The organism is Methylocystis sp. Se48, from assembly GCF_056269425.1.
The window spans coordinates 3570342-3628012 of the sequence record NZ_CM149850.1; the positions used below are offsets into that span (position 1 = coordinate 3570342).

At 64.2% G+C, this 57671-nt stretch carries 44 protein-coding genes, 2 pseudogenes and 1 other annotated feature (2 of these 47 cut by a window edge); of the genes and pseudogenes, 34 read left to right on the plus strand and 12 right to left on the minus strand.

What is annotated here, in order from left to right:
* The 3 genes from ACV959_RS17350 to ACV959_RS17360 all read right to left on the minus strand — a co-directional run.
* A protein-coding gene (locus ACV959_RS17350) for a S24 family peptidase (RefSeq protein ID WP_475737795.1) crosses the window boundary here: on the minus strand, positions 1-488 show its 5' portion. 154 nt of this gene lie to the left of the window's left edge; 488 of the gene's 642 nt are visible here — the first part of the coding sequence; its start codon is at positions 486-488; the stop codon falls past the left edge of the window.
* Between the two features lie 172 nt (positions 489-660).
* Positions 661-2520, minus strand: a complete 1860-nt coding sequence (locus tag ACV959_RS17355; RefSeq protein WP_475737796.1) for a cation:proton antiporter domain-containing protein — start codon at positions 2518-2520, stop codon at positions 661-663.
* Positions 2521-2713: 193 nt separating this feature from the next.
* A complete protein-coding gene (locus ACV959_RS17360; protein WP_475737797.1) occupies positions 2714-3916 on the minus strand; it encodes a glycosyltransferase family 4 protein in 1203 nt (400 codons plus the stop codon).
* Positions 3917-4051: 135 nt separating this feature from the next.
* Between ACV959_RS17360 and ACV959_RS17365 the strand changes: the two genes are divergently transcribed.
* From ACV959_RS17365 to ACV959_RS17415, 11 genes are all read left to right on the plus strand, one after another.
* Positions 4052-4885, plus strand: coding sequence for an alpha/beta hydrolase (locus tag ACV959_RS17365; RefSeq protein WP_475737798.1), 834 nt, complete (start codon positions 4052-4054; stop codon positions 4883-4885).
* A 220-nt stretch (positions 4886-5105) separates the two neighbouring features.
* The gene (gene bcsS / locus ACV959_RS17370; protein WP_475737799.1) at positions 5106-5864 is read left to right on the plus strand and encodes a cellulose biosynthesis protein BcsS; all 759 of its coding nucleotides are present in this window, start codon (positions 5106-5108) and stop codon (positions 5862-5864) included.
* 96 nt (positions 5865-5960) lie between these two features.
* The gene (gene bcsA / locus ACV959_RS17375) at positions 5961-8273 is read left to right on the plus strand and encodes a UDP-forming cellulose synthase catalytic subunit (protein ID WP_475737800.1); all 2313 of its coding nucleotides are present in this window, start codon (positions 5961-5963) and stop codon (positions 8271-8273) included.
* Positions 8270-10987, plus strand: coding sequence for a cellulose biosynthesis cyclic di-GMP-binding regulatory protein BcsB (locus ACV959_RS17380; RefSeq protein WP_475737801.1), 2718 nt, complete (start codon positions 8270-8272; stop codon positions 10985-10987). The genes bcsA and ACV959_RS17380 overlap by 4 nt, the downstream gene beginning before the upstream one ends.
* Positions 10984-12156 (plus strand): family 8 glycosyl hydrolase, encoded by a 1173-nt coding sequence (locus ACV959_RS17385; RefSeq protein WP_475737802.1) that lies wholly within the window; start codon positions 10984-10986, stop codon positions 12154-12156. The genes ACV959_RS17380 and ACV959_RS17385 overlap by 4 nt, the downstream gene beginning before the upstream one ends.
* Complete coding sequence (locus tag ACV959_RS17390; RefSeq protein ID WP_475737803.1) at positions 12144-14453, plus strand: hypothetical protein; 2310 nt, start codon at positions 12144-12146, stop codon at positions 14451-14453. The genes ACV959_RS17385 and ACV959_RS17390 overlap by 13 nt, the downstream gene beginning before the upstream one ends.
* Position 14454: 1 nt before the next feature.
* Complete coding sequence (gene bcsN / locus ACV959_RS17395; RefSeq protein WP_475737804.1) at positions 14455-15639, plus strand: cellulose biosynthesis protein BcsN; 1185 nt, start codon at positions 14455-14457, stop codon at positions 15637-15639.
* A gap of 252 nt (positions 15640-15891) precedes the next feature.
* On the plus strand, positions 15892-17055 hold the full coding sequence (gene metX / locus ACV959_RS17400) for a homoserine O-acetyltransferase MetX (protein ID WP_475739707.1): 1164 nt from the start codon (positions 15892-15894) through the stop codon (positions 17053-17055).
* Positions 17052-17684, plus strand: coding sequence for a methionine biosynthesis protein MetW (metW, locus tag ACV959_RS17405; protein ID WP_475737805.1), 633 nt, complete (start codon positions 17052-17054; stop codon positions 17682-17684). Before metX ends, metW begins: the two co-directional genes overlap by 4 nt.
* A gap of 203 nt (positions 17685-17887) precedes the next feature.
* A complete protein-coding gene (locus tag ACV959_RS17410; protein WP_475737806.1) occupies positions 17888-18703 on the plus strand; it encodes a Crp/Fnr family transcriptional regulator in 816 nt (271 codons plus the stop codon).
* An 81-nt stretch (positions 18704-18784) separates the two neighbouring features.
* Positions 18785-19147, plus strand: a complete 363-nt coding sequence (locus ACV959_RS17415) for a DUF1636 family protein (RefSeq protein WP_475737807.1) — start codon at positions 18785-18787, stop codon at positions 19145-19147.
* A gap of 42 nt (positions 19148-19189) precedes the next feature.
* On the opposite strand, the gene ppa is transcribed toward ACV959_RS17415, so the two are convergent.
* The 3 genes from ppa to ACV959_RS17430 all read right to left on the minus strand — a co-directional run bounded on the left by ppa (position 19190) and on the right by ACV959_RS17430 (position 21257).
* Positions 19190-19726 carry an inorganic diphosphatase gene (gene ppa / locus ACV959_RS17420; protein ID WP_475737808.1) on the minus strand — a complete coding sequence of 179 codons (537 nt, stop codon included), beginning with the start codon at positions 19724-19726 and terminating at the stop codon, positions 19190-19192.
* A gap of 132 nt (positions 19727-19858) precedes the next feature.
* Positions 19859-20749: an anti-sigma factor family protein gene (locus tag ACV959_RS17425; RefSeq protein ID WP_475737809.1), complete on the minus strand. Its 891-nt coding sequence runs from the start codon at positions 20747-20749 to the stop codon at positions 19859-19861.
* Positions 20750-20756: 7 nt separating this feature from the next.
* Positions 20757-21257, minus strand: a complete 501-nt coding sequence (locus tag ACV959_RS17430; protein ID WP_475737810.1) for an RNA polymerase subunit sigma-70 — start codon at positions 21255-21257, stop codon at positions 20757-20759.
* A 228-nt stretch (positions 21258-21485) separates the two neighbouring features.
* On the opposite strand from ACV959_RS17430, the gene fabI reads away from it, so the two are divergent.
* Complete coding sequence (gene fabI, locus ACV959_RS17435) at positions 21486-22346, plus strand: enoyl-ACP reductase FabI (protein ID WP_475737811.1); 861 nt, start codon at positions 21486-21488, stop codon at positions 22344-22346.
* 195 nt (positions 22347-22541) lie between these two features.
* On the opposite strand, the gene ACV959_RS17440 is transcribed toward fabI, so the two are convergent.
* Positions 22542-23763 (minus strand): IS3 family transposase gene (locus ACV959_RS17440; RefSeq protein ID WP_475737812.1). Its coding sequence is split into 2 segments (ribosomal slippage): positions 22542-23415 and positions 23414-23763, totalling 1224 coding nucleotides; the frame shifts between segments, so codons are not numbered across the junction.
* A gap of 289 nt (positions 23764-24052) precedes the next feature.
* On the opposite strand from ACV959_RS17440, the pseudogene ACV959_RS17445 reads away from it, so the two are divergent.
* Positions 24053-25296 (plus strand): annotated as a pseudogene (locus tag ACV959_RS17445) (IS3 family transposase).
* Positions 24349-24465: a sequence feature (AL1L pseudoknot), on the plus strand. It overlaps the preceding pseudogene by 117 nt.
* A 167-nt stretch (positions 25297-25463) precedes the next feature.
* Here ACV959_RS17445 and ACV959_RS17450 read toward each other — a convergent pair.
* On the minus strand, positions 25464-25655 hold the full coding sequence (locus tag ACV959_RS17450; protein WP_475739738.1) for a hypothetical protein: 192 nt from the start codon (positions 25653-25655) through the stop codon (positions 25464-25466).
* Here ACV959_RS17450 and kdpF point away from each other — a divergent pair.
* The 10 genes from kdpF to ACV959_RS17500 all read left to right on the plus strand — a co-directional run bounded on the left by kdpF (position 25654) and on the right by ACV959_RS17500 (position 41266).
* A complete protein-coding gene (kdpF, locus tag ACV959_RS17455) occupies positions 25654-25740 on the plus strand; it encodes a K(+)-transporting ATPase subunit F (RefSeq protein WP_475739708.1) in 87 nt (28 codons plus the stop codon). The genes ACV959_RS17450 and kdpF overlap by 2 nt on opposite strands.
* Before the next feature lie 11 nt (positions 25741-25751).
* A complete protein-coding gene (kdpA, locus tag ACV959_RS17460; RefSeq protein WP_475737813.1) occupies positions 25752-27455 on the plus strand; it encodes a potassium-transporting ATPase subunit KdpA in 1704 nt (567 codons plus the stop codon).
* 14 nt (positions 27456-27469) lie between these two features.
* Positions 27470-29509, plus strand: coding sequence for a potassium-transporting ATPase subunit KdpB (gene kdpB / locus ACV959_RS17465; protein ID WP_475737814.1), 2040 nt, complete (start codon positions 27470-27472; stop codon positions 29507-29509).
* 5 nt (positions 29510-29514) lie between these two features.
* Positions 29515-30078 (plus strand): potassium-transporting ATPase subunit KdpC, encoded by a 564-nt coding sequence (gene kdpC, locus ACV959_RS17470; RefSeq protein ID WP_475739709.1) that lies wholly within the window; start codon positions 29515-29517, stop codon positions 30076-30078.
* Between the two features lie 13 nt (positions 30079-30091).
* Positions 30092-32767, plus strand: a complete 2676-nt coding sequence (locus ACV959_RS17475) for a DUF4118 domain-containing protein (RefSeq protein ID WP_475737815.1) — start codon at positions 30092-30094, stop codon at positions 32765-32767.
* Entirely contained in the window at positions 32764-33462 is a 699-nt protein-coding gene (locus ACV959_RS17480) for a response regulator (protein WP_475737816.1), read from the plus strand. Before ACV959_RS17475 ends, ACV959_RS17480 begins: the two co-directional genes overlap by 4 nt.
* Before the next feature lie 123 nt (positions 33463-33585).
* A protein-coding gene (locus tag ACV959_RS17485) for an IS5 family transposase (RefSeq protein ID WP_475739620.1) occupies positions 33586-34286 on the plus strand; the annotation gives its coding sequence in 2 pieces (ribosomal slippage) (positions 33586-33846 and positions 33849-34286; 699 coding nt in all).
* A 106-nt stretch (positions 34287-34392) separates the two neighbouring features.
* Positions 34393-34695, plus strand: a complete 303-nt coding sequence (locus tag ACV959_RS17490) for a type II toxin-antitoxin system Phd/YefM family antitoxin (protein ID WP_475737817.1) — start codon at positions 34393-34395, stop codon at positions 34693-34695.
* A gap of 17 nt (positions 34696-34712) precedes the next feature.
* Positions 34713-35156 (plus strand): type II toxin-antitoxin system VapC family toxin, encoded by a 444-nt coding sequence (locus ACV959_RS17495; RefSeq protein ID WP_475737818.1) that lies wholly within the window; start codon positions 34713-34715, stop codon positions 35154-35156.
* A 152-nt stretch (positions 35157-35308) separates the two neighbouring features.
* Positions 35309-41266, plus strand: coding sequence for a DUF3320 domain-containing protein (locus ACV959_RS17500; RefSeq protein WP_475737819.1), 5958 nt, complete (start codon positions 35309-35311; stop codon positions 41264-41266).
* Positions 41267-41430: 164 nt separating this feature from the next.
* Here the strand turns inward: ACV959_RS17500 and ACV959_RS17505 are convergent, their stop codons facing one another.
* The gene (locus ACV959_RS17505) at positions 41431-41802 is read right to left on the minus strand and encodes a hypothetical protein (RefSeq protein WP_475737820.1); all 372 of its coding nucleotides are present in this window, start codon (positions 41800-41802) and stop codon (positions 41431-41433) included.
* A gap of 61 nt (positions 41803-41863) precedes the next feature.
* Between ACV959_RS17505 and ACV959_RS17510 the strand changes: the two genes are divergently transcribed.
* The 4 genes and pseudogenes from ACV959_RS17510 to ACV959_RS17525 all read left to right on the plus strand — a co-directional run bounded on the left by ACV959_RS17510 (position 41864) and on the right by ACV959_RS17525 (position 45947).
* A complete protein-coding gene (locus ACV959_RS17510; RefSeq protein WP_475737821.1) occupies positions 41864-43507 on the plus strand; it encodes a recombinase family protein in 1644 nt (547 codons plus the stop codon).
* Positions 43504-44370, plus strand: a complete 867-nt coding sequence (locus ACV959_RS17515; protein WP_475737822.1) for a plasmid partitioning protein RepB C-terminal domain-containing protein — start codon at positions 43504-43506, stop codon at positions 44368-44370. The genes ACV959_RS17510 and ACV959_RS17515 overlap by 4 nt, the downstream gene beginning before the upstream one ends.
* A gap of 81 nt (positions 44371-44451) precedes the next feature.
* Positions 44452-45678 (plus strand): annotated as a pseudogene (locus ACV959_RS17520) (IS256 family transposase); the annotation flags it as partial.
* Positions 45627-45947 carry a restriction endonuclease gene (locus tag ACV959_RS17525; protein WP_475739710.1) on the plus strand — a complete coding sequence of 107 codons (321 nt, stop codon included), beginning with the start codon at positions 45627-45629 and terminating at the stop codon, positions 45945-45947. The pseudogene ACV959_RS17520 and the gene ACV959_RS17525, both read left to right, overlap by 52 nt.
* Before the next feature lie 21 nt (positions 45948-45968).
* Here ACV959_RS17525 and ACV959_RS17530 read toward each other — a convergent pair whose 3' ends face one another.
* On the minus strand, positions 45969-46175 hold the full coding sequence (locus ACV959_RS17530) for a hypothetical protein (RefSeq protein ID WP_475737823.1): 207 nt from the start codon (positions 46173-46175) through the stop codon (positions 45969-45971).
* A gap of 253 nt (positions 46176-46428) precedes the next feature.
* On the opposite strand from ACV959_RS17530, the gene tnpA reads away from it, so the two are divergent.
* From tnpA to tnpC, 3 genes are all read left to right on the plus strand, one after another.
* A complete protein-coding gene (gene tnpA, locus ACV959_RS17535; protein ID WP_475736305.1) occupies positions 46429-46881 on the plus strand; it encodes an IS66-like element accessory protein TnpA in 453 nt (150 codons plus the stop codon).
* Complete coding sequence (gene tnpB / locus ACV959_RS17540) at positions 46878-47234, plus strand: IS66 family insertion sequence element accessory protein TnpB (RefSeq protein WP_475736306.1); 357 nt, start codon at positions 46878-46880, stop codon at positions 47232-47234. Before tnpA ends, tnpB begins: the two co-directional genes overlap by 4 nt.
* A gap of 69 nt (positions 47235-47303) precedes the next feature.
* Complete coding sequence (tnpC, locus tag ACV959_RS17545; RefSeq protein ID WP_475736307.1) at positions 47304-48836, plus strand: IS66 family transposase; 1533 nt, start codon at positions 47304-47306, stop codon at positions 48834-48836.
* Positions 48837-49402: 566 nt separating this feature from the next.
* Here tnpC and ACV959_RS17550 read toward each other — a convergent pair.
* Positions 49403-50776: a sensor histidine kinase gene (locus ACV959_RS17550; protein ID WP_475737824.1), complete on the minus strand. Its 1374-nt coding sequence runs from the start codon at positions 50774-50776 to the stop codon at positions 49403-49405.
* Positions 50773-51462, minus strand: coding sequence for a response regulator transcription factor (locus tag ACV959_RS17555; protein WP_475737825.1), 690 nt, complete (start codon positions 51460-51462; stop codon positions 50773-50775). The genes ACV959_RS17550 and ACV959_RS17555 overlap by 4 nt, the downstream gene beginning before the upstream one ends.
* A 753-nt stretch (positions 51463-52215) precedes the next feature.
* On the opposite strand from ACV959_RS17555, the gene ACV959_RS17560 reads away from it, so the two are divergent.
* The 4 genes from ACV959_RS17560 to ACV959_RS17575 form a co-directional block, all read left to right on the plus strand.
* Positions 52216-54525, plus strand: a complete 2310-nt coding sequence (locus ACV959_RS17560) for a TonB-dependent siderophore receptor (protein WP_475737826.1) — start codon at positions 52216-52218, stop codon at positions 54523-54525.
* Between the two features lie 2 nt (positions 54526-54527).
* Complete coding sequence (locus tag ACV959_RS17565) at positions 54528-55745, plus strand: PepSY-associated TM helix domain-containing protein (protein WP_475737827.1); 1218 nt, start codon at positions 54528-54530, stop codon at positions 55743-55745.
* A gap of 22 nt (positions 55746-55767) precedes the next feature.
* Positions 55768-56085 carry a hypothetical protein gene (locus ACV959_RS17570; protein WP_475737828.1) on the plus strand — a complete coding sequence of 106 codons (318 nt, stop codon included), beginning with the start codon at positions 55768-55770 and terminating at the stop codon, positions 56083-56085.
* A gap of 197 nt (positions 56086-56282) precedes the next feature.
* On the plus strand, positions 56283-57671 hold the 5' portion of the coding sequence (locus ACV959_RS17575; RefSeq protein WP_475737829.1) for a TonB-dependent receptor. The gene runs 525 nt beyond the window's last position; only the first 1389 of its 1914 coding nucleotides appear in the window; the start codon lies at positions 56283-56285; its stop codon lies beyond the right edge, outside the window.

A 57671-nucleotide genomic window follows, 5' to 3' on the forward strand; every position in this document is an offset into this window, starting at 1 on the left:
ACCACGACGCGGTCGCCGCGCCGCACGGGCGCCGCGGGCGAGACGATCACAATGTCGCCGTCGCGATACAGCGGCGCCATGGAATCTCCCGCGATTTCAAGCGCATAGGAATGTTCGTCGGCGTCCGCGAGCACGTCGATCTCGTCCCAGCCCGCGCCGGTCGCGAAGCCTGCATCGTCGAAAAAGCCGCCTTCGCCCGCCTGCGCGAGGCCGATGAGCGGCCGCGTGCGGCGCCGCGCGGCGCCGCTGTTGGCGGACACCAGCGCCATGAATTCGTCCAGGCTGGCCCCGGTGGCCTGAAGCACCTTTGCGATCGATTCAGTCGAGGGCCAGCGCTGGCGCCCCTCCGGCGTCTCGCGCTTGGAACGGTTGAAGGTCGTGGGATCGAGCCCCGCCTTGCGCGCAAGGCCCGACGGCGTGAGGCCGTAGCGCTCGCCGAGCGCGTCGATCGCGGCCCAGATCTGCGAATGGGAGAGTGCGTTCGACATGAGAGTCCAATCAGGATGATGGATATATTTCCTACATGAAGGAATATATCCTTCGGAAAGCGGATGCAATCGCCAAAAATAATTCGAAGTATTGAGGTTTAGCTACAGCTTTGCCGTGAGCCGGACGCAAAACTCCCGGGCGGCGAACACCCTTGTCGCGCGCGCTCCTTTGCTATGCTTCTTCTTGAGCCTCGCTCGCGCCGGGACGCCCCGATATGCGGCGGCGGGTTTGCTCCCGCTTGATTTTGTTGCGGCGTTCGGTCTGGCGCGCCCGCGCCTCTTCGCCCGTCGGCTGAAGGATTTTGCGAAATTCGTCCCGCTTCTCGTGAATCGAGGCGATGACGTAGCCCATGGGCACGCCGACATCGACGAGCACGGTTTCGGCAAGCTGGAGGCTCGCTTCGATCGTCTCAGGAATCGCATCGCTGGCGCCGAGGCGGTAAAGCTCAGTCGCATGGCGGGCGTCGCGGGCGCGCGCCACGATCACGAGGTCGCTCCTGATCTCGTGCGCGAGACGGACGATCTCCTCGACCGCGGGCGCGTTCTCGACCGTGACGACGAGGGCGCGCGCCTGCTCCAGGCCGCAACGCAGCAGAAAATCCCGCCGCGTCGCATTGCCCCAGTAGATCTCCACGCCCCGGGCGCGGCCCGCGTCGACGATGGAAACGACGTTCTCCACCGCGACGAAGGGAACCTCGTGGCGCTCCAGCATTTCGCCCACGAGACTGCCGATGCGTCCGAATCCGACGATGACGACCCGACCCTCGGCGATGGCCCCCTCGGGCGCGAGATGGGCGAACTGCGCCGCCTCATCCCCGCGCTCGGCCGGCCGCGACAGACGCGCGCCGAGACGCCCCAGGAAGGGAATGGCGAAGATGCTGAGCGTCACCACCACCATGGCGTCGGCGCCGAAATGGCCCGGCAGCACGCCGGCGCCCATGGCCGACGTCAGCAGGGCGAAGGCGAATTCGCCGCCCGGCGCGAGCAGCATCGCCGCCTCCCCCGCCGGCCCCCGGTCGATGCGGAACACAAGCGCGAGCGCGAAAATGATCGCCGCCTTTACGGCGATGAGCCCGAAGGCGTTCAGGAAAACCGGCGCGGGGTCGGCCACGACCGCGCCGATGTCGAGCCCCGCGCCGACCGAGACGAAAAACAGGCCGAGCAGCAGGCCCTTGAAGGGCTCGATCGTGACCTCGATCTCGCGGCGGAACTCCGTCTCCGCCAGCAGGAGCCCGGCGATGAAGGCGCCGAGGCCCATGGAAAGGCCGGCCGCCGCCGTGACCAGCGCCTCGCCGATCACCACGAGCAGGCAGGCCGCCATGAAGAGTTCGGTGAGCTGAACCGAGGCGACGAGACGAAACAGCGGGCGCAGCAGCAGCCGGCCGACGACGATGAGGCCGGCGAGCGCGAGGATGGCCGGAAGAAACGCGGAGACCGCCTGCAAGGCGCTGAAGCCGTCCTTCGAGCTCGCGAGGACGGAGACGAAAAACAGCGCCGGCGCCACCATCAGATCCTGCAGCAGCAGGACCGAAAAGGCGACGCGTCCCGGCGTCTTGTTGACCCGCCGGCCCTCGGACAGCACGGGCATGACCACGGCCGTCGACGACATGGCGAGCGCGATCCCCATCAGGATCGCGGGGGCGGGATCGACGCCGAAGCGGAAATGGCCGATCGCCGCGAGGACGGCGGAACAGACGACGACCTGCGCGAGGCCGAGACCGAACACCAGCCGCCGCAGGCGCGCGAGGCGCTCCCAGGACAGTTCGAGGCCGATCATGAACAGTAAAAAGACGAGCCCGAACTCCGCGAGTTCGGAGACGCCCCGCACGTCGGTGATCGTGAAGAACGAAACCCAGTTGTCGGCAGCCGCGAAGCGCCCGAGCCCATGCGGGCCGAGCGCGGCGCCGGCGAGGAGGAATCCGAGAACCGGGCTGACGCGCAGCCGGTGGAAGAGCGGCACGACGAGTCCCGCCGTGGCGAGAAAGACCAGCGCCTCGCGATACGACTCGAGATGTAACGGATTCTCCCCCACGAAACCTCCGGCGCGCGCTGATTCGACACGACGAATGTAAAGGCCGGGACGACCTTTGCTAGCGCGATCGGGCAAGAACCCCCGTCGCGGCGCGCACAAAACAACGCCGCCCGGACGGACCGCGCGCTTTCTTCCGTCCAGGGCGCGGCGCCCGCGCCCCGGACGCGGGCGTTCGCCGCAATGCGGACGCAATTCAAAGGCCGAGCAGGCGCTTGTAGACGTCGAGCGTCGCGCGCTGCATCTGCTCCACGGAAAAACGCATGTGCACGTTGGCGCGGGCGCGCAGCGACATCTCCTCGCGCGCCGAAGCCGTCAGGGAAAGGGCCTCGCCGATCGCTCGTGCGAGCGCGGCGGCGTCGCCGGGCGGCGTCCGCCAGCCGGTGGCCTGAGTGAGCGGACAATCCGGCGGCGTCCGCACGATTTCGGGCGAGGCGCCGATGTCCGAGACGATGACCGGCGCGCCCATCGCCTGCGCCTCGATCGCGGCGCGTCCGAAGGCTTCGGGCTCGGTGGAGGGCGCGACGACGACCGCCGCGGCGAGATAGGCGGCGGGCATATCCTCGCAATGGCCGACATTCCGCACGAGACCCGCGAGGCCCGCCCGCGCGATCTGCGTTTCGACGCTGCGACGGAAACTGTCGCTATGGGCGTCGCCGACGAAAAGAACGCGCAGGTCGCCAGCCCCCCCGGCGGCAAGCCGCTTCGCGGCGTCGATCATCACCGCATGACCCTTGCGCGCGGCCAGTCGCGCGGGCAGCATCACGATCCGCTCATGCGGCGCGACGCCCCATTCCATCCGCAACCGATGCACGCGCGCCGGAGAAACGGCGGCGGGCGAAAAGGCGCGCAAATCCGCGCCGCGGGGAATGACCACAACGCGATCCGCGGCCTCGGGATGCAGTTCGCGGATGCGCCGCGCGGCGAATTCGGAGATGGCGATGACCGCGTCGCCCGACGCCATGATGCCGTTGTAGCGCAGCTTGACCCCGGACGCGCCGTAATAGGCGCTGTGGTAGGTCGTGAGGAATTTTGCGCCAGTCTGGCGGGTGGCGAAATAGGCGACCCAGGCGGGGGCTCGCGAGCGGGCATGGACGATCTCGACGCCCTCGTCGCGAATGATCCGCGCGAGCTGCACCGAATTGAGCGCCATGGCGATGGGATTTTTGGTCGCGGCGGGAAAGGGAATCCAGACGCCGCCCTTCGACTGAAGTTCGCTCACCATGCGCCCGCCGCGCGAGGCGACGAGACTGCGGCCGCCGGCCTGGGCAAGCGCCTCCGCCATGTCGATGGTCGCGCGCTCGGCGCCGCCCGACTGAAGGTCGGGCACGATCTGCAACACCGTCCTGCCGGCCAGTGACTGGTCGGCGGCGGCGAGAGGGGCGAGCGCATGGGACATGGCGAAGACTTACGAGCGGCCTTTCCGTTTTTGCGAACGCTCGCATTCTCTTTCGAGATTATTTACCAACTATGAGCGATCCGAAGAAATTCAATCGCGCGGGCTTGAAGCGCGCATTTTCCGGGAGAGTCCGGCTTGAGCGAAACGGAACTCGATTTCCTCGACGTCGCCGACCCCGCAGGCGGCGCGCCCTGGCGCATCGCGCGGCGGTTGCGGCGCGCGGCGGACGCCGGCGCCGCCCTTCCGGGGATCGTCTGGCTCGGCGGCTTCGCCTCGGACATGGCCTCGACCAAGGCCGGCTATCTCGACGACTGGGCGCGGGCGCGCGGCCGGGCTTTTCTGCGCTTCGACTATTCCGGCCATGGGGCGTCCGGCGGACGCTTCGAGGACGGGTGCGTCGGCGACTGGCTCGTCCAAACCGAGGCGGTTTTCGAACGCTCGACGCAAGGGCCGCAAATTCTCGTCGGCAGTTCCATGGGGGGCTGGATCGCGCTTCTCCTCGCGAGACGCCTCGCCGAAAAAGGCGCGCAGGACCGGCTCGCCGGGCTCGTTCTGCTCGCCCCGGCGGTCGACTTCACCGAGGAACTCATATGGAAAAATCTCGACGAAGCGGCGCGGCGCGAGATCACGGAGACGGGCGCGTGGCGGCGCGCGTCGCAATATTCGCCCGATCCCACGCCGATCACGCGCCGCCTGATCGAGGATGGACGCAAGCGCCTCCTGCTCGGCGGGGTCATCCGAACACACGCCCCCGTTCATATCCTGCAGGGCATGGCCGACCCGGACGTCCCCTGGCGCCACGCCCTGACGCTCGTCGAACATCTCTCCGCCGATCCCGTGACGCTTACCTTCATCGCCGACGGCGACCATCGCCTGTCCCGCGCGCAGGATCTCGCCCAGCTCGGCGCAACGGTCGAACTGATGAGCGCGCAAGGCCGGCCCGCGCCGCAAACCCGCCTGCCGCTGTGAAATCGCCGGCCTCCCGCAGAGGGTTTCAGCGGCGGCGCATTCTCTTAACGCGCGATCCAGAGATTTAATTTCCCTTAGGCATAAGAGGCCCTTCTCGCTAAAGCGCATCATTTTGTTAAGAGCCGTAAAGCAACTCTGGTCCCGTCGGAAGTCGCCATGATCGGCGCCAGATGCGGTCGGGGCGGGCAGGCGCCCCACAGACAAATGAGTTGTCTAGAAGATGCGAGCGTCCCGTACCCTGACGTTCATCGTCGCTTCGGCGATCGCGATGACCTTCGGCGCCGCCGCCCAGGCGGCGGACTGGTATACGGGCGTCCCGACCGACGGCCCGCCCGTGCCCAGGGCCCCGCGCGCCACCCTCGACATCGCGCTCGACGGCACGAGTCAGGCCGCCTATTCGGCCGCGTTCATCGGCACCATCGCGCCCTTCACGCCGATGGACCGAAGCGGCTGGCGCGTGCGCGGCAGCGCGATCGTTGGCACCTACACCTACAACTCGACGGACGTCGGCAAGGTTAACGGCACGCTGGTCGGCGGCGCGATGATGATGGGTTACGAATGGGTGTTCAAGCGCGCGACCGTCGCCCTTTACGCAGGCGGCGAGATCGTCAACACCACGATCAGCCCCAACGATCCGAACAACCAGGCGAAGGGCACGAGCGCCGGCCTCAAGGTCGCGACCGACTTCTACGTGACGCCGACCGACTCGACCATGATCGCGGGCGTCGGCTCCTATTCGACGAACTTCAACTCCTACTACACGCGCCTCAAATTCGGCATGGCCTTCGCGAAAGGCGTCTTCGTCGGTCCGGAGGTCGGCGCGCTCGGCGACAACTTCTTCACCCAGTGGCGCCTCGGCGGCCATGTCACCGGCATGAGGCTCGGCATGGCGCAATTCGGCGTGGCGCTGGGCTTCCTCAACGACCGCGTCCGCGGCGGCGGGCTCTACGGGACCGTCGACACGCGGCTGACGTTCTAGGCCGCCGCGCTTGGGTAAACGCCCGACGAACAACGTTAACGCGGCTTTCAGCACCTCCTGTCTACAAATCCCGTTGACAACATTGCGGGGCCATTGATGTCCGGGTTGCGTGCGTTCGCGTGGATTGCGTCGGGGGTGTTCGCGGTTGCGTTGCTCACGCAGCCGGTGAGCGTCCAGGCGCAGCTGTCGCTGAGCACCACCATCATCGTCGTCCTCCTCCTGCTCTGGCGGTTCGGCAGGGGCCCGCTCGCGCGCCAGGCCTATCTCGCGCTCTCGAGCTTCATCGTCATCCGCTATGTCTACTGGCGCCTGAGCTATACCTTGCCGCCGGCTTCCGATCCGGTCGGCCTCTTCTTCGGCCTGATCCTGCTGTCGGCCGAACTTTACTGTGTCTGCATTCTGGTCATCAGCCTGATCGTCAACGCCGATCCGGTGAAGCGAAAGCCGCTCTCCCGCCGGCCCGACGAGGAGCTGCCGGTCGTCGACGTCTTCATCCCGACCTACAACGAGGACGAATATATCCTCGCCACGACCGCGGCGGCCGCGCTGTCGATGGACTACCCCAAGGAAAAGCTGAACGTCTGGCTGCTCGACGACGGCGGCACGGATCAGAAGTGCAACGACAAGAACCCCGCCAAGGCCGAAGCCGCCAAGCTTCGGCGCGCGTCGTTGCAGGAGCTGTGCAAGCGCCTCGGCGCTCATTATCTCACCCGCGCCAAGAACGAGCACGCCAAGGCCGGCAACATGAACAGCGCGCTCGCCCATGTGAAGGGCGACATCGTGCTCGTCTTCGACGCGGACCACGCGCCCTTCCGCTCCTTCCTTCAGGAGACCGTCGGCTATTTCATCGACGATCCAAAAGTCTTTCTCGTCCAGACCCCGCACGTCTTCCTCAACCCCGATCCAATCGAGAAGAACCTGAGAACCTTCAGCCGCATGCCGTCGGAGAACGAAATGTTCTACTCCATGACGCAGCGCGGCCTGGACAAATGGGACGCCTCTTTTTTCTGCGGCTCCGCGGCGCTCCTGCGCCGTTCGGCGCTGATGGAGGCCGGCGGCTTTTCGGGCGTCACCATCACGGAAGACTGCGAGACCGCCTTCGAGCTTCACGCGCGCGGCTATTCGAGCGTTTTCGTCGACAAGCCGCTGATCGCAGGCCTGCAGCCGGAAACCTTCGCCTCCTTCATCGGCCAGCGCGTGCGCTGGTGCCAGGGCATGCTGCAGATCATGATCCTGAAGAACCCGGTGTTGAAGAAGGGCCTGAAGCCGATCCAGAAGCTCGGCTACCTCTCGAGCATGACGTTCTGGTTCTTTCCGTTCCCGCGCCTGATCTTCATGCTGGCCCCGCTCTGCTACATCCTTTTCGACGTCAAGATCTTCGTGTCGAACGTCGACGAGGCGGTGGCCTTCACGGCGACCTACATGATCTCCAACGTCATGCTGCAGAACTACATGTTCGGCACCGTGCGCTGGCCCTGGGTGTCGGAGCTTTATGAATATTGCCAGGGCGTCTTTCTCAGCAAGGCGATCGTTTCGGTCGTACTGAATCCAAGAAAGCCGACCTTCAACGTTACGGCGAAGGGCCTGACGCTCGACAACGATCATCTGTCCGAACTCGCCTGGCCCTTCTTCGCCATCTATCTCATGCTTCTCACCGGCACGCTCGTGGCGGCCTTCCGCTATGTGGTCGAGCCCGGCGTGAGCAATCTGATGTTCATCGTCGGCCTCTGGAACACCTTCAATCTCATCATGGCGGGCGTCGCGCTCGGAGCCGTCTCCGAACGCAAGCAGCCCGACCGCCACCCGCGCCTCACCATCAAACGCAAGGGGTGGCTCGACTTCAGCGAGCAGCGCGTCGCGGTGGAGATCGTCAACGTCTCCGCCGGCGGTTGCGCCGTGCGTCTGCTCGAAGAAATGCCGCCGATGCTCCTCGAAGCGGAAGACACGCGCGCGCGCCTCACCATCGAGCCCTACGGCGACATGGTGCACAAGCGCAGCCTGCCGCTCATCTTCCGCCGCACGCCGACGAACATTGGCGACGACTCCTTTTACGGCTGCGAGTTCGATACGATGCAGGCGGAGGAATATTTTGTCCTCGCCGATCTGATGTACGGCGACTCCGACGCGCTGCCGCGCTTCCTCGAGAGCCGCCGCAAGCACAAGAGCATCTGGGCCGGCACCGGTCAGTTCATCTGGTGGGGCGTGGTCGAGCCCATCCGCGCCTTCGCCTATCTCTTCAAGGCCAAGCCGCCGGCGGAGGCGGAAGCCCCGGCCGCGGCGCCCGCGCCGCCCCCGCCGGAAACCTCGACGGCGTGGTTGAAGAGACTGGTGGCGCAGGCGGGGGAGGCCGAGGCGGGAAAGCCAGCCGAGGGAGACGCGCTGCAGCCGGCGGCGCGGAAGTCGGCATGACGGAGCGCTTTGCCATCTCGAAGACCTTGCGCGAGGCGGCCGCTGCGGCCGCCATGACGCTGTTTGCGACCGCCGCCGGCGCCCAGGCCATCTTCCTGACGGCGCCGGAGACGGTTTCGCGCATCGACCATCAGCCGGTCAACGCGACGCCGCCCGCGCCTCTGCCAGAGCCGCTTCCGCCGCCCAAGGCCGCGACGCCGGCGCCCGTCATGACCGCGGCCCAGCGAATGGCGCCGGAGGCACTGCCCGCGGGCGCGGCGTCGCCAGGCCCCATGACGGCGCAGCCCGCGGCCCCGACGGCGGCGTCCGGGCCCGCCGGACCCATGCGCCCCGGCACGCCCGTCAAACCGCGCGCGACAATGCTGCGGCATCTGTCCAACAATATTCAGGGCTATCGTCTGGCGGGCGAAATCGGCTCCTCCGAATGGCCGATCTATCTGACCGACAAGCAGGCGCGCCGCCGCCTTCAATTCCAGCTCGGTTATCTCTCGGCCGTGTCGGTCATGCCGGAATTCTCGCGGCTCACCCTTTCGATCAACGATCAGCCGGTCGGCGCGACGCCCATCACCGCCGTGCAGTCGGTGAAAACGGTCGTTTTCGACATTCCGCCGGGGCTGATGCGGCCAGGCTTCAACTCGATTCGCATCACGGCCGAGCAGCGCCATCGCGTCGACTGTTCGCTGGAGGCGACGCAGGAGCTGTGGACGCAGATCGACCCCACGCAGACGGGCCTGATCCTCGACGTGGCGGACGCCGCCATAGACGCCATTTCCGATCTCGGCGCCCTGCCCGCAGACGAACAGGGCTCCCTGCCCATTCGCGCGGTGACGCCCGCGAACCCGGGCGCGCGCGACGTCGAGCGCATGTTGCGCGTCGTGCAGCTCATCTCGATCATCGGCCGCTTCGAGCAGCCGGTCGTCGATTCCGGGCCGCTCGCCGACGGTCTTCACGGCGCGAATCTTCTCGTCGGCACGGCGGCGGAGCTCGCCGCGACCGTGGGCGCGCAAATGGTCGGTCTCGTCAACAAGCCGCGCGCCTTCGTGTTGCCGGCCACGCCCGGACGGCGTACGACGATCGTCGTGACCGGCGCGGACGCGCAGCAGGTCGACGAGGCGATCAAGCAGTTCCTGGTCGCGACGCAGCCCAAGGGCGCCGCCGCCGGCCTGCGCGCCGCCGCCGCCTTCCCGGGCTATCGCGTCGAGGGCGGTCAGCGCATCAAGCTGGCCGACATCGGCGTCAGAAGCTCCGAATTCGACGGACGCCTCTTCCGCGCCGCCTTCAACATCATCATGCCGTCGGATTTCTACCCGGCGGACTATGGCCGCGCGACGGTGCGCGTCGCCGGCGGCTATGCGCCGGGCCTCACCTCCAAGGCGCAGCTTGTGATGTATGTGAACGAGCGCACCGCCGTCAGCCTGCCGCTGCTCAAATCGACCGGCGAGGTTTTCAAGGACAATCCGCTGCCGCTGCCGCTGGGATTTCTGCGGCCGGGACTCAACCGCATCGAGATCGAGGCGCATGTGCCCACGCCGGCGGACGAAAGCTGCGACACGCTTTCCGCCAAGGACGCGCCCAACCGCTTTCTCTTCCTCGACACGACCGAAATCGAGATTCCGCCGATCGCCCGCGTCGGACGCATGCCCGACCTCGCGGTGACGGCGACGGGCGGCTTCCCCTTCGCCGGCGCCGCACGACGCTCGAAGCTCTACATGCCGCGGCTCGATCCCAGGACGATCGGCGCGGCGGCGACTTTCGTCGCCCATCTCGCCGTCGTCGCCGGCCGGCCGATCGATTTCGAAATCACCCAGAATCCGCCGCTGCGCGGCAAGAGTCCGACTCTGGCCGTCGCGCCCTGGGACGCGCTGGATCTTGACCTCCTGCGCAAGTTGCAGATGCCCGTCGACGAACTGTCGCGGGTTTGGCGCGAAAAGATAGGCGCGGAAAGCCGAAGTCTCGACGCGGACGGCGACAGCGCGGTGGACGCCGCGACGCGCAACAGGCTCGTCCTGCAAAACAATTTCCCCATGGCCTGCCACCCGCCGAAGTCGATCGGCGGGTTCCGCGCGATGCTGCGGGACATCGACCCCATTACGACCGGCGCGACGGACGATCCGGAGGAGGCGCTTGGCCTCGGCGGACCCGATCCCGCCGGCGGGGAGGAGGATGAAGAGACCGGGGCGGACTTGTTCCAGGAATGGGACGCTCGCCTGCGCAACGAAACGCGCTTCGGCTGGATCGCGGGCTGGCTCAAACGCGCCGGCGAATGGGGCACGGCGAAATTCACCGACGCCGGCCATTTGTTCCGGCATTTCGATCGCGGCGAACCCGCCGAAATGTCGCCGCAGACCATGCTCGCCCTCGGCCAGAACATTCTCGGCGATTCGAGCGAGAACGTCTGGACCGTGCTGACCGCGCCGAATGCGGAAGCGCTCGCCGATTCGGTCGCCTGCCTGATCGATCCGCGCGTTTCACGCCAGATTGCGGGCCGCGTGTCGCTGCTCGACATTTCGAAGGCGAGGATCGACGTGACGCCCGTCGCCAACACCCATTTCGTCATCACGCAGCCGCTCTCCGTCGGCAATGCGCGGCTGATCGCAGCCGGCTGGCTGTCGCTCAACTCGCGCTATTACGTCGGCGCCGCGCTGTTCCTGGGTTTCCTTCTCGCGACGACGACCCGCATCTTCGTCAGGAACGTGGGGAGGAAAACGTCGTGAGACCGTTCCTGCGCGCCCTTGCCCTGTCGCTTGTCGCGTCGTTCGCGGCGGCGGCCCCGCGCGCGCAGGAGGTCGTTGCGCCGGACGCGCCGCAAGCGGGCGAGGCCGCCGCGCCCGAGCCGCCGCCCGCCCCGAAGAAGCCGCCGCGGCTTGTCATGGACGCACGCCCGCTGCCGCTCGGCGGCGCGCTGAAGACGCCCGGCATGTGGCAGGCCTACAAAGCCCGTTTCGTCACGGAACAGGGCCGCGTCATCGACACGGGCAACAATCTCATCAGCCACAGCGAGGGCCAGGGCTACGGGATGTTGCTTGCGGTCGCGGCGAACGACCGGCCGACCTTCGACCGCATCTGGGGCTGGACGCGCGCCAATTTGATGGTGCGCGACGACGCGCTTCTCGCCTGGCGCTGGGAGCCCGGCAAACGCCCCGCCATCGCCGACATGAACAACGCCTCGGACGGCGACATTCTCGTCGCCTGGGCGCTGGCGGAGGCGGGAGAATTCTGGAATGACATGAGCTATCGCACGGCGGGCCGGCGCATCGCCGTCGAGTTCGCCCGCAAGCTCGTGCTTTTCAAGACCAAACTCGGCGCGATCGTCCTGCCGGCCGTCTCCGGCTTCCACGAGAACGACCGACCGGACGGACCGGTCGTCAACCTTTCCTATTATGTCTATCCCGCCTTTTCGCGCCTCAAGATCGTCGCGCCGGAAGTGGATTGGCCGGGCCTGACGCAGACCGGCCTCACGCTGCTCGACGCCTCGCGCACGGGACCCGAGACCCTGCCGCCCGAGTGGATGTCGCTCAAGGACTGGACCGCAAAGCCGGCGGAAGGATTCCCCGCGCAGTTTTCCTACAATGCGGTGCGCGTGCCGCTGTACATGGCCTGGGCGGGCATCGGCGAGCGCGAGCAATACGAACCTTTCATGGCGCTGGTGAAGCGCACGCGCGGCGCCATGGCGATCGTGGACGTCACAAATGGCGTGGAGGTGGGCAAGTTCGGCGATTCGGGGATCGGCGCGATCGGCGCCCTGACGGCCTGCGTGGTCGAGGGCTCGAAAGCGCCTTCGCAGCTCTTCATGCTCGGCCCCTCGGACAATTACTATCCGGCGACGCTGCACATCCTGTCGCTCATCGCGATGCAGATGAGGTACGGCTCATGTCTGCGATGACGCCGCGCCTCCTTCTCTGCGTCTGTGCGGCGGCTCTGTTCGCAAACGCCGCCGCCCGCGCGGCCGCGCCGCTTTCCGACGCGAAGCCGCAAAGCGCCAAGACGCAGGCCCCGCGGCCGGAGGGCGCGGCGAAGGCTCCCGACGGCAAGACGTCCGCCAATGGAGCGCCGCCCCCGGCCGACGGCAAGCCGGCGACGAAGGCGGCCCGCCCGCGCCAGCAGATCCCCCTCGTCGGCGGGCCGGTGGGGCCGGACGATTTCGCCCTGCGCTATTACGCCTCGATGAAGCAGACGGCGCGCGTCAACGCCGAGCTCGCACGACTGCACGCGCTCTATCCGAATTACGAGCCGCCGCAGGATCTTTACGAGGCGCCCGCCTCCAACGCCATCGACGAGGAGCCCTTCTGGCAGCTCTACTCGGCCGACAAGATCGACGAGCTCAAGGCCGCCATCGCCGCCAAGGAGCGCGAAATCCCGGGCTGGAAGCCCTCGGCCGACCTCGCCACCAAGACGCGCCGCAAGGAGTTGCGCCTCAAGATCACCTCGCTGTGGAAAGCCGACAAGATCCTCGATCTCGTCGATTATCTGAAAAACGAGGACGTGAGCGACCTGGGCGACGAGGTCGACGTGCTCTGGACGATCGCGGAGGCCTACGCGCGCGCAAAACAGAATGAAGACGCCGTTAACATGTTCAAGCGCATTCTGACGTCGTCGAAGGATCCGCACATCCGGGTCGCGACGATACAGAAGGCGCTCGGCGCGCTCCGCATGGCCGACGTCGAGACGCTGCTCGCAGCCGTTCCAGGCGCGTCCGAGGGAGCCAATGAATTTCAGCAGATCGCGATCGACATTACCCGCGCGCGCATCGCGGCTTTCCTGCACGATGAGCGCGCGGAGGAGGTGCCCGCCGCCGACGTGCGGAAGTTCGAGACCTACGCCAAGAACAGCCGCGACGCGAATCAGATCGGCCTCGTGGCTTGGTACGACTACAAGCGCCGCGACTTCAACAGCGCGCTCGAGTGGTTCAAGCTCGCCATCCAGAACGACGGCGACGCCATGATCGCGCACGGACTCGCCCATTCGTTACGCGCCCTCGGCATGCTGCGCGAGGCGGAGGAAGTCGCGTACGCGTGGCACGAGCCGCTCGTCAACAACGTCATCCTGTTCCTCGATCTTCTCGAGACGGATCTCACGCGCGAAGTTCCGCCCTATATCGAGCCGGATCGCCTCGCGCGCTACGCCAGGGTGACGATGGAGGCGGCCTCCGGCGAAGGCGCGCAGGCGCTCGCCTGGTACGCCTACAACAGCTGCCAGTGGGACGTGGCGGCGTTCTGGTTCGAGCGGGCGGTCGCCTGGTTCCCCAAGGACGCGACCGTCTACGGCTACGCGCTCGCGCAAAAGCGCCTCAAGAAGGACAAGGGGCTCTACGAAGTCGCGAACCGCTATGACGGCCTCTTCGCCAAGGTCATCGAAATCCTGTTCCCGGACGGCTACTATCATCCGCCTACGCCTTGCGATCAGAAGGGCGCGGAGAAGAAGCTGCACGGGGCGGGCGTCCGCAACGCCGCCTTCATGGCGCCGGGACCAGCGCTGATCCCGGGCGCCGCCCCTAACTATTCACAGCAGCCGGTCAACTACGCCGAACAGAAAAACGCCTCCTACCCGGTCGACATGCAGGGGCAGGAGCGGGAGCAGGCGCGCATCGACAAAATGCTCAAGGGCCTGAAGGGCAGATTCCCCGCTCAGGTCGCGATGGACAATCCGTTCCGCTTCCGCGCGCTGCCGATCCCGGCGCTGCTCGCGCAGCGGTCGCCGTCGATTTCCTTCCCGCCCGCCGCCGAAGGGCCCTTGCGCAAGGAGCCCGCCACCCAGCCCGCGCCGCTCGTCGCCCGCCGCGTGCCGGGCGTCGGTCCGATGCCTTACGAAAGATATGGCTTCAGCCTGTTGCCGGGCTGGAACGGGATCGAAACCGCGACCTGGCCGCCCTATTCGCAGCAGATCGCGCCGCCCGGGACGCAATGGGCGGAGCAGGACGCCGATCCGGCGAGGGCGGGCCTCGCGCTGTTCGACTCGCGCAATCCGGCGAACGCCCGCGGCCTGCCGCCGGGCGGCCAGCAGCCCGTCGCTGGATACGGCCAGCAACCCGTCGCCGGCTATGGACAGATCCCGGCGGCTGGCTATGGCCAGCAGCCCGCGGGCCGCGGCTATGGCGCGCCCGGCGCCGGCGCGACCTATTTTCCCCCCGCCGCGCAGCGGGGGCCCGCCTACGGGCAATATCCGCAACCGATGAGCCGCTGAGATGGAACCCTCCTTCAGCCTCCGACTCTTCGCCGCTGCGCTCTGCGCCGGCCTCGCCTCGAGCCTCGCCGCCTGCGGACAGAGCCAGCCCGAGCGCTCCTTTGCGACCGACCCCAACGCGGCCGTCACCGGCCAGTTCGTCGCCGGCCAGACGCTTTCCGCCCCCATCACGGCGAAGGATTTGAAGCACGAAACCGCGAGCTTCGCGATTCTCAGCCTGCCGCCGGAGGCCGTGCGCAACGGCCGCGTCGTGGATAAGCAATATCTCAACGGCTGGCGTCAGAGCATCTCGCTGGACGCCGCTAAGGAAGCCGGAGACTGGAACGATCTGTCGATCGAGATCCAGGCCGCGCCGGCCGCCGGCGGCCGCGGCGAGATCATGATGGGCAAACCGACGCAGGAAGGGATTCGCCGCGAGATCCTCGCCCGTTTTCCCACCGTCCCCATGCGTATCGTGAACCGGCCCATGGCCAATGCGCTCGGTCCCTACGGCCTCGCGATCGGCGCCGGCGCGGCCGGAATGCGCTGCGCTTTCGCCTGGCAGTGGGTCGACAACCTCCCCGCCGCCGCGCGGGGTGAGAGACCGTCCCTCTTCGGCGGCGGCGACATGCCGGCCTCGATCCGGATGCGCGTCTGCCGGCGGGGCGTGACGGCCGACGAACTCGCGGCCTGGTACGAGCAACTCGCCGTCTCGCCGGAGAATCTGACCCGCGTCGTCGAGTCGGTCAGAAACAATGTCCAGCCGCGAACGGCCGACGGATCGGCCCTCATTCCGGTCGCCCCGGGACCCTATGGCGGCGGCCGTGTGACCGCCTCGGTCGATTCGCTCGAGTCAAGCCTTTTGGGCGGCGCCGCGGGCGTGGAGGAGCCTCGGCCCCCCGGCGGCGGGCGCCGTTCCGCCCGCCGGGCCGGCCGCAAGGCGGCGGCCGCGCCGGCCGCCGAGCCGCAACCGGACGCGGCCGCGTCCGCTCCCGCGGCGCCGTTGACGACGCCCTCCTCGCCGAGTTCCGACGGCCGGCGCTACCTCGGCCCCGTCGACGGCGCAACGAGTCAGTTTTCCCCGGGCGGCGCGGCGCCGCGCGGCGGCGCAGGTTTCGGCGCGGCGGTCGACGGCGGTCTGCCCGCGCAAGCCTTCCGGGGCCCCTCGAGCGCCCGCGCCATCACGCCCTATCCGGGCGCGCAGTAGCGGAGCGACGCGCCAATTTTTATATCGTGGCGCGGCGGCTCATCGCAGGCGCGAGTCCGGGCGCCCGGAACGCGCGTCAAAACAGAAAGTTCCAGCCCCGATCCGAGGCAATCGGATCGGAAAAGGCTCTGGACGCTTGACAGTCTCCTCGCGCGCCTCGATGTTGCCGAACAATTCGTTCGTCATATCGAACGCGAGGACAATTTGAGCAATTCGCCGCAGGCGCAGCACGACGGCGCCGAGACCCAGGCCATCAGAACCGACGGCAAGACGGGCGGCAGGCCCGCGGGCAAGAGCGTGACCTTTCCGGCGGATCGGGCGCTCGTCACCGACGGCGGCGGCCGGATCGCGCCGCTCGCCATCGGCTACGAGACCTATGGCGAACTGAACGCCGAGCGCAGCAACGCCATCCTGCTCTGCCACGCGCTCACCGGCGACCAATACGCTGCGGGCGTCAATCCGGTCACCGGCAAGCCGGGTTGGTGGGAGGCGATGGTGGGGCCGGGCAAACCCTTCGACACCGATCGTTATTTTCTCATCTGCTCCAATGTCGTGGGCGGCTGCATGGGCACGACGGGGCCCTCTTCGGCCAACCCCGCGACGGGCCGGCCCTACGGCCTTGATTTTCCGGTCGTGACCATTCGCGACATGGTGCGCGCGCAGGCGATGCTGATCGACCATCTGGGCATTGAGACGCTCTTTTGCGTCGCCGGCGGTTCGATGGGCGGCATGCAGGTTCTGCAATGGGCGGCGAGCTATCCGGATCGGGTCTTCTCCGCCATGCCGATCGCGACGGCCGCCAAGCATTCCGCGCAGAATATCGGCTTCAACGAAGTGGGCCGGCAGGCGGTGATGGCCGATCCCGACTGGCGCGGCGGGCGCTATCTCGAATTCGGCGTGCGGCCCGAGAAGGGTCTCGCGGTTGCCCGCATGTCGGCGCATATCACCTATCTCTCGGAGGCCGCGCTCCAGCGCAAATTCGGCCGCAAGCTGCAAGACCGCTCAGCGCCGACCTTCTCCTTCGACGCGGATTTCCAGGTCGAGAATTATCTGCGCTACCAGGGCCTCGCCTTCGTCGAGCGCTTCGACGCGAATTCCTATCTCTTCGTGACGCGCGCCTGCGACTATTTCGATCTCGCGGCGGATTACGGCGGCTCGCTCGCCAAGGCCTTCAAGGATGCGAAAACCCGCTTCTGCGTCGTGTCCTTCACCTCCGACTGGCTCTATCCCACTTCGGACTCGCGCGCGATCGTGCATGCGCTCAACGCCAGCGGCGCCTCGGTCTCCTTCGTCGAAATCGAGTCGGACAAGGGCCACGACGCCTTCCTGCTCCACGAGCCCATGTTCTTCGCCACGACGCGCGGCTTTCTCGAATCGGCCGCCGCCGCGCGCGGGCTGAAGGGAGCGCGCCGATGAACGACGCTGCGCTCACGCCGCGCGTCGATCTCGCGGTCATCGCCGGCATGGTGACGCCCGGCGCGCGCGTGCTCGACGTCGGCTGCGGCGACGGACAATTGCTGCAACTCCTCGCGGACCAACGCGGCGTCGACGGGCGCGGCGTCGAACTCTCGCAGCGCGGCGTCAACGAATGCGTCGCCAAGGGCCTGTCGGTCATTCAGGGCGATGCGGACACGGATCTCGCGGATTATCCGGACGACGGGTTCGACTACGTCATTCTCTCGCAGACGCTCCAGGCGACGCGGCGTCCGCGCGAGGCGCTGAAGAACATGCTGCGCATCGGCCGGCGCGCAATCGTGTCCTTTCCGAACTTCGGCCACTGGCGCGTGCGCGCGCAACTCGCCTTTCGCGGACGCATGCCGGTGACGGGAAATCTCTCCTATCGCTGGCATGACACGCCGAACATCCATCTGTGCACGATCCGCGACTTCGTTGAACTCGTCGACGAACTCGACGCGCATATCGCGCGCGGCGTCGCCCTTGACCGCGCCGGCGCGCGGATCCGCGTCAACGCGCCCTGGTGGATCTGGAACCTGATGGGCGAACAGGCGGTGTTCCTGCTCGAGCGCGGCGCCGCGCACAGGTGACGCAGGGCGGGCGCGACAATGCGCCGCCGTGCGACGGTTTGTCCCGCACGCCCGGCTTTCGCCAAGCCCTCATTCGCGTTAGCCTCGACTTACCGATCGCGTGATCCGCGTTGCGCTTGGGCTGGCGGCCGCGATCGGAACAAGCTTCCACAAGGACCGAATCCGCGCGAGGATCAGTCTTCGCGGGAAGGGGAGACGCGGGCGTGGCGACACCGACGAGCGACATCGCGCTGGGCTTCGCCGAACCGCGCAAGGGCCGGGCGGGCCGCCGTCCGTCGCGCGCGACCGTCGCGGAGCCGCCGTCGCTGCGCGACGTGCCCCTCTTCGCCCAAGTCGACGACGCTACGCTCTCGCGCCTCGCCCTCGATGCAAAAGTCGAAACCTATGAGGACGGCGCGACGATCTTCCGCCAGGGCGATCCCGTCTCAGCGGTGGTGGTCATTCTTCACGGCTTCGTGAAAGTGTTGCGCATCGCCTCCTGCGGCGACGAAACGCTCATCGGCATCCGCTCCGACGGCGAGACGGTCGGAGAACCGCCCTCCGGCGCGAACGAAACCTATCATGTCTCGGCCGAAGCGATCGGATCGACGGCGGCGCTTAAATTCCCCGCCGCGCGTTTTGCCCGTCTCATGCGCGAGTCGCCGGCGCTCGGCGCGGCGGTGCTTCAGGACGCCAAGAACAGGATCGCCGCGCTCGTAAGCGAGATCGAATCCCTGAAGGCGCAGAACGCCGACCAGCGCCTCGCGCAGTTCATCCTGTCGCTGTGCCCGCCGGGCGCGGAGCAGTGCCGTTTCCGCCTGCCTTACGACAAACGACTGATCGCCGCCCGTCTCGGCGTGAAGCAGGAGACGCTGTCGCGCGCCTTCGCCAAGCTGCGGGACTATGGCGTGCGCACGGAGACGCGCGACGTCGTCGTCGAGAGCGTCTCGCGCCTCGCGGGTTTGCGCGATCTTCTCGGCCGCCAGTCCCGCCTGCCTTCCGAGCGCGCGGAAAGCGCCGGCCGGGAGAACGCGGCCTGACGAAGAGTCCGCCCGCAGGTTCTTGACCCCGATCATCCGAACGCGGAAAAACCGTCTGCAAAATTGACGGGAGAATCAGGCGTGTCCGGGAAAAGCGTCACAATTTTCGTCTGCACGGCCTGTCGCGACCCCGCCGAGCCCGAGAACCGGCCGGGCGCGGCTTTCCTCGACGCGCTGCGCGCGCGCCTGTCGGAGCGCGCGCTCGACATGCCGGTCGAGCCAGTCGAATGCATGGCGGTCTGCAAGCGGCCGGCGACCGTCGCCCTGGCTGCGGCGGGGAAATGGACTTACGTGATCGGCGACCTCGACCTCGTCCGGCATGTCGACGATCTGATCGACTCCGCCCTGCGCTTTTCGGAAAGCGAGAACGGCATCGTCGCCTGGAAGGATCGGCCGGTCTGTTTCCGGAAGGGCGTCGTGTCGCGCACGCCGCCGCTTCCCTGACGTTTGACTTCTACGGCGCTGGGCGCAGCGTGGAACCGCGCCCTACTTCTTTTCCGCCTTAGCGCGCTCGATTGCGGCGGAGATGAGCGCGCGCGCGTCGGCGGCGTCGCCCCATCCCGCAACCTTGGCCCATTTGCCGGCCTCGAGATCCTTGTAGTGCACGAAGAAATGCTCGATGCGCCGCCAGGTCATCTCCTGCAGATCGGTGTAGTTCTGCACATTGACGTAGCGCTGGGTGAGGCGGTTGGACGGCACCGCGACGATCTTTTCGTCGCCCCCGGCCTCGTCGGTCATGCGCAGCACGCCGATCGGCCGCACCGAGATCACCGCGCCCGGCGCCACGGGCCGCGTATTGGCGACAAGGACGTCGCAAGGATCGCCGTCGTCGGAGAGCGTGTGCGGGATAAAGCCGTAATTTCCCGGGTAGCGCATCGCCGTATAGAGGAAACGGTCGACGAACAGCGTGCCGGAAGCCTTGTCCAGCTCATATTTGATCGGCTCGCCGCCGAGCGGCACTTCGACGACGACATTGACTTCATGCGGGGGATTCGCGCCGATCGGAATGGCGTCGAGACGCATTCGGGTAGCTCCGGTCTTTCGAGGAATTCTCTTGAGCGCGTTCCTTGCGCGCACTGGCGATCGCCGCGGCGAATCACGCCCGCGACTATTCCATCAATCGCCGGGCGATCCTAGGGCGCGGCGCGAAGGGAGTTAACGCTTTTCGTCATCCGGGGGCGCAGCGACGGCGGCGGCGGCGCGTTCGGCCGCCGCCTGCATCTCATCGGCGGCGAGCGGCCCCACGAGCACGAAGGCGAAGCCGGCCGCGCGCCACTCGACCGCCGTGACGGCCTGCCCCGGGCGCGGCGGCTGGGGCGCGCCCGGGGCCTCCGCGCGTTCGACATAGAGCCCGACCCGGGCGCCGTCCGCCCGCTCGTAAATCAGCAGGCCCGCAGGCCAGGCGACGCCCGGCGCGACGCGCCCGCCGATGAGCCGCAGGCCGAGATCCGCGAGATCCGGAGCCTTCGAAAAGCCGACGCGCTCCTGAAGCCAGGCGACCAGTTCGCCCCGGCGCGAAATGTCGATTTCAACGGGCCGCGCATCGGAAACATAGGTCGCGTAGGTCAGGCCGGCGCGCGCGGCGTAGCCCTGCGCGGCCACGGTCGCGACGGGCGGACGCGGCGGCTCGCCGCGTCCCGCGAAAACCAGCGCCGCGAGACCCGCCACCGCGGCGCCTGCGAGGAGCGTCAGCATCGTCGAAACAATGGCCTGACGCCGGCGATTGGCGCGCAATTCGTCGAGCCGCTGGACGGGCCGGGAGGCGCCCGGACGGCCCCAGTGGATCGCGCCCGTCTCGATCGGTCCCTGCGCCGCCGCCGGGATTCGCGTCGCGGCGTCGCGCAACGAGAGGGGCAGCATTTCGAGCGCCACCGGCTCGAAGGCCGCGCGCAGCGCCGCGTTCTGTCGCCGCCAGCCTTCAACGAGCGCAGCGTCCTCCGGATGCTGAAGCAGATGGTCCTCGACCTTGCGGCGCCGCTCGGAGTCGAGTTCGCCGTCGACGAGGGCGTGGAGATCCGCTTCGTCTATGAAGGCCGAGGACGGCACGGCGCGCCTATTTCACGATGCGAAGATGCGAGGCCGAGCGGCGAGCGCCCGTCTCGGCGCCGGTCGGCCGCAGCCCCTCCGCCCCCAGGGTCGACCGGGCGCGCATCAGCCGCGCGAGCAGCGTCTCCCTCGGGGCGCCGACCACGCGTGCGGCGGCCTCATAGCCGAAACCCTCGAGCGAGACGAGCAGCAGCGCCGCCCGGTCGTCGAAGGCGAGGTCAGCGAGGCCGTGAACGATCGGCGGCTGGCGCGGCGCGGGCCGTGGGGCGTTGGCGAGACGCTTGGCGGCGAGCGCGGTGAGCGCGCCATAAGCCTCGATCCGCGCCTCGGTCAGGCCGCCGGGGCGAATTTCCCGCGCGCGAATCCGGGCTCCGACGCTTTGAAGGGCGCTCTGCACGAGATCGTCCGAAAGCGCCGATCCCGCGCCGGCGCACAGCGCGCGCGCGTAACGGCGCAACGCCGGCGCCGTTCCGGAAAGGGCTTCCAGGATCTCCTCTTTCTTCCCCATTTACGGCCCGTCTCGGCTTGTCCTGGCCCGCGTCCGCCCGCCTAGCGAAGTTTCCTATCGAATGATAGATCAACCCGCCCCAAATGGCCATGGGGCCATGGATAGCATTTTTCTATCCGCGAAGGATTTTCCGATGCAAGGCCTACGGCGCCGGTCAGGGTTTTCTTTGCGCGAAATCCACGCTAAAGGGCCGCAGCCTTGGTTTACGCCTCAAAAATGGATGCTCCGATGACTCAGCAAGCCGCGCCCGCCGCTCCGTTCGCCGGAATTCTCGCCGGAAAGAAGGGTCTTATTCTGGGCGTCGCCAACAATCGCTCGATCGCCTGGGGCATCGCCAAGGCCTGCGCGCAGGCGGGGGCCGAACTCGCGCTCACCTATCAGGTCGAGGCTCTGGAGAAGCGCGTGCGGCCGCTTGCGGCGGAACTCGGCGCGCAGGTCGTCGGCCGCTGCGACGTCGCCGAGCCGGAGACGATCGACGCGATCTTCGCCGAGGTCGAGAAACTGTGGGGCAAGTTGGATTTCGTCGTCCACTGCCTCGCCTATTCCGACAAGGACCAGCTCGACGGGCGATATGTCGACACGACGCTCGACAATTTCCTGATGTCGATGAACATCTCCTGCTACAGCTTCACGGCCATCGCCCAGCGCGCCGAGAAGCTGATGCCGGAAGGCGGCTCGCTCTTGACCCTTTCCTATTACGGCGCCGAGAAATGGATGCCTCATTACAACGTCATGGGCGTCGCCAAGGCGGGCTTGGAGGCGAGCGTGCGCTATCTCGCCGCCGACCTCGGCGCCAAAAACATCCGCGTCAACGCCATTTCGGCGGGGCCGATCAAGACCATGGCGGCCTCCGGCATCGGCGATTTCCGCTACATTCTGCGCTGGAACGAATATAATGCGCCGCTGCGCCGCGTCGTGACGATCGAGGAAGTGGGCGAGACCGCCGCCTATCTCCTCTCCCCCATGTCGCGCGGCGTCTCCGGCGAAATCCTGCATGTCGACGCCGGCTATCACGTCGTGGGCATGATGAACCCCGCCGCCGCGCCGAAGATGGCGGACCTGCTGGCGCTGCTGCCGCAGGAGAAGTGAGGGAAAAAGCGCTGGCCCCGCGCCATGCCTGCGTTTGGCGCGGGCATTCACGATGGGACGACCTGGTCAGTGGTACCCGGTTATCGTGATGAATAAATCTATCCAATCGCCCATTTCTCACTGCGGATCATATCAAGCAGACCCATACATGGGGTTGGAGTGAACCCCGTTTGACCGGACAGCGGGCGGGGCTTGTTAAGCACTGAGGCGGCTGAACTCCCGAGGGGATCGGAGCTTCAGGCCCGAGTGCGGGTGAACTTCACAATAATCCTCGATCCAGCCGGGCAGTTTGGCAAGGATCGTTTCCGCGTCCGGCAGAACGGCGAGCCGGGCGTAATCGCGTTTGAGCGTCTTCACGAAGCTCTCCGACATGCCGTTGCTTTCGGGACTGCGCATCGGCGTGAACAACGGCGTCAAGCCGAGCGCGCGCGCCGTATCGGCTGTGTCGGCGGCAATGTAGGCGCTGCCATTGTCGGAGAGCCACTCGACCCGGCGCGGAACCTTCAAGACGCCAAAGCGGCGCTCGACGGCGGCGACCATCAGGTCGCGGACCATCTCGCCCGAGACGCCGCCATTGGCGACCGCGGACCAGGCGATGATCTCTCGATCGCAGGCGTCGATGACGAAGAGGATACGCACGACCTCGCCATTGCGAGCGCGGATTTCGAGATGATCCGAACACCAGCGGCAATTCGAGCGCAGCGCGACGACGACGCCGTCATGGGTGCGGCCCAGCCGGCGCGCGGTATGGCGTTCGAGCGTCAATCCGTTGTTCTGCATGATCCGCAGCACGCGTTTCATGTTGACGGGCGGCTTGCCCTCGACCCGCAGCTTTCGGTTCGCCAGCGCGCAGACGCGGCGATAGCCATAGGTCGGGCGTTCGTCGACAATGGCGCGGATGAGCGCCGCGAGGTCCGCGTCCTCCGCCTTGCGGTAGCGGCCGCGCGGCTTCGACTTTCCCGTCTTGCGCGCGGCGAGGTTCGAGCGGGCGACGCCCAGCGTTTTTGCGACGACGCTCAAAGGGAAGCGTCCGCCTTCCACGACACGAGCGGCAAGATCGGTTTTTTGCGCGCGTCGCGTCGAGAGCTTCCCGGAGGATCTCGACCTCCATCGTCTTCTTGCCGAGCAGGCGCTCCAGTTCACGGACCTTTTTCTCGAGATCGCGGACCTGCGAGGCGCCAACGACGTCCTCATCCGCCGCCACGGCGGCCTGACCGCCCTCGGCCATGCGGCGCTTCCAGGCGAAAAGCTGAGAGGGCGCGATCCCGGCTCGGCGGGCGACGAAGGACACGCTCATCCCGGGCTGGGAGGCCTCCTCGACGAGGCGGAGCTTCTCGGCAGCGCTCCAACGCCGGCGGCGCTGAACAGAGGTGATGACTTCGACGCGCGAAACGGGCGTCTCGGGGGCATTGGTCATAGTCGTATTCATAGGCTTACGCCTATGCCTTATCGGGAATGCCCGCTGTCCGGTCAAAACGGGGTGCACTCCAGGGGTCATCCCAAGCTCGGCGACAACGTCTGGAATGTTCGGGCGCTGATAGTTTCCTGTGGGTTTTTCATCGGTTACGATCTGAAACGCTGAAACCTTTGCCAGTCCGATCACGAATGTATCAGCGGATGTTCGCAGTTTCCGCTCCCCGACAAGACGTGGAAATTTTTCGAGCTGAACCGCGCGGGGTTTGGCGGAGGCCCCAACCCTTGAGAGGATGGGGCATGGAAGCAAAGAGAAGACATTGAACAGATTTTCACGTGAAGTTCGCGAGCGGGCGGTTCGGATGGCGCTGGAGCGTCAGGGGGACCATGCCTCGCAATGGGCGGCGATCGCTTCGATTGCGGGGAAGATCGGCTGCACGGGAGAGACGCTGCGGAGCTGGGTTCGCCAGGCGGAGCGTGACAGCGGCCAGCGGGTGGGTTTGACGAGCGACGAGCGCGCCCGACTGAAGGCCCTGGAGCGGGAGAACCGCGAGTTGCGGCAGGCCAATGAAATCCTGCGCAAGGCGTCGGCTTATTTTGCGGCGGCGGAGCTCGACCGCCGGTCGAAACCATGATCGCTTTCATCGACGCGCATCGAGAGGCGCACGGGGTCGAGCCGATCTGCAAGGTCCTGCCGATCGCCCCGTCGACCTATCGCGCGCACGCGGCGCAGCGGCGCGATCCCAAGAACGCATCAGCGCAGGCGCGTCGGGATGCGGGGCTTCGGGAAAAGATCCGGCGCGTTTTCGAAGCGAACTTCAAGGTCTATGGCGTCCGCAAGGTGTGGCGGCAAATGCGCCGGGAGGGAGAGAAGGCGGCGCGATGCGCGGTCGAACGGCTGATGCGGGAGATGGGGCTACGGGGGCCGTGAGCGGCAGGCTGGCAAGGACGACGCTGAGCGACCGCAAGGCGCCCTGTCCCCTGGACAGGGCGAACCGGCAGTTCCAGGCGCCGCGGCCGAATGCGCTGTGGGTGGCGGACTTCACGTATGTCGCCGCCTGGCAGGGCTTTGTCTACGTAGCCTTCGCGATCGACGCCTTCGCCCGGCGGATCGTCGGCTGGCGCGCCTCACGCACGGCGCATACGGGCTTCGTCCTCGACGCGTTAGAGCAGGCGTTGCATGAGCGCCGACCGGTTCACGGCGGCGGCCTTGTGCATCATAGCGATCGAGGCGTTCAATACGTCGCCATAAAATACACCGAGCGGCCTCGCCGAGGCCGGCGTCGAGCCCTCGGTCGGCAGCGTTGGCGACTCTTGCGACAATGCGCTCGCCGAGACGATCGACGGGCTCTACAAGGCCGAGGCGATCTGGCGGCGCGGGCCGTGGCGGAATTTCGAGGCCGTCGAATTCGCCACGCTCGTATGGGTCGACTGGTTCAACAATCGCAGGCTGCTCGAACCAGTCGGGAATATCCCGCCGGCAGAAGCCAAAGCGCGCTATTATGCGCAACTCGGGGAGCGCGCCAGGCCGGCGTGACTCAAACGGATTGGCCTCCGCCAAACCCGGCGCGGTTCAGTCTGCCACCCGGCACGGCGCTGGAACAGGCGATGCTCGACTATGCCCGCCTGCGTGATCAGGCGCGAACGTGCAGATAGCGCAAACAGGGTGAGCCATTTCGTCGACTCAACAGGGGTGAGCGGCATTCACGTCTTTGCAATTTCTTTATAGGGCACGTTCAATTTCTGTATCGCGCCTTTGCGCCATCGTTGAGTATTGAAAAGCTCCTTCCTTCTCAGGAGCTGCACATGGGCGATATTCTCTTTCTGGCGCTCGGCATCGGCGCTTTTGCTCTGTTCGCGGGCTACGCCGCCCTCTGTGCGCGAGTCTGACGCCATGGCCGATCTTGTTCTCGCCGGCGTCGTGGCCGTTGCCTTGTTCAGTTATCTCGTTGTGGCGCTGGTTGCGCCCGAGAAATTCTGAGGAACACGCCCATGACCTGGACCGGTTGGGCGGAGATCGCCCTCATTCTCGCAATCGTCGGGGCATCCGCGCCGCTTCTCGCCGCTTACATGGCGCGCGTGTTCGCTGGCGAACCCACGCTGTTGTCGCCTGTGATCGCGCCCGTGGAGCGCGGCTTCTACGCCGCCGCAGGGGTTGATCCCGGCAAAGGGCAGGATTGGCGGCGTTACCTGCTCGCCATGCTGGCGTTCAATGCGGCAGGGTTCGTGCTGCTCTACGCCATCCTGCGGCTCCAGCACCTCTTGCCGCTGAACCCGGCAGGCCTGCCGGCGCTGCCCGATCACCTCGCCTTCAACACCGCCGTCAGCTTCGTGACCAACACGAACTGGCAGTCCTATGGCGGCGAGACGACCATGAGTCTGTTCAGCCAGATGGCCGGACTGACGGTGCAGAACTTCGTCTCGGCCGCGACTGGCATTGCGCTGGCGCTCGCGGTTGTGCGTGCCTTTGCCTCGAAAGGGACGGCCGACCTCGGCAACTTCTGGGCGGATCTGACGCGGACAGTCCTCTATGTCTTCCTGCCGATCTGCCTCGTGATGGCGCTTGTCTTCATCGCGCTCGGCGTCCCGCAGACTTTGCAGGCCTCTGTCTCGGCAACGACGCTCGAAGGCGCACAGCAGACGCTCAGCATGGGCCCTGTCGCCTCGCAGCTCGCGATCAAGCAGCTCGGCACGAACGGTGGCGGCTTCTTCAACGTGAATTCCGCCCATCCGTTCGAGAACCCGAACGCCTGGACGAATTTGATCTCGATATGGGCCATCCTGGCGCTCGCTTTCGCCCTGCCGCTCGTCTTCGGGCGCATGGTCGGAGATCAGCGCCAGGGCTGGGCGCTGTTCGCCGCCATGGGGGTGATCCTGCTCGCAGGCGTCGCCGGGGCATATTGGGCCGAGAGCGCCGGGAATCCGATGATGCACGGTCTCGGCGTTCCGGGCGGCAACATGGAAGGCAAGGAGGTGCGCTTCGGCGTGGACATGTCCGCGCTCTGGGCGGCATCCACGGCTGGCACATCGAACGGCTCGGTCAACGCCATGCATGCGAGCTTCACGCCGCTGGGCGGCCTTGTGCCGATCTTTCTGATCCAGCTCAGTGAAGTTGCGCCCGGCGGGGTCGGGTCAGGGCTCTACGGCATGATCGTTTTCGCCGTTCTCGCGGTGTTCGTCGCCGGGCTCATGGTCGGGCGTACGCCCGAGTATCTCGGCAAGAAGATCGGCGCGAAGGAGATCAAGATGGCGATGCTGGCCGTCCTGATCCTGCCCGTCGCGATCCTCGGTTTCGCCGCGCTCTCGGCGGTGCTGGAGCCCGGCAAGGCTGGAGTCCTCAACGCCGGGCCGCATGGGCTGTCGGAGATCCTCTATGCCTTCACCTCGGCGGGCGGGAACAACGGTTCGGCTTTCGCTGGATTGACCGCCAACTCGCCTTGGTACAACACGACGCTCGGTATCGCGATGCTGCTCGGCCGCTTCGCCTATGTCGTGCCGGTCATGGCGCTGGCGGGGTCCATCGCGATCAAGGTCAAGTCCCCGCCCTCCGCCGGCACCTTCCCGACCACGGGTCCACTGTTCGTCGGTCTGCTCATGGGCGCGATCCTGATTCTTGGCGGCCTGCAATTCTTCCCCGCGCTCGCGCTGGGGCCGATCGTCGAGCACCTGCTGATGCAAGCAGGCCGTACCTTCTGATTGGAGCCGCTGTCATGATCGCCAAATCGGCCGAAATGGCCTCCGCCTTCGATGCTTCGCTCCTGCTGCGCGCGCTGCGCGATGCGGTCGCCAAGCTCAGTCCCGCCAAGCTGGTGCGCAATCCGGTGATCTTCGTCACCGAGATCGTCGCGGCCGTGGTGACCTTCATCGCCCTCCGCGACGGTTTTGCGGGGCAGGCTTTCGCATTCAATGCTCAGCTTGCAGCTTGGCTCTGGTTCACGGTCTTGTTCGCGACCTTCGCCGAAGCGGTTGCTGAAGGCCGCGGTCGCGCCCAAGCCGACGCTCTGCGCAAGCTTCGCAGTGACGTGACAGCAAAAGTGCTTCTTTCTCCCGACACCCGTGTCCTGTTTGAGCACAAGGCGGCGGAAGATCTGCTTCAAGGCGAAGTCGTATTGGTCGAAGCCGGCGACATCGTTCCCGCCGACGGAGAGGTGATCGAGGGCGTCGCCTCGGTCAATGAAAGCGCGGTGACTGGCGAGTCAGCGCCCGTGATCCGAGAGAGCGGCGGCGATCGCTCGGCTGTCACCGGCGGCACACTCGTCCTCTCAGATTGGATCGTTGTCAGGGTGACCGCAAAGCCTGGCGATACCTTCCTTGACCGCATGATCGCGCTCGTTGAAGGCGCCAAGCGCCAGAAGACGCCGAACGAGATCGCGCTCGATGTGCTGCTTGCCGGCATGACGCTGATCTTCCTGATCGCGGTCGTGACGCTCGTCGGACTCGCGAGCTGGGGCGGACAGCCGCCTTCGGTGCCTGTGCTGATCGCTCTGTTCGTCACTCTCATTCCGACCACGATCGGCGGACTTCTGTCGGCGATCGGCATCGCGGGAATGGATCGACTGGTGCGGTTCAACGTCATCGCGACATCCGGCCGCGCGGTCGAGGCGGCGGGCGATGTCGACACGCTGCTGCTTGACAAGACCGGCACCATCACCTTCGGCAACAGGATGGCGGATGCCTTCGTCCCGGTCGCAGGCGTGAGCGAGGCGAGGCTGGCGGAGGCTGCTCTGCTCTCATCGCTGGCCGACGAGACGCCCGAGGGCCGCTCCATCGTCGATCTGGCGACAGGGCGCTATGGACTGGCGAAGCCCGCTGCCGACCCGACTGCGGTGTTCGTGCCCTTCACGGCGCAGACACGGATGTCGGGCGTCGATCTCGGCGACCTGCGCATCCGCAAAGGCGCGGTCGACGGCGTCTTGAAGGACGTTGGTGGAATCGCTCCCGCCGAGTTCACCGCTGCGGTCGAACGCATCGCCCGCACGGGCGGCACCCCGCTGGCGGTGAGCGAGAACGGCCGCCTGCTCGGCGTCATCCACCTCAAGGATGTGGTCAAGCAAGGCATCAAGGAGCGCTTCGCCGCGCTGCGCGCCATGGGCATTCGAACAGTCATGGTCACCGGCGACAATCGCGTCACGGCCGCCGCCATCGCGGCCGAAGCGGGCGTTGACGATTTCATCGCGGAGGCGACACCGCAGGACAAGCTCGACTATATCCGCAAGGCGCAGGAAGGCGGCCGGCTCGTCGCCATGTGCGGCGACGGCACCAACGATGCGCCCGCGCTGGCGCAGGCGGATGTCGGCGTCGCGCTCCAGACTGGCACGCAGGCCGCGCGCGATGCCGCCAACATGGTCGATCTCGACAGCAACCCCACCAAACTGATCGAGGTGGTGGAGATCGGCAAACAGATGCTGATCACGCGTGGCGCGCTCACCACCTTCTCGATCGCCAACGACGTCGCGAAATACTTCGCGATCCTGCCGGCGCTGTTTATCGCCAGCTACCCGCAGCTCAGTGCGCTCAACGTCATGGGGCTTTCCACGCCAGAAAGCGCGATCCTTTCGGCGGTCATCTTCAACGCGCTGGTCATAGTCGTGCTGATCCCGCTCGCCCTCCAGGGCGTGCGCTATCGGGCCGAAGGCGCGGCCGCCATTCTCGGGCGAAATCTCGCCATCTATGGCCTCGGCGGGCTCGTCGCACCCTTCGTCGGGATCAAGCTGATCGACGTCATAGTCTCAACCCTCGGATGGGCCTGACCGCCATGCTCAGCATTCTTCGTCCTGCCGTCGTCCTCCTCGGCCAGTTTCTCATTCTGACTGGCCTTGCTTATCCGCTCGCGGTGACCGGCGTCGCGCAAGCCCTGATGCCCACACAGGCCAATGGCAGTCTGCTTGAGCGGGACGGGCAAGTGATCGGCTCCGCCCTCGTCGGCCAACGTTTCGTATCCGAACGCTACTTCTGGCCGCGGCCATCGGCGGCCGGCAGCGACGGCTATGACGCTGCATCCTCCAGCGGCGCGAACCTCGGGCCGACCTCGAAAGCGCTGATGGAGCGCGTCACGGCTGAGGCTCAGCGCTTCGGTGGTGGGCCGGTCGCAGCCGATGCTGTGACGGCTTCAGCGTCAGGGCTCGATCCGCATATCTCGCCGGAAAACGCCCGCGCGCAGGTCGCGCGCGTTGCAGTGGCGCGTGGACTGCCGCCGGCGCAAATCTTGGCGCTCGTGGAACGGCACATGGAAGGTCTGACGCTTGGGTTCATCGGCGAGCCGCGCGTCAATGTGCTGGCCCTCAACCTCGCCCTCGATGGCCTGAAGCCTGCGCAATGACGTAAGATGGGCCATGGCGAAGGGTGTCGATACACGAGCAAACCCTGACGCTCTGCTGGCAGAAGCCGAGCGGGAGACGCGTGGCCGCCTGAAAGTCTATCTCGGCATGGCGCCGGGGGTGGGCAAGACCTACGCGATGCTGGCCGGCGCACGACGATTGAGGGCGCAAGGGCTGGACGTAGTCGCCGGCGTGATCGAGACGCATGGGCGCGCCGAGACGATGGAGCTCGTTGAGGGCCTCGAAGTTCTACCCCGCCGCCGCGTCGCTTATCGCGGCCAGACGCTCGACGAGTTCGACATTGATGGCGCGCTCGCTCGCCGGCCGGCCCTGCTGTTGGTGGATGAACTCGCGCACACCAATGCGCCGGAGAGCCGTCATCCCAAGCGCTGGCAGGACGTGGAGGAATTAATCCGGGCCGGCATCGACGTCCACACCACCCTCAATGTCCAGCACCTGGAATCACTGACGGACGTGGTGGCGCGCATCACCGGCGTGCGCGTCGCCGAGACCATTCCGGATGCCGTGCTGGAACGCGCCGACGAGATCGAACTGGTCGACCTGCCGCCACAGGACCTGCTGGCGCGGCTAGCCGAAGGCAAGGTCTATGCGCCCCATCTGGCGGGCCGCGCGCGCGAGGCGTTCTTCAAGCCCGGCAATCTGACGGCGCTGCGTGAGCTGGCTCTGCGGATGGCCGCTCACACGGTCGATGGCCAGCTCGTCGGCTACATGCGCGCGCACGCCATCGATGGGCCGTGGCCCGCCGGCGAGCGGATCATGGCGCTGGTCGGGCCCGACGGGCTGGGCGCGGCCGTCGTGCGCGCCGCCAACCGCATCGCGGACCAGCTCAAGGCGCCGTTCCTTGCAGTTACCATCGAGCCGCAAGGCCGGCTCTCGAACCCGCAGGCCGATGCGCGCATCGCTGAGGCTCTCACCCTCGCCGAGCGGCTGGGCGGCCGCATTGAGCGGCTCACCAGCGCCGATCTCGTTGGCGACATCCTCGGCTACGCCCGCCGGATGAACGTGACCCAGATCTTCATCGGGCGCACCCGAACGCTCTGGTGGCGCCAGGTCTTGGGCCGCTCGTTGGTTTCCGAACTGATCCGGCGCGCGGATGGTGTTGCGATCCACGTCGTGAACGAGGCGCCGGAGAAAGGGCCGCCGCTTCCGCCCCGGCCCGTCGGCCCGTGGCGCGCCGAGGCCCTTCGATACGGGGAAGGCATGGCGGGCGTGGGTGCGGTCGTCGGTGTCGCGGTTGGTGTCCGGGAGCTCGCCAGCGGCGCAAACATTGCGATGCTGTTCCTCGCGGCAGTCCTCGTGAGCGCCGTTCGGTCGGGAACGGGGCCGGCGATCGCGACGTCAGCCGCCGGGTTCCTGGCGTACAATTTCTTCTTTACGGACCCTTTCCACACCTTCGAGGTGGCAAGCTGGGCCGATATCGTCACTCTGATCGTGTTCGTGGCGGTGGCGGTCACCACGGGCACGCTTGCCGCCCGCATCCGAAATCAGGCGCTCGCCGAAAGGGCCCGCATCACGGCGCTTCAGGCGCTCTACGACTTCTCGCGCCGCCTTGGCGCCAAGGTCTCGATCGATGAGCTGTGCCACGCCATCGTGCTGCAACTGCACCGCTTGACCGGCCATCCTGCGGTTTTGCTCCTGCCGGACGGCGATGATATAAGGGTTCGCTATGCGTGGCCGCCCGAGGACGATCTTCCGGCGCGCGACTTGGCGGCCGCGCGCTGGTCGCTTCAGCACAGCGAACCGGCGGGAGCGGGGACAGGAACCATGCCGACGGCAGCTTGGCATTTCCGGCCACTGCGCACGGCAGCCCGCACGCTCGGGGTCCTCGGCATCGCCGGCCAGCGCGCACCGCAGGGCGACGAGGGACAGACCGTCGATGCTGTCCTTGATCAAGGCGCCGTCGCTTTGGAGCGGATCAATTTCGCCTCCGATGCTGCCCGCGTCGAGGCTTTGACGCAGACGGAGAAGCTGCGCGCCGCGCTCTTGTCGTCAGTCAGCCACGATCTGCGCACCCCGCTTACAGCCATTCTCGGCGCTGCCAGCAGCTTGCGACGAGACAGCGCCAGGATTGGCGAAGACGACAGGGTTTCACTCCTCAATACGATCGAGGATGAGGCGCGGCGGCTGGATCGCTTCGTCAACAATCTCCTCGAAATGACGCGGCTTGAGGGCGGCGCGCTTAAGCCCAAACGGGAGTTGGTCGACTTGCAGGATGCGGTCGAGAGCGCCATTGCGGCGGTTCGCAAGACCAAAGGTTCACTCGTCGTGACACGCGACTTTCCTGGTGGGCTGCCGCCGATCGAAGCCGATCCAGTACTGACAGACAGCGTTCTCGTTAACATCCTCGACAATGCCGCCAAGCACGGGGGTGCCCAGGTCCGGATCGTTGCAACCGCGGAGGATCACGACGTTCGGTTGACTGTGGAGGATGACGGGCCAGGGATCTCATCGGAACTTCTGCCGCATGTGTTTGACCGCTTTACCCGAACGGTGGATGTCGCCGCCGCGCCTGGCGCTGGTCTTGGTCTCTCGATCTGCAAGGGCCTTATCGAAGCGATGGGTGGAACGATCACGGCCGAAAGCCCGATCAGGAACGGTCGTGGAACACGGCTCAGCATCACATTGCCAGCGGGTAAGTCGCTGGCGCGCGAGCGGGAGCCCATGCGATGACCACAACCCCGCAACGTCGGCGTATTCTGATCGTTGATGACGAGCCGCCGATCCTGCGTTTCCTCAAAGCGAGCCTGACAGCAAACGAATACGAGGCGATCGAAGCGACAACCGGCACAGAAGCGATCAAGCGCGCCACATCTGAAGCGCCCGACGTCATTTTGCTCGATCTCGGCCTACCGGATATGGACGGCAAAGAGGTCGTACGCATTCTGCGCGAGGGCAGCCGAACGCCGATCATCGTCGTTTCAGCGCGCGCCCGCGAAGCAGAAAAGATCGATGCGCTCGATCTCGGTGCCGACGATTACGTCAACAAACCATTCGGCATCGGTGAGCTTCTCGCACGGCTGCGGGCAGCGCTTCGGCACAGCATTTCGCGCGAGGCGCCGGCACCTGTTGTCCAAATCGGCCCTTTGACGATCGACTTGGTGAAGCGGCTTGTGACGCGTCACGGCGAACGCTTGAGCTTGACGCGGAAGGAATATGACCTGCTCGCTGTTCTGGTCGCCAGTGCCGGCAAGGTGGTGACGCACCGCCAGCTATTGCAGGCCGTCTGGGGCCCAGCGCATGTCGAAGACGCTGCCTATCTACGGGTCTACATTGGCCAGCTGCGCCGGAAGCTTGAGCCTGACCCGGATGCCAATCAGCTCATTGAAACTGAGATCGGCGTCGGTTATCGGTTGAGGTACTCCTAGGGTCTGTACCCGATTGAACTGAACGTCGCGCCGTGATTCAAGCTCTTCAGGAGGGCTTGATTCGTGGCGGACAATTTTTGGCTCAGCGATGAGCAATGGGCGGCGATCGAGCCGCATCTTCCGATGGTCCACACCGGGCCCAAGCGCCAGGACGATCGCCGCATCATCAGCGGCATCGTCCATCGGCTGCGCGAGGGCTGCCGATGGCGCGCGCTTCCCGACGAGTATGGGCCGTATACGACGGTCTTCAACCGATACAATCGCTGGAGCCAGCGGGGCCTGTGGCAACGCATATTCTCGGCGCTCGTCGCAAGCGGCGACCCGCCAGCGCTCACCATGATCGACAGTTCGGCGGTCAAGGCGCATCGCTCGGCGAGCGGCGCCAGAAAAGGGGGGCGCAAAATCAAGCCATCGGCCGCTCGCGCGGCGGGCGCACGACGAAAATCCACGCGCTCGTCGACGAAGAAGGACGACCGCACGCCTTCCTGCTGACGGGCGGACGCGTCGCCGACGTCACGGGCGCGGCGACACTGCTCGCCGCGACCGCGCCGAGCGAACAAATGATCGGCGACAAGGGCTACGACGCGGATCATTTGCGCCTCTTCCTGCAAGCACGCGGCACGACGCCGGTCATTCCCAATAAAGTCAACCGCAAGCGCCTCTTTCCGTTCGACGCGGAACTTTACCGCCTGCGCAACGTCATCGAGCGGACGTTCTGCCGGTTGAAGGACTTTCGAGCCATCGCCACACGTTACGACAAAACCGCTCGAAACTTCCTCGCCGGCCTGTGCATCGTTGCCGCCCTCCGCTATTGGATCAATTGAGTCCAGACCCTAGCTGGCGGAGGGAGAGGGACCGGGAGCAAACGTTCTCTGTGCAATCGCAGATCAGCCCTGCGTAATGCCGCGAAATTCCGCCAAGAAGAAATCCATGGGCAACCGTCGCTCGGCAGGCTATAGTATGACCAATTTGATGACCAGACGAGGCGCCTCAATGGTTACGGTCAACCTGGCCCAGGCGAAGGCCCATCTGAGCGAATTGCTGGACAAGGTGGAGGCCGGCGAGGAAGTGGTGATCACCCGCCGAGGCCGCGCCGTGGCCCATATCTTGCCCACCACGCCGACAAAGAAACCTCTCCGCCTTAAGGAGCTGGCCGAATTTCGAGCAGCCATGCCGTCGTTGCGGCGGCCGAGCGCTGAGCTCTTGCGCGAGCTGCGGGATGAAGGGCTGTAAAAGGCCAAGCCCTGCGAATGCTCTATTTCGACACCTCTTTCCTCGTCCCGCTCGTCCTGCCCGAGGCCACGAGCGAGAAGATCGCGAGATTCGTCGGCGGTCTGCCGATGGAGAAATTGACGGTCAGCCACTGGACGCGGGTCGAGTTTTCTTCTCTGCTTGCTCGCGAGGTGCGCATGGGCGGGCTCGAAGCCAAAGCGGCCATGCGGGCTGATGATCAATTTGAGGAGATCATCGATGAGTCTTTCGTCGTCCTATTGCCGAACGTCGAAGATTTCAGCCTCGCGCGAGAGTTTCTCAAATCACGTGACACGGGCTTGCGGGCCGGCGAGGCCTTCCACTTGGCGATTGCAAAAAATCATGGCGCGGAAACGATTTACAGCCTCGACAAAACGATGATCAAAGCGGGCAAGAGTCTGGGTCTGCAGGTGACCGCCGGCATCCGGTTGCCGAATTACTGAGAAGGACGGCGCAGGGAATGAACGAGGGAAGCCGCCGCGTTTCCAACTGAGAGACTGGTTCAAGCGAACCCGCGTCGCGACTCCATTCGGCCTCGCCGACTCGCGACAAACCGAAATACACACGCTGTGTCGCGTGGGCGAGAGGCGTCTCAATGACCGATACAAATTTCACCATTAAAAGCGCCGTTGCAGACCATATAAGCGTCGCGTTCCACCAAAACGCGATTCCCGTCATCCACGAGATTGCGCTGAACAACTCGTATGAGGCGGACGTCGCGGATGTGGAGCTTTCGATTATCTCCGAACCGTCGTTTGCAGCGCCGCTGATAATCCGCATTGAACGAATCGGCGCTGGGGCAACCCATCATGTGCGCGCGCTAGGTCTTCAGCTCGATGCCGCGTTTTTGAGGAAGATCAACGAAGGGGTTCGAGGCAGCCTCGTGATCAGGGCGGTGGCGGGCGCGGTCCCGCTTGCCGAGGAGTCTTCGCCGATCCAGCTCTATCCGCCTTCGCATTGGGGCGGAAGTGGCGCCGCGCCCGAGCTCCTCGCCGCCTTCGTGCGGCCCAACGATCCGGCCGTCGACGCTATTCTCCGCGACGCCGCCTCAAAGCTATCCGCGGCCGGGAAACACAATGCGATCGACGGGTATAAATCCGGGTCGCGCCAGCGAGCATGGGAACTCGCCGGAGCAATCTGGGCGGCAATTGCAAGCCGCAGCATCGCCTATGTCTTGCCGCCCGCGAGCTTCGAGCGCTCGGGGCAAAAGGTGCGTAGCCCAAGCGACATTTTGGAGCGCCAACTGGCCACCTGCCTCGACAGCGCACTTCTGTTCGCCGCATGCCTGGAACAGGCCCATCTCAATCCCGTGCTTGTGCTGACCAATGGTCATGCATTCGTTGGCCTGTGGCTCAAAGACGATGGCTTACCCACGGCCATAGTGGACGACATGCAAATGCTGCGGAAGCGGCGCGATCTGGAGGACATGATTTTTGTCGAGACGACGCTCCTCACGCATACTCCGCCTGCGCGTTTCAAACAGGCGGTAGAGCATGCTGCGAACCTCGTTGACGAAGATGCGCCTGATGCTCTTGAGTTTGCTCTCGACGTCCAACGCGCCCGTTCATTAGGAATTCGGCCCTTGGAACTTGGCGATGGTTCCGCCGCGATCCGCCCTGCCGACGATGGCCGGCCCGTTGAGCTTGAAATTGAAGACGCCCCCCCATTCTTGGAGGAAGTTGCCGCCAAGGAGGAGAGCGAAGGCCCCGTTGATCGTCTCGAACGATGGAAACGCAAGCTCCTCGATCTTTCGTTGCGCAACAAGCTACTGAATTTCAAGGACACCAAGAAAGGCCTCTCGATCGAATGTCCCGACCCCGCTCGACTGGAAGACTTGCTGTCGTCGGGGAGCAAATTCAGGTTGCTGCCGCGCGCTGATGTGCTCGGCGCCGAAGACCCGCGAGACGCGGCGCTATTTCGAGAACAGCGACATGAGGACGGCCGTCGTCGTTTTCTATTGGAGGCGTTGGAGCGAAGTGAGCTCCATACGAACGTAACCGAGAGTGAGCTCGATGCTAGGCTGACGGAGTTGTTTCGCTTGGTGCGGACGGCGTTCGAGGAAGGCGGCTCGAACGTTCTGTTCCTTGCTCTCGGCTTTCTGACGTGGACACAGAAGGATGGCTCAAAACTCTACCGTGCGCCCCTCATCTTGATCCCCGTGTCCTTGCATCGCGCCAGCGTACGAAGCGGTTTTCGTTTGGCCGCGCATGAAGAGGACGCTCGTGTTAACCCGACATTGCTGCAAATGCTGCGGCAAGACTATAAGCTCAACATACCGGAGTTTGATAAGGATTTGCCGACCGACGCAAGCGGGCTCGACGTTTCTCGCATCTGGCAAATCATCCGGACGCACATTCGTGATCTAAAGGGTTGGGAAGTGACGCCCGACGTCGTTCTGTCGACGTTTTCGTTCACCAAGTTCTTGATGTGGAGGGACTTGGTCGACAGAATGGAAATTCTCAAGCGCAATCCGGTTGTCAGACATCTCATAGATACGCCGAAACAGAGTTATGGAGATCATTCAAGTTTTCCAGACCCCTACGGGATCGATCGAAACCATCACCCTGCGGATTTGTTCGCGCCGCTGCTGGCCGATTCCTCGCAGCTCGCCGCAGTGTTGGCGGCGGCCGAGGGCAAGGATTTCGTGCTATTCGGTCCCCCCGGCGCTGGCAAGAGCCAGACCATCGCCAACATGATCTCGCAATGCCTGGCTCTGGGCAAATCCGTGCTGTTCGTCTCGCAGAAGACGGCCGCCTTAGAAGTGGTGCAGCGTCGGCTGAACGAAGTTGGGCTCGGCGAATACTGCCTTGAGATTCATTCGACGAAGGCTCAGAAGTCGGTTGTTCTTAGCCAATTGAAAACTGCATGGCACGAGCGCTCCGCGCCAGTCGCGGAAGACTGGGCGCCGACGACTTCAGAGTTGGCGAAATTGCGTGACGAGCTCAATACGTTGGTCTCGGCGCTGCATCGTCGGCGCAAGAACGGCATGACAGCGCATCAAGCTTTCGGCCGCGTCGTCGCTGCACAAGGCTTGTTCAATGACGTCATACTCGAATGGGGCGCCGTCGAACATACGGCCGAACAGCTCGCCGCGTTCCGTGATTTGATCCGAGAAGCCTGCGTCGATCTGCGCGAAGTCGGGAGCCCCGCAAAACATCCGCTTCAGGGGATTGTCGCGACCGAATGGAGCGCTTCCTGGCGCTCTGAGCTGGAAGATGCAGCTGCTTCTTTCATAGACGCCGCCAGAAATCTGGATGGGAAAGCGAAGGCCTTGGCCGAGACCGTCGGTCTTGACGTCAAGGAAACGCGAACGGAGATGGAGGTCCTGCGCAGGCTTGGCCGACTTCTTAACCACAAAGCTGCTCCGATGGGCGCCCGCTTCCTCGCGCCTGACGGCGCCGCCATGATGGAAGGCCTTGCCAAGCTCGGGGAACTCCAAGAACAAGCCGCCAGACTGAGGAAGGACTTGAAATCCGCCTACCGGCCGAGCGTCTTCCACGAAGACTTGAGGCAGTTGTTGTCAGAGTGGAGATCTGCCGGCGAGGCGAACTTCCTCGTCCGCGGCGGCAAACTCAAGCAGGTCAGGAAGAAGCTCCAGCCTTTCGCCATGTCTCCGCTCTCAGACGATATTGGGCCAGACCTCGTCATCCTTATCGAAATGCGCAAGTTCGCCGACGCCGGCGACGCGATCAGCCATCGACTCGTCGCCTTCGGAAACGCCGCCGCCGGCCTGGATACGGAATTGAAAGCCTTTCTGCCCTGGGTTGAATGGGCTAATGACGCAAGTCGATTGTCCGAAGAGCTCGCGTCCCTCCTGGGCATGGAGACCGATGTTATCCGGCAACATATCATGCTGCTTCTCGGCGAGTATGTGCATCTCTTCGCCACAGAAGGAAGTGCGCGCCGGGCTCACGAGCGCTTGAGCGAAGCAATTGACAGGATGGAGACAGCTCAGAAACAGTTGATGAGCCTGGCCGGACGCGGGGAATCAGGGGCGCCACTGGCGCACGGCCCATCTTGGATCAAGGATAGCATCGCCATTGCGGAAAATTGGAAAGCGAATCTTCATCTCGCTCAAAGCTGGCTTCACTGGAATGGCGCCGCGTCACGCTTGCGCACTGCGGGGCTTGCTCCGCTGACCGACGCGATCGAGCAGGGCTTGATCCACGCCGGCGACGCACTCGCCGCGTTCGAAACGGCTTACGCGCGGTGGTGGGCGAACCACCTTATGACGGACGACGCCGTGCTCAGATCCTTCACGGCCGCGCGCCAGGAGGACGCTATAGCGCGCTTCCGTGCGGCGGACGAGCGCGTCACGGAGCTTACGAAACGCGTCGTGCGTGCGCGGCTGAGCGGGGGCATTCCCTCGCCCACCGCTTTCGGCGCCGATCCGGAATGGGGAACTTTGGCGCGTGAACTCGCGAAGAGATCCAGACATCAGCCGCTCCGTCAGCTCTTCGCCAACACCCGCACCATTCTGCCAAAATTGACGCCTTGTCTGTTGATGAGTCCGCTGTCCATCGCGCAGTATCTTCCCCCCGACAGCGAGCCCTTCGACATCGTCATCTTTGATGAGGCCTCGCAGATTCCTGTTTGGGATGCGATCGGCGCGATCGCGCGCGGCAAGCAGGTCGTTATTGTTGGCGACCCAGAGCAACTGCCGCCGACGAGCGTCGGCGAGCGTGGGGTGGACGATATCGAGGACGGAATAGACGTCGAAGACCAGGAGAGTATCCTTGACGAGTGCCTAGCCTCCAACATTCCGTCGCGGCGGCTCGATTGGCACTATCGGAGCCGTCACGAGAGTCTTATCGCGTTTTCAAATAACCACTACTACGGCGGTCGGCTCGTCACCTTTCCGTCGCCCGTCACGGATGACCGCTCGGTGCGGTACGTCAACGTGCCAAACGGAGTCTATGAGCGCGGCTCGGGGCGCGTGAATCGCGAGGAAGCGCGCGCCGTGGTCGCCGAAATCGTCCGGCGGCTAAAGGATCCTGAATTCACGTTGCTTCGCTCTTCGCTCGGCGTCGTCACTTTCAACGGAGAGCAGCAGAGGTTGATTGAGAACCTCCTCGATCACGAGCGCCGCAGCCATCCCGATCTTGAAGTGTTTTTCGATTCTGCGCGTTGGCGCGAGCCAGTGTTCGTGAAGAACCTGGAAAATGTGCAAGGCGACGAGCGCGACGTTATCCTTTTTTCAGTCGCCGTTGCGCCTGACAATACCGGGCGGCCGATAGCGACGATCAGCTCGCTCAATAAGAACGGGGGGCACCGCCGCCTCAACGTGGCCATCACACGCGCGCGACATGAGATGGTTGTTTTCGGAACATTGCGGCCAGAGCAAATCGATCTCTCGCGCACGAATGCGCGAGGTGTTCGAGATTTCAAGCATTTCCTCGAATTCGCGGAGCGCGGAACGCGGGCGATCGCGGAGGCCTTCGCCGCCACGGGGAATGGCCCGGAGTCGCCATTCGAGGAAGCGGTCAAGGCGGCTCTGGAGAAGCGCGAGTGGGTTGTTCATACACAAATCGGCGTCTCGGCTTTTCGCGTCGACCTTGGTGTTGTCGATCCGGATGCCCCGGGCCGATACGTTGCTGGCGTTCAATGTGACGGCGCGACCTACCACCGTTCCGCCACGGCGCGAGACCGGGATCGACTGCGCGAACACATCCTCACGCAGCTCGGCTGGCGCATTCGCCGAGTGTGGAGCGCCGACTGGTGGCACGACTCCGAGGGGGCGTGTGAGAAGTTGCACCAGCAACTGTTGGCCGATGTCGAAGCGAGCCGCACCACCCGCGCCAGGATCGAGTCCGCTGGCGCCATACCGAGTGCGCCTCCCTCTGAACCAGAGATCGAAGAAGAACACGATACGGCAAACGCCGTCGTCGACCTTGCCGAAAAGCAAACCCCTGATACCGTGAAACCCGTTCGCGTCGCGGAGATCCCGTCAGATCAGCCGGTCCTGTCCCCGGCCGAGGAACCGACGCGCATCTATGCAGGCGCAGCGCCGATGGCGCCGAATGAGCAAGCTCCAGCAAACTCTCAAGTTGCGATCTATAGGCTTGCCGATCTCGGCGCTGAGGGATTCGACGTGGAGCCCGAGCGATTTTATGATGCACTTTACCGGTCGCAACTGCGTCGCATGGTCGCCCATGTCGTCGCGATCGAGGGCCCGATTTACGAGGACTTGCTGATCGAACGCATCAAGCGCGCTCACGGCTTTAATCGCGCGGGAGATCGTATCCGCGAGATCGTTCTCGCCGCGGTTTCTTCGCGCATCCCGCGCACGAAGGACGGCGATCGCGTCGTCTATTGGCCGGAAGGCGCTGATCTAGCTGCAGGAGCCGCGTTCCGGGGATCGCCGGACGGCGCCAGAGATCATGCCGACATTCCGCTTCCTGAACTTGCTTCGCTCGCGACGACGTTTCTTGGCGACGGCGCCGATCGCGAAGAGGTGGTTCGCAAAATGGCGCTCCATTTCAAGCTCGGGCGGTTGCGGGAGTCGGCGCGCGCTCGCTTCGAAGAAGCCGCGCGAATCGCCGAATCGCTGTGAGTGGCCGCGCATTGAGCTCCGCGACCGTCGACGAGGCTCGGCTTCCGCCGCAGAGCGTTGCGCCGATTCAGCCCAACCTTTCTCGCGCCGTTTCAGTTCCTATCGAGCGCGTGAATTGAGGATGCAGGCGCATGGAACTGCTCAGGTGATTTGACCTCCTAGGGTTATCCATCCGCATCCTCACCGAGAATGGCTTGGATTACTCTCAAGAGCTCGCCGAGCTTGTCGCGCGCCTCCATGAGACGGAGCGCGCTCGCATGTTGCTGACGGCCTGCCTGCCGGAGGAACAGCTCAACGATAGCGTCAGAGTGACGCGCCAGAGAAATCAGATGCTCGCCACTCGGCCCCCTGGTTCCGGCAAACCAGTACTTCACTGTCCGCTCGCCGGCGCCCGTCCAGCGCATCACCGACTTGATAGCCTGATGTGTTGTTCCGAGTTCTTGGCGCAATGCGACGGCAACCGCGCCCGCATAATCTATGGCGGGTTCGCCGGCGTATTCGGCCGGGTGAAAAACTGTGCCCTTTTTCGCGGTCATGCGTCCGTCCCTCTCCGGTTAGACTGGCGAGGAGACAGAAACGGCAGGATTTGCGCTGGATGTGGTCGCGCTTCGGCAATCGCGTTGGTTGGTCAAGCGCACTCACGGCCACCTGCGGAGGGAGCAAGTGGTGGCCGACTCCGATCGATACGATTCTGCAAAGGCGTCGTCCGAATCGTCGAAGCTCATACGGGCGGCGCAATACGTCCGCATGTCCACCGATCACCAGAAATATTCCACCGAGAACCAAGCAGATGCGATTCGACGATACGCTTCGGCTCGCGGCTTCGAGATTGTGCGGACCTATGCTGACGAGGGCAAAAGCGGGCTCAGGATTGACGGCCGCGACGCCTTGAAGCGATTGATCGACGACGTGATCGGCGGGCGCTCCGATTTCGACGCGATCCTGGTCTACGACGTGAGCCGCTGGTGCCGCTTCCAAGACGCCGACGAAAGCGCCTATGACGAATACATTTGCAAGCGTGCGGGCATCGTCATCCACTATTGCGCCGAGCAGTTTGAGAACGACGATAGCCCGATCTCGACCATCGTCAAGGGCGTGAAGCGAGCGATGGCCGGAGAATACAGCCGTGAACTTTCCGCGAAAGTCTTTGCCGGTCAGTGCCGATTGATCGAACTCGGGTTCCGGCAAGGTCGACCCGCCGGCTTCGGCCTGCGCCGCGCCCTTGTCGACCAGACCGGCGCCATGAAGGGCGAACTGGAGCGAGGCCAGCACAAGAGCATCCAGACCGACCGCGTCGTTCTCTCGCTCGGGCCGCAGAGTGAGATTGATGTCGTGCGCGTCATTTACCGCGCATTCGTCCTCGACCGTCGGAGCGAACGGCAGATCGCCGAGGAATTAAACGAGCGGGGTGTCCCGACCGACCTCGGCCGCGCATGGACGAGAGGCGCCGTTCATCAAATTCTTATCAACGAGAAATACGTCGGCGACAATGTCTGGAATCGCATTTCCTTCAAGCTGAAGAAAAAGCGGATACGCAACAGTCCGGACATGTGGATTCGCGCCGAAGGAGCGTTCCCGGCAATCGTCGAACGCGATCTCTTCGCCGCCGCGCAAGCAATCATCCGGGCGCGGTCGGCCCGCTTTTCGGACGAAGCGATGCTCGACGCGCTGCGTGCGCTTTTTCAGACGCAGGGGTTACTGTCTGAGCTCATTATTGATGAACAGGAAGGGATGCCGTCGAGCAGCGCCTATCGCTGCCGCTTCGGCAGCCTCTTGCGCGCATACAGCCTCGTAGGCTACAGGCCGCGCCGCGACTATCGCTATATCGAGATCAATCGCGGGCTGCGCCAAATCCACGCCGATATATTCGAAGCGGTCGTAACTCGGCTGGCGCAAGCCGGAGCCACGGTTCGACAAGATTCCGACGTGGGTCTCATTGTCGTCAATGACGAATTCCGTCTTTCAGTCGTGATCGCTCGCTGCCGGAAAACGCCGAGTGGATCATTGCGCTGGCGGCTGCGGTTCGACACGGGGCTCAAACCAGACATCACCCTCGCGATACGCATGGATCTCAACAACAACCGGGCTTTCGACTTTTATCTCTTTCCCGAAATCGACGTTGCCAGCGGACGCGTCCATCTCGCCGAAGAAAATGGTCTTTCGCTCGACGCCTACCGCTTCGAGAACCTCGACGTCCTCTACAAGCTCGCGGCGCGCTCACGCATCAGGGAGGCGGCATGACCATTCCGCATCGCTCCCAGAATATCGAAATGATCGCCATCGCCGATATCGACGTGCTCAATCCACGCTTGCGCAATAAGCGTCAGCATCGAATGCTCGTCGAAAATATCGAGGCAATCGGCCTGAAACGTCCGATCACCGTGAGCCGCAAGAATAACGGCGGCAAGCCGCGTTACGATCTCATCTGCGGCGAGGGACGGCTCGAAGCCTTCCGCATCTTAGGCGCCGCCGAGATTCCGGCCATTGTTACTGCTGCGCCAGAAAGCGATTGCCTGGTAATGAGCCTCGTCGAGAATATCGCCCGCCGTCAGCATCGGCCGATCGATATCATCCAGGAGATCGCCAGGCTTCGCCAGCGTGACTATTCGGAGGAAGAAATCGCGCAAAAGATCGGCTGCACAGCGGGATGGGTCAAAGATCTCATGATGCTCCTCGAACGCGGCGAGGAGCGCCTGGTCTGCGCCGTGGAAACTGGCCTCATTCCAATTGGCGTTGCAGTGGATATTTCGAGAGCCGAAAGCAACGACGCGCAGAACATTCTCGTAGAGGCCTATGAATCCGGAAAGATCAAGGCAAAAGGACTCCGCGCCATCCGTAGGCTGCTTGACCAGCGTTTGAGGGGCAGCAAGGGGATTTCCGGCAACCAGCCAGGAGGCCGACATCGCTCACGCCGCGTGACCGCCGACGATCTCATGCGCCTTTATCAGCGGGAAGCGGAAAAACAGCGGCTCGTGGCGAAAAAGGCGGACTTTACCCAGGCCAGGCTTCTCTTCATCGTTGAAGCTTTGAAGGATCTCCTGGCCGATGAGGGGTTCAACACGCTGCTCAGAGCCGAATCCCTGGACCTGATGAGCTATGACTGAAAATGGGTGATTGGGCCTGAAAAGGCGGCGTATCGTGGGGGGTGCTGAATCCTGCCAGCTCCTCCAAAGGAGCGATACGCCATGGAAGAAGATAGCACGATCATCCATCTCCGGCAGCGGGGTCTGATCTCCGATCCCCTGACGGAGATTGCCCGAGAAGGCGCACAACGCATGCTTGCGGCCGCGCTGAAGGCTGAAGCGGACAGTTTCGTCGAGATGTTTTCCCACGAGCGGCTGCCTGATGGCCGCCAACGTGTTGTGCGGCATGGCGTCGGGCCAGAACGGGTCATCCAGACCGGGATCGGGCCGATAACCGTTCAGCGGCAAAAGGTCCGGGATCGCGCCGCCGATGCGCCGGCGTCGGCGAAAGTTCGCTTCAGTTCGAACATTCTGCCCAGATGGGCGCGCCGGTCGCGCAGCCTCGACGCCTTGTTGCCGGTTCTTTATCTGCGGGGCGTCTCGATGGGCGACCTTCAGGAGGCGCTGACGGCCCTTCTCGGCCCAGAGGCCCCGAACCTATCGCCGGGCGTGATCGCTCGTCTGATCGAGGCTTGGCGGGAGGAGCATGGTCGCTGGCAACGTCGGGATCTCTCGGCTCGCCGCTATGTCTACATCTGGGCGGACGGCGTCTATCTACAGGCGCGGATGGAGCCGGAAGCGGAATGCATTCTTGTCATCATCGGCGCCACGCCCGAAGGCAAAAAGGAGCTTCTCGGCTTTCATGTGGGCGCCCGGGAAAGCGCGCAAAGCTGGCGTGAGTTGCTTGTCGATCTCAAGGCGCGGGGCCTGACAATCTCCCCCGAACTTGCGGTTGCCGATGGCGCTTTGGGGTTCTGGAAAGCAATGGACGAGATTTATCCAGCCGCGCGGCGTCAGCGATGCTGGTTCCACAAGATCTCCAATATTCTCGGCAAGTTCCCGAAGTCCATGGCGGCGGCGGTCAAGGCCGACCTGCAGGAGATCCATCACTCAGAAACCAAGGCGGCGGCGCGCGCGGCGATAAACCTCTTCAACGAAAAATACGGGACCAAATACGCGCCGGCCGTCGCCTGCCTGACCAAGGATGAAGAAGCATTGCTGGCGTTCTACGACTTCCCCGCCGAACACTGGGATCACCTGCGAACGTCCAATCCAATCGAGAGCGTCTTCGCCACCGTCCGGCATCGGACGGTGCGCACCAAGGGCGCTCTGTCCCAGAAGACGGTGAAGATCATGGTCTTCACCCTCATTCGAGCGGCGTCAAAAACCTGGCGCAGATTGAAAGGCGCAAATCAGTTGCCTCGGCTCATCGAAGGCGTCAGAATTCGTCGACGGCGTCGCAAGCAGCGACGCCAGAGAAAGCCACGCCGCTTGATCAGCGCCCGTCACCCACATTCGGCCATAGCTCGGATGGCGACAAGGAGCGGCTCTATTTCGTCGTCGAGACAAAAGGGGCACTGTTTGCCGACGCGCTCCGCAGCAGCGAAGCAGCGAAGATCAAATGCGGCGAAGCCCATTTCGGGGCGCTGGCGGTTGGCGATAATCCTGCTCGTTTTGTCAAAGCCACCAAGCTAGATGATGTGATAACGCACGCGTAGTCTGGATCACGTCGTGCGCTCTCAGCGTCGCTGCGGGGACGTGCAGATCGCCGCCCACGCCGCATTATGCGCCTTGACCTGCCGGATAGTCTCATCGGTGTCCTTCCTTGACCACCGGATCAGCTCGAACGCCGAGCACGCGACTGCGTCAGTCCCGGCGGAAGCCGTCGTCGTCGCGCAGCCGGGCAGAATCGGAAGCAGCGTCAGCGGCAGCAGCGCGGCGCGCATCGCGCGCCTTGCGGAGATCGAGGGCAGGAGTGGTGGACTCCGGCGAGGTTTTGGGCATGCCGAAGGCGTCCCCGTAGCGCGTAATTTCGCAGGGAACTTCCGGCCCATCGCGACGGTTTCGAATGGTGCGGAGCCAAGCGTCGAGAAAAAGCTAATATTTTCAATGAGCAGGAAGTCCGTAAGCGCTGTTCTGCTCGCACCTGTTTTGAATGAGTTGGGGCGACGATAATCGGAGCGAAAGGGGCTCCGACACATGTCGATTTCAGAGCGTAAGCATATGTCGGAGCCTGAAGCAGCTCCGATGCGGCGGATCGAGGTTTTCACGGGCGCGGGACGCCGGAGAACGTGGGGCTCCGATCAGAAGGCGGCGATCGTCGCTGAGAGCTTTGCGGAGGACGCGAGCGTTTGTGAAGTGGCGCGGCGGCACGGTCTGACGGCGCAGCAGCTTTTTACGTGGCGTCGTCAGGCGCGCAAAGAGACCGAGGCTCGCGCGGACGCAGGCGCGCCGCCATTGTTTGTTCCGGCAATCATGCAAGGGCCTGCGCCCGCGCCGCCGGCGAAGCGCAAACGCCGCGCCGTCGACCAGGAAATTGGTTCGACGCCGACGATCGAACTTGAAATTGACGGCGTTACGGTTCGGGTCGGACGCGGCGCGCAAGCGAAGACCATCGCTGCGGTGATCCGGGCGTTGAAAGTCGCCAAATGATCGGCCCGACGGGCGCGGTGCGCGTGATGGTGGCGACGAAGCCTGTCGACTTCCGCAAGGGCGCAGAGGGTCTCGCGGCGCTGGTGCGCGAGACGATGCAGTGCGATCCCTTCGACGGCGCGATCTACGTCTTTCGCGCGAAACGGACGGACCGCATCAAGCTGGTCTTCTGGGACGGCACGGGCGTGTGCCTCTTCGCCAAGCGGCTGGAGGATGGCGAGTTCCGCTGGCCGAAGATCGAAGACGGGGTGATGCGGTTGTCGGCGGCGCAATTTTCGGCGCTGCTGGAGGGGCTGGACTGGCGGCGCGTCCACAGCGTGAAGGAGACGCCGGCGCCGGCCTTGGCGGGATGATCTGCGACACAATGAATCAGGGCGTCGAAGAGCGTCGAAAGACCGCAGAAAATATGGTCTTCTGTGTCTATGGCGCAGGCGGTCGAGACGCTTCCCGACGATCCGAATGAACTGAAGGCGATGCTCCTCGCCGAGCGGGCGCGCAACGAGCGCCTCGTTCAGATCATCAAGGAGATGCAGCGTCATCGCTTCGGACGGCGCGCAGAGACGCTTCCCGATGACCAGATGCTGCTGGCGCTCGAAGAGGTCGAGCAGACGGAAGCCGGCGCAGCGGCGGAGGGGGAAGCCAAGTCCGCCGCCGAACGCGAGAAGGCGTCCAGAAAGCGCCGCACGAACCGAGGCGCGCTGCCGGCGCATCTGCCGCGCATCGAGACCGTCGTCGATGTCGAGGACTACGCCTGCCCCTGCTGCAAGGGACTGCTGCACAAGATCGGCGAAGACGTCTCCGAGCGGCTCGACATCGTCCCGGCGCAGTTCCGGGTGCTGGTGACGCGGCGTCCCAAATACGCCTGCCGCGCCTGCGAGGGCGCAATCGTGCAGGCGCCGGCCCCGCCGCGGCTGATCGAGGGTGGACTGCCGACCGAGGCGGCAATCGCCCATGTGCTCGTCTCCAAATATGCCGATCACTTGCCGCTTTATCGCCAGGCGCAGATCTACGCCCGACAGGGGATCGCCCTCGACCGTTCGACGCTCGCCGACTGGGTTGGCCGCGCCGCCTGGCATTTGCGGCCCGTTCATGAGCGGCTTCTGGAACACATCCGGTCGTCGACGAAAATCTTCGCCGACGAGACGACGGCGCCGGTGCTCGACCCCGGGCGGGGCCGCACGAAAACCGGCCAACTTTGGGCCTATGCCCGCGACGACCGGCCATGGGGCGGCGCCGATCCGCCGATCGCCGTCTATGTCTATGCGCAAAACCGAAAGTCCGAGCAGCCGCTCGCGCATCTCGCTGGCTTCACGGGCGTCGTGCAGGTCGACGGTTACGCTGGCTATCGCGCGCTGGCGCACAAGAACAGCGTGGCGCTGGCCTTCTGCTGGTCCCATGTCCGCCGGCGCTTTTACGAACTCGCCGCGGCAGGTCCTGCGCCGATCGCCAGCGAGGCGCTCGAACGCATCGGCGCGCTCTACGCCATCGAGAGCGACGTCCGCGCGCAGAACCCGGATGACCGGCGCGCGGCGCGACAGGAGAAATCCCGCCCGATCCTCGACGCCCTCGAGCCATGGCTGCGTGAAAAGCTCGCGCTGATCAGCCAGAAGACCAGGCTCGCCGAGGCGATCCGCTACGCGCTCTCGCGTTGGGACGGCCTGGCGCGCTTCATCGACGACGGGCGCATCGAGATCGACTCCAACATCGTCGAGCGCGCCATCCGCCCCATTGCCCTCAATCGCAAGAACGCGCTTTTCGCGGGCTCAGACGGCGGCGCAGAGAATTGGGCGATCGTCGCCTCGCTCATCGAGACCTGCAAGCTCAATGGCGTCGATCCGCAGGCCTATTTGGCCGACGTTCTCGTGAAGATCATCAATGGCCATCTCGCGAGCAAACTCGACGAGCTCATGCCCTGGGCCTACGCGCAGCCGGTCGCTCTCGAAGACGTGGCCTGATAACAGCGGTTACGGAAGTCCGTATCTCGACCCGCGCAGTCATGAGGTTCGGAGAAAAAGGGCGAGAACAGAGAAAAATTCGGCCGGATTGAGCAGCGCGCAGTCAGCAGCCTGTCGGCTCAAAGTCCCGGAAGTGTTAGGGCTTTTCAACCGCCCAAGGGCCGAGAGAACGTCAGCCGGAGCAAGGACTGGCGGAGGGGGCGGGTCTGGGAGCAAACTGTCTGGGCGGGGCGTAGCGGAGGGGAGCGGGATTCTTCGGAAAGGCCAAATTTTTGGCGCGCTCGCAGGAATGCGCGGGAGCCCGCCAGGGACTGAGATATCTCGCCGCTACACTTTGATTTTGTACGCTGGCGCAGCTGTGCAAACGTAACTCGGCGAGGCTTTCTTCGTAAGCTCCGGCATGGCGAGGTTGGAGCGGGCTGGCGCGCCACGGTCGATCAAGATGGGCAATATGTCTTCGCGACAGCGCTGTCATGGCGATTTCGTTATCCCTTAGCCGGGAGCGGGATTTTGCGGGAAAGCGTCTGAACAACCGCGTTGTCGGCGCACGCCCCCTCCGGTGGGTTTCAACTCAAATTCGGCTGCCGAAACGAAAGCTTGAACGTTGCCCCTCCGCCGGGCGTGTCCTCGACCCAGATACGACCGCCGAGTTTGTCCATGAGCTCTTTTGAAATTGCCAGCCCCAACCCTGTTCCAGGCGTTGCGTCACTCTTTCGCCAGAACGGTTCGAAGATGGATTCCCGATCCGAAGGGTCGATGCCTGATCCATGATCGGCCACCGAGACGATCGCCGGCTCGCTTACCTGAACTTTAACTTTTCCCCCGGCCGGTTCTGCGCGGAGAGCGTTGTCGATCAGATTTCCGACGACGCATTCGATCGCTCTGCGATTCCCACGAACAACGATCGAATCTGAGACTGCATCAAGTTCGATGTTTCGATCGCATTCGATAATTAGCGGCGTGTAATCTGCGACGATCTGGCGAAGGGTCGCGATCAAGTCCACCTCGTCGCTGACCGAAGCTTGACGTTCCGTTAGTCGCGTCGATATGAGCATCTGCTCGACGATCGCCTGCAAATGGCTCGCATCGCGCAGCAGGTCCTGCCTGAAAGTCGGCTCCTCCGTGTCTTCTAGACGCGCGCGCATGATAGCGAGCGGCGTTCGAAGTTCGTGCGCGGCGTTTGCGATGTAGCGGCGCATTCTGGCGGCGCTCGCATTCAGGCGCGCGAGGGCGTCGTTGATCGCGTTGACAAAAGGGCGCACTTCAAGTGGGACGACTTGGGCGATGATGTTGCGATCGAGATTATCGAAATCGATCGCTTCCACTTGCGTAGCGGCGTCGCGGAGCGGCGTCAGACCTTTGCGCACGGCGTACCAAGCGACGACCGCGGAGAGCAACACGATGGCGATCAGATAGACTGCCATCCATTGCGCCGCGTCCAGCAGGTAGCCGAATACGTCGTCCCAACGGAATTTCTGGCGGTAGACCGCGACATGCAGCCAACCGTACGGCGTCCATCGGCGCTCCATGTAACCAAGAGGATTGACTTCGACGTCGCCCGGAAGATTGAAATGCAGATGGGCGGCCGTCATCTGAATTACGCCGGCCTTGGCGAGCGCAGCGGCAAGATCTGGCGAAGAGCCTTTCAGTGGACGCCGCAATTCGTCGAAGACAGCGAATTTCATTCCCGGCGCACGCTCGATTTCAGACTGCAATTCGGGAACTGGAGCGATGAAAAGTTCGCCATTCCCCTGATTCACCGACTTTTTGACCAGATTGCTGACGCGATAGGTCGCGAACTCATCAAGGGACGTACGAAAATACGCGACCTTGGCGAGCTCCAAACCCATCGTCAGCATTGCGCCAATCACGAACGCGGCGATTTGCGCGACGAAAAGATGCAGCACGACCCTACGCGCAAGAGACGGGTCCGCGGTCATTTGCTTATGTTTCGCTTTTCTGCTGCGATCATGTAGCCGACGCCACGCACGACATGTAAATCAACGCCGGAGCCGAGTTCCTTTAGTCGGCTGCGCAGGCGGTAGACCAGTGTCGTCAGGGCCTGGGGCTGGACGTCGTCGTCTATCCCGTAAACCGCGTTGATCAAAGCCTCTCTCGTAACTATTCGGCCCATGCGTCTGATCAGCGCCTCCAGTAGACTCAATTCGCGCCTGAGCAAGACGACGGGCTGCTCATTGATCGTCACCAGCCTTGTGCTGAACTCAAATGACAGGCTCCCGACTTTGACAGGGGGCGCGTTCTCCGCACCCGGGCGTCGCAAACTTGCGCGGATGCGCGCCATCATCTCGTCGAGGTTGAAGGGCTTTGTGAGATAATCATCCGCTCCGGCATCCAAACCCTCAATGCGGTCGTCCACGGCGTCCAAAGCGGTGAGCATCAGAATGCGAATGCCGGGCTGTTTCGACCTCATGCTGGCGATGAGGCTCAGGCCGTCGCCGTCCGGCAGACGTCGGTCGAGCAAGGCCAGCGCATAGGGACAGTCATCGAGCGCACGCGACGCGTTCTCCATGCTTTCTACATGATCGATGAAAAAGCCCGCATTCTTGATGCGCCGCGTCATGCGGGACCCCAGTTCCCGATTGTCTTCGACCAGCAAAATTCTCATGGGCGCCGCTCCCAGTCGATCGCAAAGCGCTAATCTGCGCCGAGAGCGTCGACGCTTTCAAGCGGCAACAATTTGCTTGCCGCTCAGACTGTGACAAAAATGCCACAAGCATTGCTTTTGTCTGCACGATCGTCAGGCGTGATTCTCGCGTGATTTTTCGCGACTACCCATCATGCCGAACTGGCGGGGATTCGACGCGCCAAAAGGCTCAGGCACAGGCAATAGATCGGCGTTTACGGGTCATGAGGCGGCCAGAGGCACAATACTCGGCATTTGGGTGGGAGCGGGTTGCGCGTCCCATCCTCCTGACCCTGCTGATCGTCCAGTTCCTTCTCAAGGCGCTTGTCCTTCCCGCTGCGGCCGCCGGGAGTGGCGGTTCCCACATGGAGGCGACGAACGTCTGGGGCGCCGTTTTCAGCAATATCTGCCGCTCCGAGGCGCCGGACACCTCCGATGGCCGCGGCCAATCCCTTTCAGCGGATTGTTGTCTTTCGAGCGCTTCATTCATCGACGCCTCGCCGCCTCCCAGAGGGAAAGCGCATCGAATAGCCGCTCTTTGGTGTGGCGCACGGCCCCTGCGCCTTGTGGACCCGCTCCCGCTCTCCGCCGCCGGCTGGCGGAGCGCATGGTCGGCGCAATCCCCTCCGAACAAAGCGTAACGGAATTGACCGCCGGGACCTGATCCCGGGCCCCACTCTTCCACGCTTTTCTTCGCTGACCTAGTCCCGTGACAGGCGGCGACCGGAGATACCTATGTTCCGACATGTGCTTCTGCGCGGCGTATCTGCCGGCGCTCTGATCGTAATCGCCTATTCGAGCGGCGCTTCCGCCCAGCAACAACTGCCGACCATTGACGTAGGCGCCGGCCAAAGACAAAGCCGACCCGGCCCCCGCATCGCCGGCCCCGCGCGCGGGAATGGAGCATCGGCCCCTGTGCAAAGCTCCGCGCAGGGCCCATCCAACCCGAACGATCCCAAAACGCCTGCGGAAGGCTATGTGGTGACGAACGCGACCGCCGGGACGAAAACGGACGTGCCAATCAGGGAGACGCCCCTTTCGATCGCCGTCGTGCCGCGTCAGGTCATAACGGATCAGGCGGATAACACACTTCAACAGGCGGTCGAAAACGTTTCGGGCGTCCACAGTCTTTCGACGGACATATCTGCCTACGTCTACTACATCCGTGGCTTCCAGAGCACCAATCGCTATCGCAACAGCCTGATCATTCCCGGCGACGCAGACGCCGCCATGTCCGATACGGCGAATCTCGAACGTATTGAAGTGCTGAAAGGGCCGTCATCGATCCTCTATGGCCGTGTGGAGCCCGGCGGTCTGATCAATATGGTGACGAAGCAGCCCCTCGGTCGGCAGCGCTATGTCGTAAAGCAGGAATTCGCCTCCTATGATCATTATCGAACCGAATGGGATTTGACGGCGCCGATCACGAGCGTTCCGGGCCTCGCCTATCGCTTTACGGGCGCCTATCAGAATCAGGGATCCTGGCGGCCTTTCCAGGGCGGCGACCGCGTCTTCCTCGCGCCAGTCGTGAGCTACAAACCCACCGAGTGGACGGAATTCACGTTCGACGCACAGTATCTCGGCAACAAGGCCCAGAGCGACACCGGATTCCCTTTCATTTTCGCCAACCCCGCCCCGATCCCTCTCAATCGTTCTTTTCAAGAGCCCAACGACCCACGGGACCGCTCTGAAGCGGCGTTGATCGGCTATAATTTCCGCCAGAACCTCACTGAAGATTGGAAGGTGACGAATAGATTTCTTTACACCAACGGGTGGGTCTGGAAGCCCAACGTCACGGCCGTAAATTACAATCTTGGCACAGGAGTTCTGGACCGAATCACTCAGTTCCAGAATCTCAAGGGCGAGGCATATTCGACCAATATCGACCTTCAGGGAAAATTTGACGCTCTCTACGGCAAGCACGTCTTTTTGATGGGGCTCGACTACTTCAATAACTACCGCGATTACGTTTATGCGGAAGGATCACAGAATTACCCGATCAACATCTTTGCTCCCATATATGGCACGGTGCCCCAATGGGGTTATTGGGACGCCATTGCAGGACGCGGCTTTAAGAGCCTTTCTTCAGTTTTGGCGCGTCAGAAAGGCTTTTATGTCCAGGACCAGGTAACGTGGTTTGATCGTCTGCATTTTTTGATCGGCGCGCGATACGACGTCGCCGACGTCGTGGAGGGGCGCGCGCGCGGAGTCAATTCGAGTCCGCAAGACGCCGTCAACGCTCGATTGCGCGCGCGCGATCGCATCGACACAGGCTGGAGCCCGCGGGTTGGCGTCCTAGTCGACTTCACGCCACAGATCAGCGGCTACGCAAATTTCTCACAATCCTTTGGCGCAAACAACGGGCTGACCGCAACGGGCCAGACGCTTCCGCCGGAAAAGGCCCAGCAATGGGAGGCTGGGTTGAAGGCGGAGGCGTTCACGGGCTTGTCCGCGACGCTCGCATTCTATCAGATCACTAAGCAGAACGTGAAAATGCGCGACTTCGCGTCGGCCGACCCAAGCGCTGTGAAACTCGCAGGATTGCAACGGAGCCGGGGCGTCGAATTCGATGTTGTCGGTCGCCTGACCGACAGGATCAGCCTCATCGGCAATTACGCATACACCAATGCGAAGGTCATTTCGGATAACTGGCATGATCCGCTCAATCCGTTCGGCAGTGGTCTTCTTGGCAACCATCTCAACAATGTCCCCCGTCATTCGGGCAAGATATTCGTGACCTACGATTTTGGCGATGATGGGCTTGGATTTCGGATCGGCGGCGGTGTGACTGCCCAGACTCACGTCTGGGGAGATCTTCAAAACACCTTCGTGCTTCCTGGCTGGGCGCGCCTCGACGGCTTTGCGAGCTACACGACGCTACTGGAAGGTCACAAGTTGACCGCGCAGTTGAATCTGAAAAACATGACGGATGCGCGCTATTTCGACGCCGCCGACGTTTGGTATAATTATGCGACTGACCCTCGGTATAACGTGCTGCCGGCCAAGCCCTTCACGGCGATGGGCACGGTTAGGTTCGAGTGGTAGCCATGCGGCGCGGGCTTTGGGTTTGGCTCCATCGCTGGATCGGTCTTGGCGCATCGGCGTTCCTCATCGTCATCGCCTTGACTGGCTCTCTGCTGTCCTTCCACGACGAACTGAACCACTGGCTCGCGCCGCGCTTTTTCCCGGGGCCGCATGCGGGGAAGGAACTGGACCTCGCGGCGCTCGTGCGGCGGGCGGAAGCGATCGCGCCGCAAGCGCGCGCGACGCGTGTCTATGTCGGCTATCGCGGCACGGCGGTTGTCAGTATAGAGCCGCGCTCCGCCGACGCGCCGCTCGACTTCGACCGGATTTATCTGGACGCCGTAAGCGGAGCGGAACTCGGCCGACTCAAATGGGGCGCGGCGCCTACCAGCCTCGCCGGCGTGATGCCGTTCATCTACGCGCTGCACTACAAGCTCGTCGCCGGGGATATCGGCGAATGGATTGTCGGGATCGTGGCGCTTGCATGGACGCTCGATTGCTTCATCGCCTTCTATCTGACGTTGCCGTCGTCCGTGGACCGTACCCGCAAAAGCTATCTCGCGAGATGGAAAGCGGCCTGGACAATTAAAAGGCGAGCCTCGCCATATCGAATAACTTTCGATGTTCACAGGGCCGGAGGTTTGTGGCTCTGGGCGATGCTCTTCATCTTTGCTTGGTCGGGAGTTGGATTCAATATAAACGGAGCTTATTCGCGCATTACAAATTTGTTTGTCGACTATGCACAGCCGGCTTGGGCGCTTCCAGCGCTCCCCGAGGAGGCTCAGCCGCCCAATTGGCTGGAATGGGAAGATGCGCTCGCGGTTGGGCAAAGACTGATGAGCGAACAGGCGCAAGCGATTGGGTTCAACGTCGAGCGTCCTTTAGCGCTTTATCGGCTCCGCGACAGGGCGCTTTACGAATACCGGGTTCGCTCTTCCCTCGATATTGGCGACAAGGCGGGCGGGACTTCCGTTTTCTTTGACGTCACAACGGGCGAATTCAAAGGGTTCGCCGCGCCGACTGGTCAGCGCGCCGGCAATACGATCACGACCTGGCTATTTGAGCTGCACATGGCAAATTTATTTGGTCTCCCATACAAAATTTTCATTTGCCTCCTCGGCCTCATCATCACGATGCTCTCCGTCACCGGCATTTACATCTGGTGGAAGAAGCGGGCCGCGCGCAGGTCGCATCGGCTTCGTGAGTCGGCGGCGTCCACCCCGATAGAAACGACCTCATGAGCGTGTCCGAGAGGAATGCCCAATGTCGAATCATGAAAGCCTCGCCAGTAAGATTGAGCGTCTGCGGCGCGCGCTGCCGGTCTCGGCCCATCCGCGTTCCGGGCTTTTTCTTGAGTTGCGTAGTAGAGGCGCTTGCGGTGGCGGTGCGCCACGGCTTACGGTCGTCGACATTTTCGACATGGGCGCCGCCGGGGGTGGATTGATGTGCCGTTTTGTCGTCGGTGATCAGGACTCGCGCAGCTTTGTCGCACCGCTGTCGCAGATTGCGCTGGACCGCCGTCATATGGCGGCGCAAGCTGTCGCCATGCATTGCCGTGCGCGGCGCGCCGGGGCGGCGTGAAGGGCTGCCCGCTTATCTCTGTGCTCGCCGTCGTTGTGTTCGGCGCGACGGCCTTTGCCGGGGAGTGGCGGGAGATCGAACGAAAGGAGAAGGCAGCCTCGGAGCGCCACGCGCGCAATCTCGTACCGCGCACGAAGCGCCAGGCGCCTCTCAGGGTTCCGCTCAGGCCCTCAGATACGGCGCCGCAGGTCGGCCCTATGCGTGAGGATCCTCCGGCGCCGCGCGCTCAGACGCTGGGGCGCGACCAGAGCGGCGTCTATGTCAACGCGCCGGCGACGAACTCGGCCTATTCGCCAAGCTTCGTCATGCGCGGCTTTCCGGCGGGGGTGACGCTTTTCGACGGCGCCTCGCACGGCTTCACCGCCCAGGACGTCGATCTCTCCACCATCGACCACGTCGAGTTCTTCAAGGGGCCCAGCGCCATGCTATTCGGCAAGGCGCTCGGCGGCTATGGCGGCGCAGCGAATTACATCCGAAAGGCCCCGACGCAGGAGACTTTCGCGCGCGCCGTTTCGACCCTCGCCAGTTTCGCCGTGCGGCGTTTCACCGTCGACGTCAATACGCCGCTCAATAACGACAAGAGCCTGCTGTTTCGCTTCACCGGCTCGGCGCAGAGCCTGGGGAGCTTTGTCGATTTCGTAGGCTCGCGCAGTTTCGACATAGCCCCCATGCTCGCCTATACGGCGGATAACGGCGACAGAGCCAGCTTGCGCGCCGAGCACAACGGCGCCCGGCTCGTCTGGCGCGATGGCGTTCCCGCCGATCCGATCTTCCTGCACGTCCCGCGCGAGTTCTATGCCGGCCTGCCCGCCAATGAGCATGAAACCCCGATCTTCGACGATCTCACCTTCACCTATGAGCACGCCTTCAACAAGGACTGGAACATCACCACGGTCGTCGATTATTTTCTCTCCGCGAGCCGCTGGGGCTGGTTCACCGGCTGGGGCTATGACGGCTTCCAGTCGGTCGTCCTCGGCAATCCGGCCCGCGCGCGCGTCGCCAATCGCAGTTTCGACGCGCAATTGCGCCTCAACGGCCGCTTCGACACAGGGCTCCTCTCTCACACGGTCTTTCTCGGACTTGAACATTGGGATTTCTATTACGGCTATAACAACGATATCGCCCGCGATGAGGCGGCGCCGGTCAACATTTTCTTCCCCGTCTATTCGCCGGGCGTCAATTACGCCGGCGCCTATTGGTCGAATGGCGTCGCGCGCGCGATCAGCCGTTCGGTCTACGGCCAGGACCTCATCGATCTGAACGAGAACTGGCGCATTCTGATCGGCGGGCGTTACGATCTTCTCGCCCAGCGCGAGCGCGTCTTCGATCCCTTCGGCGCGCTGACCGGCGAGCCGACATCGAGCTTAAGCAAGGGGAGAAAGGGCTATTTTTCGCCGCGCGCCGGCATTCTCTATCGGCCGAACGAGGAGACGCAGCTCTTCGCCGCTTACGGCAAATCGCTGATCCCAAACACCGGCGTGCGCATCCAAAGCGGCGAGGCGCCGCCGCCGCAGCAGGACACGCAATATGAGATCGGCTTCAGGCGCGAATTTCTCGACCGCAAGATGAGTTTCGAAGTCGGTCTC

What these genes read in the sequence shown, in the direction of transcription:
- ACV959_RS17360 (WP_475737797.1), bottom strand. Translation starts at nt 3,916, where the DNA reads ATGTCCCATGCGCTCGCCCCTCTCGCCGCCGCCGACCAGTCACTGGCC.
- bcsS (WP_475737799.1), top strand. Translation starts at nt 5,106, where the DNA reads ATGCGAGCGTCCCGTACCCTGACGTTCATCGTCGCTTCGGCGATCGCG.
- bcsA (WP_475737800.1), top strand. Translation starts at nt 5,961, where the DNA reads ATGTCCGGGTTGCGTGCGTTCGCGTGGATTGCGTCGGGGGTGTTCGCG.
- ACV959_RS17380 (WP_475737801.1), top strand. Translation starts at nt 8,270, where the DNA reads ATGACGGAGCGCTTTGCCATCTCGAAGACCTTGCGCGAGGCGGCCGCT.
- ACV959_RS17390 (WP_475737803.1), top strand. Translation starts at nt 12,144, where the DNA reads ATGTCTGCGATGACGCCGCGCCTCCTTCTCTGCGTCTGTGCGGCGGCT.
- bcsN (WP_475737804.1), top strand. Translation starts at nt 14,455, where the DNA reads ATGGAACCCTCCTTCAGCCTCCGACTCTTCGCCGCTGCGCTCTGCGCC.
- metW (WP_475737805.1), top strand. Translation starts at nt 17,052, where the DNA reads ATGAACGACGCTGCGCTCACGCCGCGCGTCGATCTCGCGGTCATCGCC.
- ppa (WP_475737808.1), bottom strand. Translation starts at nt 19,726, where the DNA reads ATGCGTCTCGACGCCATTCCGATCGGCGCGAATCCCCCGCATGAAGTC.
- ACV959_RS17430 (WP_475737810.1), bottom strand. Translation starts at nt 21,257, where the DNA reads ATGGGGAAGAAAGAGGAGATCCTGGAAGCCCTTTCCGGAACGGCGCCG.
- fabI (WP_475737811.1), top strand. Translation starts at nt 21,486, where the DNA reads ATGACTCAGCAAGCCGCGCCCGCCGCTCCGTTCGCCGGAATTCTCGCC.
- kdpF (WP_475739708.1), top strand. Translation starts at nt 25,654, where the DNA reads ATGGCCGATCTTGTTCTCGCCGGCGTCGTGGCCGTTGCCTTGTTCAGT.
- ACV959_RS17450 (WP_475739738.1), bottom strand. Translation starts at nt 25,655, where the DNA reads ATGGCGTCAGACTCGCGCACAGAGGGCGGCGTAGCCCGCGAACAGAGC.
- kdpA (WP_475737813.1), top strand. Translation starts at nt 25,752, where the DNA reads ATGACCTGGACCGGTTGGGCGGAGATCGCCCTCATTCTCGCAATCGTC.
- kdpB (WP_475737814.1), top strand. Translation starts at nt 27,470, where the DNA reads ATGATCGCCAAATCGGCCGAAATGGCCTCCGCCTTCGATGCTTCGCTC.
- kdpC (WP_475739709.1), top strand. Translation starts at nt 29,515, where the DNA reads ATGCTCAGCATTCTTCGTCCTGCCGTCGTCCTCCTCGGCCAGTTTCTC.
- ACV959_RS17475 (WP_475737815.1), top strand. Translation starts at nt 30,092, where the DNA reads ATGGCGAAGGGTGTCGATACACGAGCAAACCCTGACGCTCTGCTGGCA.
- ACV959_RS17480 (WP_475737816.1), top strand. Translation starts at nt 32,764, where the DNA reads ATGACCACAACCCCGCAACGTCGGCGTATTCTGATCGTTGATGACGAG.
- ACV959_RS17490 (WP_475737817.1), top strand. Translation starts at nt 34,393, where the DNA reads ATGGGCAACCGTCGCTCGGCAGGCTATAGTATGACCAATTTGATGACC.
- ACV959_RS17495 (WP_475737818.1), top strand. Translation starts at nt 34,713, where the DNA reads ATGCTCTATTTCGACACCTCTTTCCTCGTCCCGCTCGTCCTGCCCGAG.
- ACV959_RS17500 (WP_475737819.1), top strand. Translation starts at nt 35,309, where the DNA reads ATGACCGATACAAATTTCACCATTAAAAGCGCCGTTGCAGACCATATA.
- ACV959_RS17505 (WP_475737820.1), bottom strand. Translation starts at nt 41,802, where the DNA reads ATGACCGCGAAAAAGGGCACAGTTTTTCACCCGGCCGAATACGCCGGC.
- ACV959_RS17515 (WP_475737822.1), top strand. Translation starts at nt 43,504, where the DNA reads ATGACCATTCCGCATCGCTCCCAGAATATCGAAATGATCGCCATCGCC.
- ACV959_RS17530 (WP_475737823.1), bottom strand. Translation starts at nt 46,175, where the DNA reads ATGCGCGCCGCGCTGCTGCCGCTGACGCTGCTTCCGATTCTGCCCGGC.
- tnpA (WP_475736305.1), top strand. Translation starts at nt 46,429, where the DNA reads ATGTCGATTTCAGAGCGTAAGCATATGTCGGAGCCTGAAGCAGCTCCG.
- tnpB (WP_475736306.1), top strand. Translation starts at nt 46,878, where the DNA reads ATGATCGGCCCGACGGGCGCGGTGCGCGTGATGGTGGCGACGAAGCCT.
- tnpC (WP_475736307.1), top strand. Translation starts at nt 47,304, where the DNA reads ATGGCGCAGGCGGTCGAGACGCTTCCCGACGATCCGAATGAACTGAAG.
- ACV959_RS17550 (WP_475737824.1), bottom strand. Translation starts at nt 50,776, where the DNA reads ATGACCGCGGACCCGTCTCTTGCGCGTAGGGTCGTGCTGCATCTTTTC.
- ACV959_RS17555 (WP_475737825.1), bottom strand. Translation starts at nt 51,462, where the DNA reads ATGAGAATTTTGCTGGTCGAAGACAATCGGGAACTGGGGTCCCGCATG.
- ACV959_RS17560 (WP_475737826.1), top strand. Translation starts at nt 52,216, where the DNA reads ATGTTCCGACATGTGCTTCTGCGCGGCGTATCTGCCGGCGCTCTGATC.
- ACV959_RS17565 (WP_475737827.1), top strand. Translation starts at nt 54,528, where the DNA reads ATGCGGCGCGGGCTTTGGGTTTGGCTCCATCGCTGGATCGGTCTTGGC.
- ACV959_RS17570 (WP_475737828.1), top strand. Translation starts at nt 55,768, where the DNA reads ATGTCGAATCATGAAAGCCTCGCCAGTAAGATTGAGCGTCTGCGGCGC.